This window comes from Pseudomonas bharatica, from assembly GCF_048586865.1.
In the GTDB taxonomy this organism is placed as follows: Bacteria; Pseudomonadota; Gammaproteobacteria; order Pseudomonadales; family Pseudomonadaceae; genus Aquipseudomonas; species Aquipseudomonas bharatica.
In genome coordinates this window covers 54,620-109,249 of sequence record NZ_JBMAWR010000010.1, presented here as the reverse complement: position 1 = coordinate 109,249, position 54,630 = coordinate 54,620, and the positions used below count along the sequence as shown (strand labels likewise).

General features: G+C 64.6%; 59 protein-coding genes, 1 pseudogene and 1 riboswitch (2 of these 61 only partly in view). Of the genes and pseudogenes, 26 read left to right on the top strand and 34 right to left on the bottom strand.

Annotation, left to right across the window (positions count from 1 at the left end; all coding sequences use genetic code 11):
* The 9 genes from ACKLLE_RS13810 to ACKLLE_RS13770 form a co-directional block, all read right to left on the bottom strand.
* Positions 1–1,097, bottom strand: the 5' portion of a protein-coding gene (locus ACKLLE_RS13810) for a D-alanyl-D-alanine carboxypeptidase family protein (RefSeq protein WP_009397938.1). It extends 64 nt beyond the left edge of the window; 1,097 of the gene's 1,161 nt are visible here — the first part of the coding sequence; the start codon lies at positions 1,095–1,097; the stop codon falls past the left edge of the window.
* A 147-nt stretch (positions 1,098–1,244) separates the two neighbouring features.
* Positions 1,245–2,246: a septal ring lytic transglycosylase RlpA family protein gene (locus tag ACKLLE_RS13805; protein ID WP_420058271.1), complete on the bottom strand. Its 1,002-nt coding sequence runs from the start codon at positions 2,244–2,246 to the stop codon at positions 1,245–1,247.
* Complete coding sequence (gene mltB, locus ACKLLE_RS13800; RefSeq protein WP_009397925.1) at positions 2,246–3,256, bottom strand: lytic murein transglycosylase B; 1,011 nt, start codon at positions 3,254–3,256, stop codon at positions 2,246–2,248. Before mltB ends, ACKLLE_RS13805 begins: the two co-directional genes overlap by 1 nt.
* Before the next feature lie 17 nt (positions 3,257–3,273).
* A complete protein-coding gene (gene rodA, locus ACKLLE_RS13795) occupies positions 3,274–4,377 on the bottom strand; it encodes a rod shape-determining protein RodA (protein ID WP_009397922.1) in 1,104 nt (367 codons plus the stop codon).
* 38 nt (positions 4,378–4,415) lie between these two features.
* Positions 4,416–6,308, bottom strand: coding sequence for a penicillin-binding protein 2 (gene mrdA / locus ACKLLE_RS13790; protein WP_064302054.1), 1,893 nt, complete (start codon positions 6,306–6,308; stop codon positions 4,416–4,418).
* Positions 6,309–6,324: 16 nt separating this feature from the next.
* Positions 6,325–6,792 carry a 23S rRNA (pseudouridine(1915)-N(3))-methyltransferase RlmH gene (rlmH, locus tag ACKLLE_RS13785; protein ID WP_009397919.1) on the bottom strand — a complete coding sequence of 156 codons (468 nt, stop codon included), beginning with the start codon at positions 6,790–6,792 and terminating at the stop codon, positions 6,325–6,327.
* A 9-nt stretch (positions 6,793–6,801) separates the two neighbouring features.
* Complete coding sequence (rsfS, locus tag ACKLLE_RS13780; RefSeq protein WP_037059871.1) at positions 6,802–7,224, bottom strand: ribosome silencing factor; 423 nt, start codon at positions 7,222–7,224, stop codon at positions 6,802–6,804.
* 50 nt (positions 7,225–7,274) lie between these two features.
* On the bottom strand, positions 7,275–7,928 hold the full coding sequence (gene nadD / locus ACKLLE_RS13775; protein ID WP_009397917.1) for a nicotinate-nucleotide adenylyltransferase: 654 nt from the start codon (positions 7,926–7,928) through the stop codon (positions 7,275–7,277).
* A gap of 4 nt (positions 7,929–7,932) precedes the next feature.
* Entirely contained in the window at positions 7,933–9,201 is a 1,269-nt protein-coding gene (locus ACKLLE_RS13770) for a glutamate-5-semialdehyde dehydrogenase (protein ID WP_420058270.1), read from the bottom strand.
* A 277-nt stretch (positions 9,202–9,478) separates the two neighbouring features.
* Here ACKLLE_RS13770 and ACKLLE_RS13765 point away from each other — a divergent pair, with 277 nt between their 5' ends.
* Complete coding sequence (locus tag ACKLLE_RS13765; RefSeq protein WP_420058269.1) at positions 9,479–10,156, top strand: DNA-3-methyladenine glycosylase; 678 nt, start codon at positions 9,479–9,481, stop codon at positions 10,154–10,156.
* A gap of 4 nt (positions 10,157–10,160) precedes the next feature.
* Positions 10,161–11,477 carry a bifunctional DedA family/phosphatase PAP2 family protein gene (locus tag ACKLLE_RS13760; protein WP_009397912.1) on the top strand — a complete coding sequence of 439 codons (1,317 nt, stop codon included), beginning with the start codon at positions 10,161–10,163 and terminating at the stop codon, positions 11,475–11,477.
* A gap of 3 nt (positions 11,478–11,480) precedes the next feature.
* On the opposite strand, the gene ACKLLE_RS13755 is transcribed toward ACKLLE_RS13760, so the two are convergent.
* The 3 genes from ACKLLE_RS13755 to ACKLLE_RS13745 are packed head-to-tail and all read right to left on the bottom strand — an operon-like array spanning position 11,481 to position 13,157.
* Positions 11,481–12,071: an LON peptidase substrate-binding domain-containing protein gene (locus tag ACKLLE_RS13755; RefSeq protein ID WP_064302057.1), complete on the bottom strand. Its 591-nt coding sequence runs from the start codon at positions 12,069–12,071 to the stop codon at positions 11,481–11,483.
* A 10-nt stretch (positions 12,072–12,081) separates the two neighbouring features.
* Positions 12,082–12,798 carry an LrgB family protein gene (locus ACKLLE_RS13750; RefSeq protein WP_420058267.1) on the bottom strand — a complete coding sequence of 239 codons (717 nt, stop codon included), beginning with the start codon at positions 12,796–12,798 and terminating at the stop codon, positions 12,082–12,084.
* Entirely contained in the window at positions 12,795–13,157 is a 363-nt protein-coding gene (locus ACKLLE_RS13745; protein ID WP_009397909.1) for a CidA/LrgA family protein, read from the bottom strand. The genes ACKLLE_RS13750 and ACKLLE_RS13745 overlap by 4 nt, the downstream gene beginning before the upstream one ends.
* A gap of 171 nt (positions 13,158–13,328) precedes the next feature.
* On the opposite strand from ACKLLE_RS13745, the gene ACKLLE_RS13740 reads away from it, so the two are divergent.
* From ACKLLE_RS13740 to ACKLLE_RS13730, 3 genes are all read left to right on the top strand, one after another.
* Complete coding sequence (locus ACKLLE_RS13740) at positions 13,329–13,784, top strand: MaoC family dehydratase (RefSeq protein WP_064302059.1); 456 nt, start codon at positions 13,329–13,331, stop codon at positions 13,782–13,784.
* Positions 13,785–13,874: 90 nt separating this feature from the next.
* Positions 13,875–15,596: a C13 family peptidase gene (locus ACKLLE_RS13735; protein ID WP_420058266.1), complete on the top strand. Its 1,722-nt coding sequence runs from the start codon at positions 13,875–13,877 to the stop codon at positions 15,594–15,596.
* A gap of 28 nt (positions 15,597–15,624) precedes the next feature.
* Positions 15,625–16,266, top strand: a complete 642-nt coding sequence (locus ACKLLE_RS13730) for an oxidoreductase (RefSeq protein ID WP_064302061.1) — start codon at positions 15,625–15,627, stop codon at positions 16,264–16,266.
* A 98-nt stretch (positions 16,267–16,364) separates the two neighbouring features.
* On the opposite strand, the gene ACKLLE_RS13725 is transcribed toward ACKLLE_RS13730, so the two are convergent.
* The 4 genes from ACKLLE_RS13725 to ACKLLE_RS13710 form a co-directional block, all read right to left on the bottom strand.
* On the bottom strand, positions 16,365–16,643 hold the full coding sequence (locus ACKLLE_RS13725) for a YceK/YidQ family lipoprotein (protein ID WP_420058321.1): 279 nt from the start codon (positions 16,641–16,643) through the stop codon (positions 16,365–16,367).
* A 5-nt stretch (positions 16,644–16,648) separates the two neighbouring features.
* A complete protein-coding gene (gene ubiX, locus ACKLLE_RS13720; protein WP_420058265.1) occupies positions 16,649–17,278 on the bottom strand; it encodes a flavin prenyltransferase UbiX in 630 nt (209 codons plus the stop codon).
* Positions 17,275–18,627: a UDP-N-acetylmuramate:L-alanyl-gamma-D-glutamyl-meso-diaminopimelate ligase gene (gene mpl / locus ACKLLE_RS13715; protein WP_420058264.1), complete on the bottom strand. Its 1,353-nt coding sequence runs from the start codon at positions 18,625–18,627 to the stop codon at positions 17,275–17,277. The genes ubiX and mpl overlap by 4 nt, the downstream gene beginning before the upstream one ends.
* Positions 18,628–18,693: 66 nt before the next feature.
* A complete protein-coding gene (locus tag ACKLLE_RS13710; RefSeq protein WP_064302064.1) occupies positions 18,694–20,604 on the bottom strand; it encodes a sigma-54-dependent Fis family transcriptional regulator in 1,911 nt (636 codons plus the stop codon).
* A gap of 267 nt (positions 20,605–20,871) precedes the next feature.
* On the opposite strand from ACKLLE_RS13710, the gene exaC reads away from it, so the two are divergent.
* The 9 genes from exaC to ACKLLE_RS13665 all read left to right on the top strand — a co-directional run bounded on the left by exaC (position 20,872) and on the right by ACKLLE_RS13665 (position 30,140).
* Positions 20,872–22,392, top strand: coding sequence for an acetaldehyde dehydrogenase ExaC (gene exaC, locus ACKLLE_RS13705; RefSeq protein ID WP_009397401.1), 1,521 nt, complete (start codon positions 20,872–20,874; stop codon positions 22,390–22,392).
* A 185-nt stretch (positions 22,393–22,577) separates the two neighbouring features.
* Positions 22,578–24,026 (top strand): ethanolamine permease, encoded by a 1,449-nt coding sequence (gene eat, locus ACKLLE_RS13700; RefSeq protein WP_064302065.1) that lies wholly within the window; start codon positions 22,578–22,580, stop codon positions 24,024–24,026.
* 48 nt (positions 24,027–24,074) lie between these two features.
* Complete coding sequence (locus tag ACKLLE_RS13695) at positions 24,075–25,469, top strand: ethanolamine ammonia-lyase subunit EutB (protein ID WP_064302066.1); 1,395 nt, start codon at positions 24,075–24,077, stop codon at positions 25,467–25,469.
* Between the two features lie 11 nt (positions 25,470–25,480).
* Entirely contained in the window at positions 25,481–26,299 is an 819-nt protein-coding gene (gene eutC / locus ACKLLE_RS13690; protein ID WP_064302067.1) for an ethanolamine ammonia-lyase subunit EutC, read from the top strand.
* 109 nt (positions 26,300–26,408) lie between these two features.
* Positions 26,409–26,861, top strand: coding sequence for a GNAT family N-acetyltransferase (locus ACKLLE_RS13685; RefSeq protein ID WP_009397409.1), 453 nt, complete (start codon positions 26,409–26,411; stop codon positions 26,859–26,861).
* A gap of 261 nt (positions 26,862–27,122) precedes the next feature.
* A complete protein-coding gene (locus ACKLLE_RS13680; RefSeq protein ID WP_064302068.1) occupies positions 27,123–27,773 on the top strand; it encodes a DedA family protein in 651 nt (216 codons plus the stop codon).
* Positions 27,774–27,782: 9 nt separating this feature from the next.
* A complete protein-coding gene (locus tag ACKLLE_RS13675) occupies positions 27,783–28,598 on the top strand; it encodes a M90 family metallopeptidase (protein WP_064302069.1) in 816 nt (271 codons plus the stop codon).
* Positions 28,599–28,689: 91 nt separating this feature from the next.
* Positions 28,690–29,217 (top strand): inorganic diphosphatase, encoded by a 528-nt coding sequence (ppa, locus tag ACKLLE_RS13670; protein WP_009397414.1) that lies wholly within the window; start codon positions 28,690–28,692, stop codon positions 29,215–29,217.
* Between the two features lie 209 nt (positions 29,218–29,426).
* Positions 29,427–30,140, top strand: a complete 714-nt coding sequence (locus tag ACKLLE_RS13665) for a LexA family transcriptional regulator (RefSeq protein ID WP_037059688.1) — start codon at positions 29,427–29,429, stop codon at positions 30,138–30,140.
* Between the two features lie 250 nt (positions 30,141–30,390).
* Here the strand turns inward: ACKLLE_RS13665 and ACKLLE_RS13660 are convergent, their stop codons facing one another.
* The 7 genes from ACKLLE_RS13660 to ACKLLE_RS13630 form a co-directional block, all read right to left on the bottom strand.
* Positions 30,391–30,678 carry a HigA family addiction module antitoxin gene (locus tag ACKLLE_RS13660; protein ID WP_064302072.1) on the bottom strand — a complete coding sequence of 96 codons (288 nt, stop codon included), beginning with the start codon at positions 30,676–30,678 and terminating at the stop codon, positions 30,391–30,393.
* Complete coding sequence (locus tag ACKLLE_RS13655) at positions 30,678–30,956, bottom strand: type II toxin-antitoxin system RelE/ParE family toxin (protein WP_064302073.1); 279 nt, start codon at positions 30,954–30,956, stop codon at positions 30,678–30,680. Before ACKLLE_RS13655 ends, ACKLLE_RS13660 begins: the two co-directional genes overlap by 1 nt.
* Before the next feature lie 92 nt (positions 30,957–31,048).
* Positions 31,049–31,522: a DUF6882 domain-containing protein gene (locus tag ACKLLE_RS13650; RefSeq protein ID WP_420058263.1), complete on the bottom strand. Its 474-nt coding sequence runs from the start codon at positions 31,520–31,522 to the stop codon at positions 31,049–31,051.
* Positions 31,523–31,602: 80 nt separating this feature from the next.
* Positions 31,603–32,469: a hypothetical protein gene (locus ACKLLE_RS13645; protein ID WP_420058261.1), complete on the bottom strand. Its 867-nt coding sequence runs from the start codon at positions 32,467–32,469 to the stop codon at positions 31,603–31,605.
* A gap of 3 nt (positions 32,470–32,472) precedes the next feature.
* Positions 32,473–33,039 (bottom strand): manganese efflux pump MntP, encoded by a 567-nt coding sequence (gene mntP, locus ACKLLE_RS13640; RefSeq protein WP_064302076.1) that lies wholly within the window; start codon positions 33,037–33,039, stop codon positions 32,473–32,475.
* A gap of 3 nt (positions 33,040–33,042) precedes the next feature.
* Positions 33,043–33,211, bottom strand: a riboswitch (yybP-ykoY riboswitch).
* A 221-nt stretch (positions 33,212–33,432) separates the two neighbouring features.
* Entirely contained in the window at positions 33,433–34,332 is a 900-nt protein-coding gene (locus ACKLLE_RS13635; RefSeq protein ID WP_009397424.1) for a proline iminopeptidase-family hydrolase, read from the bottom strand.
* Between the two features lie 97 nt (positions 34,333–34,429).
* Complete coding sequence (locus ACKLLE_RS13630) at positions 34,430–35,191, bottom strand: LuxR family transcriptional regulator (protein ID WP_064302077.1); 762 nt, start codon at positions 35,189–35,191, stop codon at positions 34,430–34,432.
* Between the two features lie 175 nt (positions 35,192–35,366).
* Between ACKLLE_RS13630 and ACKLLE_RS13625 the strand changes: the two genes are divergently transcribed.
* The 9 genes from ACKLLE_RS13625 to dxs all read left to right on the top strand — a co-directional run bounded on the left by ACKLLE_RS13625 (position 35,367) and on the right by dxs (position 44,904).
* Entirely contained in the window at positions 35,367–36,254 is an 888-nt protein-coding gene (locus ACKLLE_RS13625) for a proline iminopeptidase-family hydrolase (RefSeq protein WP_420058260.1), read from the top strand.
* Positions 36,255–36,257: 3 nt separating this feature from the next.
* Complete coding sequence (locus tag ACKLLE_RS13620) at positions 36,258–37,205, top strand: ABC transporter permease (RefSeq protein ID WP_420058259.1); 948 nt, start codon at positions 36,258–36,260, stop codon at positions 37,203–37,205.
* Positions 37,202–38,059 carry an ABC transporter permease gene (locus ACKLLE_RS13615; protein WP_420058258.1) on the top strand — a complete coding sequence of 286 codons (858 nt, stop codon included), beginning with the start codon at positions 37,202–37,204 and terminating at the stop codon, positions 38,057–38,059. Before ACKLLE_RS13620 ends, ACKLLE_RS13615 begins: the two co-directional genes overlap by 4 nt.
* Positions 38,056–39,042, top strand: coding sequence for an ABC transporter ATP-binding protein (locus ACKLLE_RS13610; protein ID WP_420058257.1), 987 nt, complete (start codon positions 38,056–38,058; stop codon positions 39,040–39,042). The genes ACKLLE_RS13615 and ACKLLE_RS13610 overlap by 4 nt, the downstream gene beginning before the upstream one ends.
* The gene (locus ACKLLE_RS13605) at positions 39,039–40,013 is read left to right on the top strand and encodes an ABC transporter ATP-binding protein (RefSeq protein WP_420058256.1); all 975 of its coding nucleotides are present in this window, start codon (positions 39,039–39,041) and stop codon (positions 40,011–40,013) included. The genes ACKLLE_RS13610 and ACKLLE_RS13605 overlap by 4 nt, the downstream gene beginning before the upstream one ends.
* Before the next feature lie 32 nt (positions 40,014–40,045).
* Positions 40,046–41,587: an ABC transporter substrate-binding protein gene (locus ACKLLE_RS13600; RefSeq protein WP_420058255.1), complete on the top strand. Its 1,542-nt coding sequence runs from the start codon at positions 40,046–40,048 to the stop codon at positions 41,585–41,587.
* A gap of 138 nt (positions 41,588–41,725) precedes the next feature.
* The gene (locus tag ACKLLE_RS13595) at positions 41,726–41,968 is read left to right on the top strand and encodes an exodeoxyribonuclease VII small subunit (RefSeq protein ID WP_064302083.1); all 243 of its coding nucleotides are present in this window, start codon (positions 41,726–41,728) and stop codon (positions 41,966–41,968) included.
* Entirely contained in the window at positions 41,965–42,852 is an 888-nt protein-coding gene (ispA, locus tag ACKLLE_RS13590) for a (2E,6E)-farnesyl diphosphate synthase (protein ID WP_009397433.1), read from the top strand. The genes ACKLLE_RS13595 and ispA overlap by 4 nt, the downstream gene beginning before the upstream one ends.
* A 153-nt stretch (positions 42,853–43,005) precedes the next feature.
* Positions 43,006–44,904, top strand: a complete 1,899-nt coding sequence (gene dxs, locus ACKLLE_RS13585) for a 1-deoxy-D-xylulose-5-phosphate synthase (protein ID WP_420058254.1) — start codon at positions 43,006–43,008, stop codon at positions 44,902–44,904.
* 226 nt (positions 44,905–45,130) lie between these two features.
* Here the strand turns inward: dxs and ACKLLE_RS13580 are convergent, their stop codons facing one another.
* From ACKLLE_RS13580 to nrdR, 11 genes are all read right to left on the bottom strand, one after another.
* A complete protein-coding gene (locus tag ACKLLE_RS13580; RefSeq protein WP_009397435.1) occupies positions 45,131–45,550 on the bottom strand; it encodes a hypothetical protein in 420 nt (139 codons plus the stop codon).
* The gene (ribA, locus tag ACKLLE_RS13575; protein WP_009397436.1) at positions 45,547–46,164 is read right to left on the bottom strand and encodes a GTP cyclohydrolase II; all 618 of its coding nucleotides are present in this window, start codon (positions 46,162–46,164) and stop codon (positions 45,547–45,549) included. The genes ACKLLE_RS13580 and ribA overlap by 4 nt, the downstream gene beginning before the upstream one ends.
* A gap of 116 nt (positions 46,165–46,280) precedes the next feature.
* Complete coding sequence (locus ACKLLE_RS13570; protein ID WP_420058252.1) at positions 46,281–47,015, bottom strand: substrate-binding periplasmic protein; 735 nt, start codon at positions 47,013–47,015, stop codon at positions 46,281–46,283.
* 13 nt (positions 47,016–47,028) lie between these two features.
* On the bottom strand, positions 47,029–47,532 hold the full coding sequence (locus tag ACKLLE_RS13565; protein ID WP_009397438.1) for a phosphatidylglycerophosphatase A family protein: 504 nt from the start codon (positions 47,530–47,532) through the stop codon (positions 47,029–47,031).
* Positions 47,529–48,494 carry a thiamine-phosphate kinase gene (gene thiL, locus ACKLLE_RS13560; protein WP_009397439.1) on the bottom strand — a complete coding sequence of 322 codons (966 nt, stop codon included), beginning with the start codon at positions 48,492–48,494 and terminating at the stop codon, positions 47,529–47,531. Before thiL ends, ACKLLE_RS13565 begins: the two co-directional genes overlap by 4 nt.
* Positions 48,495–48,512: 18 nt before the next feature.
* The gene (gene nusB / locus ACKLLE_RS13555) at positions 48,513–49,013 is read right to left on the bottom strand and encodes a transcription antitermination factor NusB (RefSeq protein WP_009397440.1); all 501 of its coding nucleotides are present in this window, start codon (positions 49,011–49,013) and stop codon (positions 48,513–48,515) included.
* The gene (gene ribH / locus ACKLLE_RS13550) at positions 49,010–49,486 is read right to left on the bottom strand and encodes a 6,7-dimethyl-8-ribityllumazine synthase (protein WP_009397441.1); all 477 of its coding nucleotides are present in this window, start codon (positions 49,484–49,486) and stop codon (positions 49,010–49,012) included. The genes nusB and ribH overlap by 4 nt, the downstream gene beginning before the upstream one ends.
* 90 nt (positions 49,487–49,576) lie before the next feature.
* Positions 49,577–50,668: a bifunctional 3,4-dihydroxy-2-butanone-4-phosphate synthase/GTP cyclohydrolase II gene (ribBA, locus tag ACKLLE_RS13545; RefSeq protein WP_009397442.1), complete on the bottom strand. Its 1,092-nt coding sequence runs from the start codon at positions 50,666–50,668 to the stop codon at positions 49,577–49,579.
* 19 nt (positions 50,669–50,687) lie between these two features.
* Entirely contained in the window at positions 50,688–51,353 is a 666-nt protein-coding gene (locus tag ACKLLE_RS13540) for a riboflavin synthase (RefSeq protein WP_009397443.1), read from the bottom strand.
* Positions 51,354–51,399: 46 nt separating this feature from the next.
* Positions 51,400–52,530, bottom strand: coding sequence for a bifunctional diaminohydroxyphosphoribosylaminopyrimidine deaminase/5-amino-6-(5-phosphoribosylamino)uracil reductase RibD (gene ribD / locus ACKLLE_RS13535; protein ID WP_420058250.1), 1,131 nt, complete (start codon positions 52,528–52,530; stop codon positions 51,400–51,402).
* Between the two features lie 2 nt (positions 52,531–52,532).
* Positions 52,533–52,997: a transcriptional regulator NrdR gene (nrdR, locus tag ACKLLE_RS13530; RefSeq protein WP_009397445.1), complete on the bottom strand. Its 465-nt coding sequence runs from the start codon at positions 52,995–52,997 to the stop codon at positions 52,533–52,535.
* 109 nt (positions 52,998–53,106) lie between these two features.
* Between nrdR and ACKLLE_RS13525 the strand changes: the two genes are divergently transcribed.
* From ACKLLE_RS13525 to trxA, 3 genes and pseudogenes are all read left to right on the top strand, one after another.
* The gene (locus ACKLLE_RS13525; protein ID WP_064302089.1) at positions 53,107–53,556 is read left to right on the top strand and encodes a YbaY family lipoprotein; all 450 of its coding nucleotides are present in this window, start codon (positions 53,107–53,109) and stop codon (positions 53,554–53,556) included.
* Positions 53,557–54,217: pseudogene (locus tag ACKLLE_RS13520) on the top strand (class I SAM-dependent methyltransferase).
* A 31-nt stretch (positions 54,218–54,248) separates the two neighbouring features.
* A protein-coding gene (gene trxA / locus ACKLLE_RS13515) for a thioredoxin (protein WP_009397448.1) crosses the window boundary here: on the top strand, positions 54,249–54,630 show its 5' end (the start). It continues 491 nt past the right edge of the window; the window shows 382 of its 873 coding nt (coding positions 1–382); it begins with the start codon at positions 54,249–54,251; its stop codon lies off the right edge, out of view.

Sequence of the window (54,630 nt, the reverse complement as noted above, 5' to 3'; positions counted from 1 at the left end):
TCCTCGACCGCGTCCAGCGCGATCAGGTCGGCGCTGTGAACGACATTGTCATCCAGTTTGACTTCCACTTTACCGATCACGTCACCTTTGGCGATCGGCGCCATCAGTTGCGGGTTCATGGTCATGCTGGCAGCCAGTTTCTTCAATTGGCCTTTAGGCAAGGTCATGGTCAGGTCTTCCGCCAGGCCGGCCTTGACCTGGCTGGTGGTGCCTTTCCACACCGGCGCCTGGGCCAGTTCGGTGCCCTTCTGGTAGAAGGTCTGGGTTTCGAAGAAGCGGAAGCCGTAGGTCAGCAGCTTCTGGGTCTCGGCAGCACGGGACTGCTCGCTGTTGGTGCCGAAGACCACGGCGATCAGGCGCATGCCGTCACGTACGGCGGAGGACACCATGCAGTAGCCGGCTTCCTCGGTGTGGCCGGTTTTAAGACCGTCGACGGTCTTGTCGCGCCACAGCAGCAGGTTGCGGTTCGGCTGCTTGATGTTGTTCCAGAAGAATTCCTTCTGCGAGTAGATCGCGTAGTGCGCCGGGTCTTCATGGATGATGGCGCGGGCCAGCAGCGCCATATCGTGCGCCGAAGAGTAGTGCTCGGGGTTCGGCAGGCCGGTCGGGTTCATGAAGTGACTGTTGGTCATGCCCAGGTCGGCGGCAGTCTTGTTCATCATGTCGGCGAAGGCGTCTTCGCTGCCGGCGATGTGCTCGGCCACGGCGACGCTGGCGTCGTTGCCGGACTGGATGATGATGCCGTGCAGCAGGTCGCTGACGCTGACCTGGGTGCCGACCTTGATGAACATCCGCGAACCGCCGGTACGCCAGGCGTTTTCACTGACGGTCACCGGATCGTTCTCGCCGATCTGGCCGCGGCGGATCTCCAGGGTGGCGATGTAGGCGGTCATCAACTTGGTCAGGCTCGCCGGAGGCAGGCGCTGGTCGCCATTGTTCTCGACCAGGATGTTGCCGCTGGAGGCTTCCATGAGCACGTAGGACTTGGCTGCCAGTTGCGGCGGCGACGGCATCATCTGCTCGGCGGCGAACGCAGCCGGAGCGATCAGCAGCGGAACAAGCAGGCAAAGGCGTTTGGCAAAGGTGGTGATGTTCATCCGTCTCTCGAAATCGCTAATGGGCTTATGCCCCAAGGGGGCAAAACGTTAAAACGGGCTGCGGCAAAGCGTCGCGCCCCGGGGCAAAACCGCCATTGTACATGGCTGTATGCCCCCGCTACATGACAAACCGACCAGTCCCCCCGGTCAGTCCGCCGTAACTACCTTGGCCTGGCCCAGATTGGCCAGGCGTACGCTGTCCTGGGTTTGCTGGACTTCGCCCTGGCTGCGGATCGGGCCCAGGCGCACCCGGTGCAGGGTCTGCTGGTTGCGCACGATGGAACTGATGAACACCGGCGCGCTGACCATGCTGCTCAGCTTGGAGCGTAGCAACTCGGCGGCATCCGGGTTGGCGAACGCACCGACCTGCAGGTAGGTGCCACCGCTGGCCGGCAGGCTGTTGCTGGCCACCTGCACCGGCACCACGGCCGCGGCGTGCTGTTGCGGCGGCGGCGTCCATTGTTCGACAGTGCCGGTGCTGGCCGGGATCGAAGGGGCCTGGGCGACCTGCGGCTGCTCCAGCACCATCGGCGCCGGGCGCCCGCGCTGGGCCCACCACTGCTGCGGATCGATACCTTCGACGCGCACCCGGGCGGTACCGGTCTCGGCGTAGCCGAGCTTCTTCGCCGCCGCGTAGGACAGGTCGATGATGCGATCGGAATAGAACGGGCCGCGATCGTTGACCCGCAGGATCACGCTGCGCTTGTTGTCCAGGTTGGTCACCTTGACATAGGCCGGCAGCGGCAGGGTCTTGTGCGCCGCGCTCATGCCGTAGAGGTCGTAGACCTCGCCGTTGGCGGTGTTCTGCCCGTGGAACTTGGTACCGTACCAGGACGCGGTGCCCTCGGCCACGTAGTTGCGTGAATCGGGGATCGGGTAGTAGGTCTTGCCCAGCACCGTGTAGGGGTTGGCCTTGTAGTTGCCGGTATGGACGGTCGGGGTGGCATCGGGGATCTTCGACACGTCGACGTCCCACCACGGCGCGCCATCCTTGTGCGCCCGGTTGATGTCCAGGCCCGGCTGGGAGCGGATGATGTTGCCACTGCTGGCACTCTGCGTCGGGCGGCTTGAAGAACAGCTGACCAGCAGCGCGCCAATGGCGACGCAGCCCAGCAGCTTGAGGGAAGTCATGGAGAACAGTTCGCGCATCAGCGGGCGCCCCTTGCCTGAACCAGCAGGTCTGAAAGTTGATGTACCGCCATGGCGTACATCACGCTGCGGTTATAGCGAGTGATCGCGTAGAAGTTCTTCAGGCCGAGCCAGTATTCGGGGCCATTGTCGCCTTCGAGCCGGAAAGCGGTGACCGGCAGATCATCGCGCAGCGCATCATGACTCGACCAGCCCAGTGCCCGCAACTCCCCCACCGTCCTGACCGGCTCGATGCCCGGGCTCAGGCCTTCGTCGACCCGCTCGCCACGGACCATGGCGCGGCTCACCACCGGTTCGCCAGCCACCCAGCCATGGCGCTTGAAATAGCTGGCGACACTGCCGATGGCGTCGTCGGGGTTGTTCCAGATATTGATATGGCCGTCGCCGTCGAAGTCCACGGCGTAGGCGCGGAAGCTGCTCGGCATGAACTGCGGCAGGCCCATGGCGCCGGCATAGGAGCCTTTCAGGGTCAGCGGATCGACCTGCTCCTCGCGGGACAGCAGCAGGAACTCGCGCAGTTCCTTGCGGAAGAACGGAGCCCGCGGCGGGTAATCGAAGGCCAGGGTGGAAAGCGCATCGATCACCCGGTAGTTGCCGGTATTGCGGCCAAAAAAGGTTTCGACGCCGATGATCGACACGATCACCTGGGCCGGCACCCCGTATTCCTGCTCGGCGCGGGCCAGGGCCGCCTCGTGCTGGCGCCAGAAATCCACGCCGCGGGCAACGCGGGCGTCGGTGAGGAACATCGGACGATATTCCTTCCATGGCTTGACCCGTTCCGCCGGACGCGAAATGGCGTCGAGGATCGCCTGCTTGCGTCGCACGTCGCGGAACACGCCCATCAGTTGTTCACCGGCGAAGCCGTAATCGCGGGTCATTTCCCCGACGAATTCGGCCACCTGCGGCGAGCCATCGTAGTCGCCGGCACTGGCCTGCTGGGCCGTGCCGAACAGACCAAGGAATCCCGCCAGGGGAACATAACGGGCCATCCAGCCCCGTACTGCTTGCATCGAGAAATTCACCTTGATCAAACCTGCGCGATCCATTTGCGGTGGGTATGGATCGACATGAGAACGCCAAACGCTGACAGCAGCGTCACCAGCGAAGTTCCACCGTAGCTAATGAAGGGCAGCGGTACGCCCACCACGGGCAGCAAACCGCTGACCATGCCGATATTGACGAAGACATAAACGAAGAAGGTCATGGTCAGGCTGCCGGCCAGCAGCTTGCCGAACAGGGTCTGGGCCTGGGCGGTGATCACCAGCCCGCGGCCGATCAACAGCAGGTAGATCAGCAGCAGCGCACAGATGCCCACCAGGCCGAACTCCTCGCCGAGCACGGCGATGATGAAGTCGGTATGGCTTTCCGGGAGGAAGTCCAGGTGCGACTGGGTACCCAGCAGCCAGCCCTTGCCGAATACCCCGCCGGAGCCGATCGCCGCCTTGGACTGGATGATGTTCCAGCCGGTCCCCAGGGGATCGCTTTCCGGGTCGAGGAAGGTAAGCACGCGCTGTTTCTGGTAGTCGTGCATGACGAAGAACCACATCGCCACGGCCACCGGCACCGCTGCGGCCACCACGCTGATGATCCAGCGCCAGCGCAGGCCGCCCATGAACAGGACGAAGGCCCCGGAGGCAAGGATCAGCAGTGCGGTACCCAGGTCCGGCTGGCGAACGATGAGGATGAAGGGGATGCCGATGAGGATCAGGCTGATCAGCACATGCTTCAGATGCGGCGGCAGCGTGCGCTTGGACAGGTACCAGGCGATGGTCGCCGGCATGATGATCTTGAGGAACTCCGAAGGCTGGAAGCGGATCACCCCGGGGATGTTGATCCAGCGCGTCGCACCCATGGCGTTGTGGCCCATGATGTCCACCACGACCAGCAGTGTCACCCCGACCACATAGGCCAGCGGCACCCAGCGTGCCATGAAGCGCGGTTCCAGTTGGGCGATGACGAACATCGAGACCAGGCCGATACCGAAGGATGACGCCTGCTTGAGCAGCAGGTCCCAGTTCTTGCCGCTGGCCGAATAGAGGACGAACAGGCTGCCGGCAGCGAGGGTCAGCAGCAGGACCAGCAGCGGGCCATCGACATGGATGCGCTGCAGGAAGCTGGCGCGGCGGCGCATCACGTCCTCGCTGGACAGCATGCGGTCGAAATTACTCTTCACGGGGCCGATTCCTGGGCAACGGAGGCGTTGGGGGCGTATTCGGGCTTGAGACGGCCACTTTCATCCAGCAGCCAGGCGTCCATGACCTGGCGCAATACCGGGGCGGCGACGCCGGATCCGGACTCGCCGTTCTCGACCATCACCGAAATCACGATCTTCGGATCCTCGGCCGGGGCGAAGCCGACGAACAGCGCGTGGTCGCGATGGCGTTCCTGGACCTTGCTGCGGTCGTACTTTTCACCCTGCTTGATGGCGACGACCTGGGCGGTACCGCTCTTGCCGGCAATCCTGTACTGCGCGCCGATGGCCGCCTTGCGCGCGGTACCCCGGGCGCCCTGCATCACCTGCTCCATGCCATGGGTGACCCTGGCCCAGTCGGCCTTGTCGCGCAGGACAATGTCTTCCATCGGGTTCGGGTCCACCGGCGGCTGGCCTTCGATGCTCTTGGCCAGGTGCGGACGGTTCCACTTGCCCTTGCTGGCGATCAGCGCGGTGGCCTGGGCCAGTTGCAGCGGCGTGGCCTGCATGTAGCCCTGGCCGATACCGAGGATCAGGGTCTCGCCGGGGAACCAGGCCTGGCGACGGGTCGCACGCTTCCATTCGCGCGACGGCATCAGCCCAGGCGACTCCTCGAACATGTCGAGGGCGACCTTCTGCCCGATGCCGAAGCGGTTCATGTAGCTGGACAGCTTGTCGATGCCCATCTTGTGCGCAAGGTCATAGAAGTAGGTGTCGTTGGAACGCATGATCGCCGTGTCGAGATCGACCCAGCCATCGCCGGTGCGGTTCCAGTTGCGGTACTTGTGGTCGTAGTTGGGCAACTGGTAGTAGCCCGGGTCGAACACCCGGGTGGACGGGGTCACGGCCCCGGAATCCAGGCCGGCGATGGCGACTGCCGGCTTGATGGTCGAACCCGGCGGGTACAGGCCGCGCAGCACGCGGTTGAACAACGGCCGGTCGATGGAATCGCGCAGCTCGGCGTAGGCCTTGAAGCTGATGCCGGTCACGAACAGGTTCGGGTCGAAGCTGGGCTGGCTGACCATCGCCAGGACCTCGCCAGTGCGCGGGTCGAGCGCGACGATCGCCCCCCGGCGGCCGCCCAGGGCTTGCTCGGCGGCTTCCTGCAGCTTGATGTCGAGGCTGAGGACGATGTCCTTGCCAGGAATCGGGTCGGTACGCTTGAGCACGCGCAGGACGCGACCGCGGGCGTTGGTCTCGACTTCCTCGTAGCCCACCTGGCCGTGCAGTTCATCCTCGTAGAAGCGCTCGATACCGGTCTTGCCGATATGGTGGGTGCCGCTGTAGTTGACCGGGTCGAGGGTCTTCAGCTCTTTTTCGTTGATGCGCCCGACATAGCCCACCGAATGGGCGAAGTGCGCGCCCTGCGGATAGTGCCGCACCAGTTGCGCCACCACTTCCACGCCGGGCAGGCGGAACTGGTTCACCGCGATCCGGGCGATCTGTTCTTCGGTCAGTTCGAACAGGATCGGCACCGGCTCGAACGGCCGACGCCCCTGCCGCATGCGCTTTTCGAACAGCGCGCGGTCGTCCGGAGTCAGTTCCAGCACCTCGACGATCACATCGAGCACCTGCTGCCAGTCGCCGGAGCGCTCACGGGTCATGCTCAGGCTGAAGCTGGGCCGGTTGTCGGCGATGATCACGCCGTTACGGTCGAAGATCAGCCCGCGGGTCGGCGGAATCGGCTGCACATGCACCCGGTTGTTCTCCGACAGCGTGGAGTGATAGTCGTACTGGATCACCTGCAGGTAGTACAGCCGGGCGATCAGTACGCAGATCAGCAGCAGGATCGCCACCGCGCCGACCACGACGCGGCTACGCACCAGACGGGCGTCTTTCTCGTGGTCCTTGAGGCGGATCGGCTGCGACATTGAAAAGGCTTACGGCTTATTTGTGGTAAGGGTGCCCGGACAGAACCGTCCAGGCGCGATAGATCTGTTCGCCGATCAGTATCCGTACCAGGGGATGCGGCAGGGTCAGCGGCGACAGCGACCAGCGCTGCTCGCTGCGCGCACAGACCTCCGGTGCCAGCCCTTCCGGGCCGCCGACCATGAGGTTGACGGTACGCGAGTCCAGCCGCCAGCGGTCCAGCTCGACCGCCAGTTGCTCCGTGCTCCAGGGCTTGCCATGGACCTCCAGGGTCACGATGCGCTCCCCCGGCTGGACCTTGGCCAGCATGGCCTCGCCCTCCTGACGGATCAGGCGGGCGACGTCGGCGTTCTTGCCCCGGGTATTGAGCGGGATTTCCACCAGTTCCAGGGACAGCTCCGACGGCAGGCGCTTGGCATATTCATGCCAGCCTTCCTCGACCCACTTGGGCATGCGCGAGCCGACCGCGATCAATCGCAGACGCACGGCGCTACCTCAGTCCAGGTCTTTGTTGAGCTTGGCGAAATGCTCATGGGTGTTTTCCGGGCTATGGTGCTTGCCATCGGCGGCACGGCTCTGCTCGGCACCCAGCCACAGGCGTTCCAGGTCGTAGAACTGGCGGGCGGCGGCGGTCATCATGTGCACGATGACGTCGTTCAGGTCGAGCAGGACCCAGTCGCTGTCGCCCTTGCCTTCCTCACCCAGGGGCATCACGCCCTGCTGCTTGACGATTTCGCGGACCTTCTCGGCCATCGCGTTGATCTGCCGGTTGGAGGTACCGGTGGCGATGATCATGTAGTCGGTCAGGCTGTGCTTGGCGCGTACGTCGATCACCTGGATGTCCTGTGCCTTGACTTCTTCCAGGGCCGACTTGGCCAGTTGGACCAGCTCTTCGCCGGTGATTTTCTGCTTGGTCATATAAAACTCGTTCAACTCATTGATAGCGGCGCCCATGGGCGCCTGCCGCTCTACGCACGATAAAGGCCGTGCGTCTCGATATAGGCCAGTACTGCGTCCGGCACCAGGAACCTCACCGACTTGCCGCTGGCCAGCAGCTGCCGGATCTGCGTGGCGGACACCGAAAGCGGCGTCTGCCAGACGAACGAAATGTTCCCCGCCGGGCCGGACATGGCGGTGGGATCGCTCTCCGAGCGCGCAGCCAGCAGGTTGCGCAGCTCGTCTGGGGGTTCTATGTCGGCATCCGGACGTTGCAGGACCAGGATGTGACAATGTTTCAGCAACTCTTCCCAGCGGTGCCAGCCGGGCAGGCCGCAAAAGGCATCCCAGCCCATCAGCAGGAAAAGCTGGTCGCCGGCGCCCAGTTCGGCGCGCAACGACTCCAGGGTGTCGATGCTGTACGACGGTTTGTCCCGCAACAGCTCGCGGTCATCCACGCTCAGCCGTTCGACACCGGCCACCGCGCAACGCACCATGGCCAGGCGATCCTGCGCCGCTACCTGCGGAGTATCGCGGTGTGGCGGGCGGGCGTTCGGCAACAGGCGCAGCTCGTCCAGGCCCATGAACTCGGCCACTTCCAGCGCGCTGCGCAGGTGGCCGATGTGCACCGGATCGAAGGTGCCGCCAAGGATGCCGATCCGCCGGATCGCCGGGGCCTTGCTCAACGGATCAGGACTCCTGGCCGCGCAGCTGGCCGTCACCGACGACTACGTATTTCTCGCAGGTCAGGCCTTCCAGGCCGACCGGGCCGCGGGCGTGCAGCTTGTCGGTGGAAATGCCGATTTCCGCGCCCAGGCCATACTCGAAGCCATCGGCGAAGCAGGTCGGGGTGTTGATCATCACGGAAGCCGAATCCACCTCGGCAACGAAGCGCCGGGCCAGGCCTTGGTGCTCGGTGACGATGGCGTCGGTGTGGTGCGAACCATAGTGGTTGATATGCTCGATCGCCGCGTCGATGCCATCGACGATGCGAATCGACAGGATCGCTGCCAGGTACTCGGTGCTCCAGTCTTCTTCGCTCGCAGGCGCGGCTTCGATGACCATGCGGGTACGCTCGCAACCACGCAGTTCTACGCCTTTCTCACGGAACTGGCGGGCCATTTCCGGCAGGAATTCGGCAGCGATGCTCGAATCCACCAGCAGCGTCTCCATCGCGCCACAGATACCGTAGCGGTAGGTCTTGGCGTTGAAGGCGATGCGCCGGGCCTTGTCCAGCTCGGCGTGCTCGCCGACATACACGTGGCAGATGCCGTCCAGGTGCTTGATCACCGGGACGCGGGCGTCGCGGCTGATGCGCTCGATCAGGCCCTTGCCGCCGCGCGGAACGATGACGTCGACGAACTCCGGCATGCTGATAAGCGCGCCCACCGCCTCGCGGTCGGTGACTTCCACCACCTGGACCACCGCAGCCGGCAAGCCGGCCTCGGCCAGGCCGCGCTGGATGCAGGCGGCAATGGCACGGTTGGAATGGATGGCCTCGGAGCCGCCGCGCAGGATGGTGGCGTTACCCGATTTGAGGCACAGGCTCGCGGCATCGATGGTCACGTTCGGCCGCGACTCGTAGATGATCCCGATCACGCCCAGGGGCACGCGCATCTTGCCCACCTGGATACCCGACGGCCGGTAACTCATGTCGCGGATCGCACCCACCGGGTCCGGCAGGCTGGCGACCTGGCGCAGACCGACGATCATGCCGTCGATGCGTGCCGGGGTCAGGGCCAGGCGATCGAGCAGGGCCGGCTCGAGGCCGTTGGCCCGGCCGGCGGCCAGGTCCAGCTCGTTGGCTGCGGACAGTTCGGCGCGAGCCGCGTCCAGGGCGTTGGCGGCAGCGTGCAGCGCGCGGTTCTTCTGCGCGGTGCTGGCACGGCCGATAACGCGAGACGCCTCGCGGGCGGCGCGACCCAGGCGGGTCATGTAGTCAAGAACGGACTCAGTCATGGGGCTCAGTGTCTTGGCGAAGGGGAAAATCGGACGAGTATAACTGTCATGGGGTTATACGCCCAGCGGTGACAGTCGGATGGTAGGGCGTTCCAGCGACGCGGACCCTGTGGGAGCGGGTTCACCCGCGATTAAGTCAGTGAATTCACCATCGCAATCGCGGGTGAACCCGCTCCCACAGGGTCCGCGTCATCTGCGATATCGTGCGTCCCGTTCAGCCTGGATAAAGGAAGAAGTTGCTATCATCCCGGCCTCATTTCCCCATTCCAGAGCCACGATGCCGCACCCCGCCCCTTTGCCCGACAGCTTCTTCGACCGCGACGCCCAGGTCCTGGCCAAGGCCTTGCTGGGCAAGATCATCCGCCATCGGCAGGGCCCGTTCTGGCTGTCGGCGCGAATCATCGAGACCGAGGCCTATTATCTCGACGAGAAAGGCAGCCACGCGTCCTTGGGCTACACCGAGAAACGCAAGGCGCTGTTCCTCGATGGCGGGCATATCTACATGTACTACGCCCGCGGTGGCGATTCGCTGAACTTCAGCGCCCAGGGCCCGGGCAATGCGGTGCTGATCAAGTCCGGCTTCCCCTGGGTGGATGAACTGTCCGACGACAACGCCCTGGCACAGATGCAATTGAACAACCCCGACGCCAGCGGCGGCCTCCGCCCGCCCGAGCGCCTGTGCGCCGGGCAGACCCTGCTGTGCAAGGCCCTGGGCTTGAAAGTGCCGAACTGGGACGCCAAGCGCTTCGATCCGCACCAGCTGTTCGTCGAGGATTGCGGAATCATCGTGCAACAAATAATCCAGACCACACGGCTGGGCATCCCTCAAGGCCGCGACGAACATCTGCCGCTGCGTTTCGTCGATGCCGAATACGCACGGTACTGCACGCGGAACCCGCTGCGCCGCGGCCAAGTCGAAGGCCGCGACTTCTTCTTTCTGACACAAGGAAACTGAGACGATGGGCCCATGGCTCGACAGCCTCACCGGCTGGCTGACGATGAACCCGCAATGGCTGGGTCTGGCGATATTTCTGGTGGCCTTCGTGGAGTGCCTGGCGATCGCCGGGATCATCGTGCCCGGCACCGTATTGCTATTCGCCGTGGCCGTGCTGGCCGGCAGCGGCGCCCTGTCGCTGCATGAAACCCTGATCCTGGGCTACCTCGGCGGGTTGCTGGGGGATGCGGTGTCCTACACCCTGGGCCGACGCTTCCATCAGAACATCCGGCGCCTGCCCCTACTGCGCCATCACCCGGAATGGATCGGCAGCGCGGAAACCTATTTCCAGCGCTATGGCATCGCCAGCCTGCTGGTCGGCCGCTTTATCGGGCCGCTGCGGCCGATGCTGCCGATGGTTGCGGGCATGTTCGACATGCCGCTGCCGCGCTTTATAGCGGTCAGCCTGATCGCCGCCGCCGGCTGGTCGCTGGCCTACCTGCTGCCTGGCTGGGCCACCGGCGCGGCCATGCGCCTGCCACTGCCGGAAGGCTTCTGGCCGCAGGCCGGGGTGGTCGCAGCGGGCCTGGCCATCCTGGTCGGGGTGAGCATCAACAGCTCACTGCGCGCCCAGCCCCGCGGCACCCGCTTGATCGCAGCGGTCAGCCTGGTGATGCTGGCGGCAATCTTCTTCGGCTGGCCCTACCTGACCCATCTCGACCAGGGGCTGATGGCGCTGGTCCAGGAACACCGCAGCGATTATCTGAACAGCATCATGGTGCTGATCACCCGCCTTGGCGATTTCCGTACTCAATTCGTCGTCGCCGCCGTGCTGGTCGCCCTGCTCCTGCTGACCCGGCAATGGCGCCCGGCATTCTTCGCCGCCGCCACCCTGGGCGGTACGGCGATCTGCAACGCCGGCCTGAAGTGGTTCTTCGCCCGCGCCCGCCCGGAAGTGCTGACCGAACCGCTGACCAGCTACAGCATGCCCAGCGGCCACAGCTCGGCGTCCTTCGCCTTCTTCCTGACCCTGGCAGTGCTGGCCGGGCGCAGCCAGCCGCCGCGCATGCGCCTGACCTGGATCCTGCTGGGCTGCCTGCCGGCGCTGTCGATCGCCATGTCGCGGGTCTATCTCGGCGTGCACTGGCCGACCGATGTCCTTGCCGGCGGGCTGCTGGCCTGCTGCGTATGCGCGGTAAGCCTGACGGTGATCCAGTACCGCGAACCGCTGTATGCCATGTCGTTGCGGGTGTGGTGGCTGATCCTGCCGGCCTGCGTCGGCGTGCTGGCGTTCTTTGCCCTGCACGCCCTGCCCCATGCGCTGCTGCGCTATTCCTATTGAGGTTCAGGCGAAGAGTTCGCCCTGGATGCGGTCCAGCAGCGACTGGATCGCCACCAGTTTCTGGGTAGGAGAATCGATGGCCAGCAGCTTGAGCTTGTCCTGGTCATCGAAGGGCAGCAGGTAGGCCAACTGGTTGGCCAGGGCCTGCTTGCCGGTGATCTGGCTGGCCATGTCGAGGCCGGAGACCATGGGATGCTCGGCCAGGGCCATCAACAGCGCCAGCAGGTCGTCATCATCCTCGTCGAGGGGCAGGTCGGCCTGCTCGTCGAGCCAGCGCACATCGGCCACCAGCAGGTTGTCCTTGCGCACTTCGAAGTCATCGACCATGAAGCGTCGCTCGCCTTTCACCCGGATACCCAGAAGACCGTTGTCCTGCTGCTGGAAATCCTCGATCAGCGCCTGGCAGCCTATTCCCGCGAAGGATTCCGGCGCCCTGCCGACCTGTTCGCCCTCCAGGATGCAGACCACGCCAAAGCCGCCGCCCTGCTTCATGCAGCGGCCGATCATGTCCAGGTAACGGGCTTCGAAGATCTGCAAATCCAGGTTGCAACCGGGGAACAGCACGGTATTCAGGGTAAACAGGGGCAAACTCATTGCAGCTCCTCTAGGCAACCAGGCTGACCACCAGCGGCAGGAATACCGCTGTAGCCACGCCCATCAGGCTCATCGCCAGGGCTGCGAAAGCCCCGCACTCTTCACTTTCCTGCAAGGCCACCGACGTGCCCACCGCATGGGCGGTCAGGCCCAGGGCCATGCCCCGGGCTTCGGGGCTGCGCACGCCAAGCGCGGTCAACAGCGCCGGGCCGAAGATCGCCCCGATCACCCCGGTGATCAGCACGAACACCGCAGCCAGGGCCGCCACGCCGCCGATCTGCTCGGCCACCAGCATGGCGATGGGCGACGTCACCGACTTCGGCGCCAGGGTCATCAGGATCATGTGCTCGGCCCCGAACCACCAGCCCAGCAGCAGGCAGATACCGGTGGCGAACACGCCTCCGACTACCAGCGTAGTAAAAGTCGGCCAGAACAGTTGGCGAATGCGCCGCAGGTTGAGATAGAGCGGCACGGCCAGGGCCACGGTGGCCGGGCCGAGCAGGATGTTCATGATCTCGGTGCTCTTGCGGTATTCGGCGTAGGTCAGGCCGCAGCTCAGCAGCACACCCACCACCACCAGCATGGAGACCAGTACGGGCTGGAGGAAGATCCAGCGGGTTTTCTCGTAGGCGGCGATGACGATCTGGTACGCCGCCAGGGTAACGCCGATGCCGAACAGCGGATGATGGATCACCGCCTGGGTCGCGCCATGCCAATCGAGCATCATGGACGCTCCCCGGAGTGCTTGCCGCGATTGATCATCTTCTGCATCAGCACGCCACAGAAGGCCATGGCCAGCACCAGCGACAGTACCAGCGCCCCGGCGATGGCCCAGAAGTCGGCGACGATATCGGCGGCATAGACCATCACCCCCACTGCCGGCGGTACCAGCAACAGCGGCAGGTAGCGCAACAGGCTGGACGACGCCTCGCTCAGCGGCGCACCGACTTCGCCACGCACCATCAAGAACACCAGCAACAGCACCAGGCCGATGATCGGCCCGGGCAGGATCGGCACCAGCAAGTGATTGACCGCCGTTCCGAGCAACTGGAACAGCACGAGCCACGTCAAACCGCGCAACAACATCGCATACCTCCCCTCGAACCTGGCGGCCATTATAAGCACGCTATCAACCTGCCTATAACCCGACATTCGCCCGAGGCATAGGCACTTGACCAGGCTTTCATCGCGTGCTGATCTTAGACGCTCGTATCTTTGCTGGTCACAAATCATTCAAGGACAGTCAGGAGAGTCGCGATGCCCTATGTACCCGTTGCAGAGCTGTCGCAGTACGTTGGTAAGGAACTGGGACGTTCCGAATGGCTGAAGATCGATCAAGAACGCATCAACCTGTTCGCCGAGGCCACCGGCGACTTCCAGTTCATCCATGTGGACCCGGTGAAGGCGGCAAAAACGCCATTTGGCAGCACCATTGCCCATGGTTTTCTCAGCCTGTCGCTGATCCCCAAGTTGATGGAAGACATCCTCGTCCTGCCCGAAGGGCTGAAGATGGTGGTGAACTACGGACTCGACAGCGTGCGCTTCATCCAGCCGGTCAAGGTCGATTCTCGGGTGCGCCTGGCGGTGACCCTCACGGACGTCACCGAGAAGAAACCCGGCCAGTGGCTGCTCAAGGCAACCGCCACCCTGGAAATCGAAGGCGAAGAAAAACCCGCCTACATTGCCGAACCGCTCTCCCTCGCCTTCCTCTGACCCTGCACGTGCGAAACGGCCTGCCGGGCCGTTTCACCCTCGCCCGGCTTCTGCGGCATACTCGTGGGCCTAGACCGCCCGGACCCCGCCATGCGCCCTTTCGTTCCATTTGCCTTGATTCTTTTGCTCGCTGCCTGCGGCGACGGTGAATCGCTGTCGCCGCCCGATGCCCGACTGCCCGATGGCGGCCGCTACCGGGGAGATGTGGTGGACGGCCTGCTGCAGGGTGAGGGTCGTATCGACTATCCCAACGGCAGTTGGTACGCCGGGCATTTCAGCAACGGCCAGCTGGATGGTCAGGGCGAGTGGCACGGCAGCAACGGCGAGGTCTATATCGGCCAGTTCCAGCAGGGCCTGTTCCACGGCCAGGGCAAACTGACCACCGCCACCAGTAGCTACAACGGCGGCTTCAAGCTGGGCCGGCGCGATGGCGAGGGAACCTTGCGCGACGGCGCCCAGCATTACAGTGGCCAGTTCAAGGACGACCAGTACAGCGGCGCCGGCAAGCTGGTGCTCGCCGATGGCAGCCAGTACCAGGGCCAGTTCGCCAAGGGCAAGCCCAACGGCGAAGGCGTGCGCAGCGACACCAGCGGCAATCAGTTCAGCGGTCGTTTCGTCGATGGTGAGCTCAACGGCACCGGCACCTTCAGCAGCGCCGAGGGCGATCAGTACATCGGCGACTTCAAGGCCAATCGCCTGGAAGGGCGCGGCCGTTACGAGAACGTCGATGGCGATGTGTGGATCGGCGAGTTCAAGGACGGTTCCCTGACCGGCCCGGGCGAACTCTTCGCGGTCGATGGCAGCCATTACAAGGGCGGCTTCCAGGAATGGCGCTTTGCCGGAAAGGGCCGCCTGCAACTGGCCGACGGCAGCGTCTATACCGGCGGCTTCGAGAACGATGCCTACCAGGGCAGCGGACGGCTGGTGCTGCCGGACGGCAAGGTCGAGGACGGCCACTGGATCAACGGCCTGCGGGTTCGTGACGAAAAAGGCCGGTTGCTGCCCGACCCGCTGGAGCAGGCGTTGCTCAACCAGGGCACGCTGCTGGAACAGGAGCTGGCCCGCGTGCCGGCGTCCAGCGGCTCCATCGACCTGTACAGCCTGACCCTGGCCGGGGACGGCAACCAGAGCGTGTTCATGCGCGAAGCCGACTATGTCAGCGACATGCTCAAGACCCGTTTCGGCGCGGTCGGCCAGATCACCCTGGTCAACCATCGCGACCACCTGGCCGATCGCGCCATGGCCACCCGCGAGAACCTGGCCCGCTCCGCCCGCCGCCTGGCCGAACGCAGCGGCCCGGACGACCTGGTGTTCATCTACCTGACCAGCCACGGCAGCCACGAACATGAACTGGTGCTGGACCAGCCGCGCCTGCAACTGGCCGACCTGCCGGCAGACGAACTGGCGGCGGCGCTCGCCCCGCTCAAGGAGCGTGACAAGGTAATCGTCATCTCCGCCTGTTATTCCGGGGGCTATATCGAGGCGCTCAAGGACGACCGAACCCTGATCATGACCGCCTCGCGGGCTGACCGTGTCTCGTTCGGCTGCTCGGAAGAAGCGGACTTCACCTATTTCGGCGATGCCCTGTTCGCCCAGGCGCTGAACCAGACCGACGATCTGCTGCAAGCCTTCGAACTTGCCAGGGCGCATGTGGCCCAACGTGAACAAGCCGAGGATTTCGAGGCATCCGAACCGCAGATCTGGGCCCCGAAAGGGGTAGTGGCTCATTGGCAAAAACTGCGCCAGCAACAAGCCCGCAAGGCCCTGCAAAGCAACGCTGCGGTTGAGGAAAAAAGCCCGGCCAGCCGCTAAGCTGGAGCCTATGCAAGGGAGAAACATCATGTACCTGACGCCGCAGCACATCCTGCTTGCCGGAGCCACCGGCCTTACCGGTGAACACCTGCTCGATCGCCTGCTCAATGAGCCGACCATCAGCCGGGTACTCGCGCCAACCCGCCGCCCACTGGCCGAACACCCGCACCTGGAAAACCCGGTGGGGGACCCGGCGGTATTCCTGCCGCAGCTCAGTGGCCGGGTGGACATAGCTTTCTGCTGCCTGGGTACCACGATCAAGCAGGCGGGCTCGGAGAACGCCTTCCGCGCGGTGGACCTCGACATGGTCGTGGCCTTCAGCAAGCGCGCCCGCGAGATGGGCGCACGGCACCTGCTGGTGGTCAGCGCGATCGGCGCCGACCCGAAATCGTCGATCTTCTACAACCGGGTCAAGGGCGAGATGGAAGAAGCCCTCAAGGCCCAGGACTGGCCGCAATTGACCATCGCCCGGCCATCGTTGCTGCTCGGGGAACGCAGCGAACCACGCCTTGCGGAAAAGGTGGCGGGCAGTCTGTCGAAGCTGATTCCGGGCAAGTACCACGGGATCGAGGCGTGCCAGTTGGCCAGGGCGCTATGGCGGCTGGCGCTGGAAGAGCAGGATGGGATTCGGATCGTGGAGTCCGATGAGCTGCGCAAACTAGGCAAATAAACGCGGTCCCTGTGGGAGCGGGTTCACCCGCGATTACGGTAGTGAGCCCACCATCGCAATCGCGGGTGAACCCGCTCCCACAAGGTTAGATGTAGGCTTTACAGTCCACCGGAGGCCTGGAATCCCACGCCGAGTACGGTCAACACCGACAACGGCAACAACACCGTATCCAGCACCATGCTCCCCGGCAGGTCCAGCCCCGGGTACTTCGGTGCTTCGGCGCCAAAGCGATCCGCCGCACAACACCCACCCTGCATCGCATACAGATCCAGCCGCGTTCCGGAATACACCAGCGGCGCTCCCGGCTTGGCCGCATCCAGAGTCCGCACCGTGGCGCAGCCTGTCGCGCTGAGCACCACCAGCAGCGCGAAGACCAGCGCCCTCACTCCTCGCCTCCGAAGTGATGCTCGCCCCAGCGCGGCAGCATGTCCTGCGGTATATCCAGCAAGTTGAGAATCCGTGCGACGACGAAGTCCACCAGGTCGTCGATGGTCTGCGGCTGGTGATAGAAACCCGGTGCCGCCGGCAGGATGACCGCGCCCATCTGCGACAGCTTGAGCATGTTTTCCAGGTGGATCGTGGAAAATGGCGCCTCGCGCGGCACCAGGATCAACTGGCGGCGCTCCTTCAGGGTGACATCCGCCGCCCGCTCGATCAGGTTGTTGCAGGCGCCGGTGGCAATCGCCGAAAGCGTGCCGGTGGAACAGGGTACCACCACCATCGCCGCCGGCGCGCCGGAGCCGGAGGCGACCGGCGACATCCAGTCTTCCTTGCCATACACCCGGATCTGCCCGGCAGCAGCACCGGTGTACTCGGTGAGGAATGCCTGCATGGCCTGGGGCTTGGCCGGCAAAATCACGTCGGTCTCGGTGGACATCACCAGTTGCGCCGCCTTGGAAATCAGGAAGTGCACCTCGCGGTCCTCGCGTACCAGGCAATCCAGTAGGCGCAAGCCGTACTGGGCCCCGGACGCGCCGGTCATGGCCAGGGTGATGCGCTCCGGCCCGCTCATCCGCGCAGCGCCTCGGCCAGCTTGCCATGCAGGCCGCCAAAGCCGCCGTTGCTCATGATCACCACCTGGGTACCGGCGCGGGCCTGGCCCTTGACCCGCTCGATGATGGCTTCAAGGCTGTCCGCCACCACCGCCGGCACCGTGCATTGCGCAGCGGTGGCGGCCAGGTCCCAGCCGAGGTTGGGTGGCGCGTACCAGATCACCTGGTCGGCGTCCTTGACGCTTTCCGGCAGACCGTCGCGATGGGCGCCGAGCTTCATGGAATTGGAACGCGGTTCGATCACTGCGATCACCGGAGCATCGCCAACCCGCTTGCGCAGGCCGTCGAGGGTGGTGGCGATGGCGGTCGGGTGGTGGGCGAAGTCGTCATAAATGGTGATGCCGTTGACCTCGGCAACCTTTTCCATCCGCCGCTTGACGCTTTTGAACGCGCTCAGGGCCGCGATGCCCAGGGCCGGGACAACACCGACATGGCGTGCCGCCGCCAGGGTGGCCAGGGCGTTGGCGACGTTGTGCTGGCCGGTCAGTTCCCACTCCACCACACCCTGCACCTCGCCCTCGAAGCTGACTTCGAAACGCGAGCCGTCATCGCTGAGCAGGCGCACCTGCCACTGGCCGCCGACACCGGTGGTCTGCACCGGGGTCCAGCAGCCCATTTCGATGACTCGCTTGATCGCCGGTTCGGTAGTCGGATGAATCACCAGCCCCTCGCTGGGAATGGTCCGTACCAGATGGTGGAACTGACGCTCGATGGCCGCCAGGTCAGGGAAGATATCCGCGTGGTCGAATTCGAGGTTGTTGAGAATCGCGGTACGCGGGCGGTAATGGACGAATTTCGAGCGCTTGTCGAAGAAGGCACTGTCGTATTCGTCGGCCTCGACCACGAAGAACGGCGTACCGCCCAGCCTCGCCGACACCGAGAAGTTCTGCGGAACGCCGCCGATCAGGAAGCCCGGGCTCATCCCGGCGTGCTCCAGGACCCAGGCCAGCATGCTGCTGGTCGTGGTCTTGCCGTGGGTGCCCGCCACCGCCAGGACCCAGCGGCCCTGCAGCACATGGTCGGCCAGCCACTGCGGGCCCGAAACGTAGGGCAGGCCCTTGTTCAGCACGTATTCGACTGCCGGGTTGCCCCGCGACAGCGCATTGCCGATCACTACCAGGTCGGGAGCCGGGTCCAGTTGCGCCGGATCATACCCCTGGGTCAGGGCGATGCCCTGGGCTTCGAGCTGGGTGCTCATGGGCGGGTAGACGTTGGCATCGGAGCCGGTGACGTGGTGGCCGAGCTCCTTGGCCAGTACCGCCAGCGAGCCCATGAAAGTGCCACAGATACCAAGAATGTGAATGTGCATGGTCAACCTCGGAAAACGTGCAGGCAGGGTAGCCCAGAGGGGGGAAAAACTCACCCGGTGTTTGCTTCAGGCCCCCTTGGACAGCCCATGCTTGCGCAGTTTCCGATACAGGGTGTTTCTACTTATGCCGAGCTGCGCCGCAACCTGGGTCATGTGCCAGCGTTTTTCCTCGAGCACCGCCAGCAAGGCTTGGCGCTCGGCATCGTGCAGCGGGTGCGCCGGGTTATCCACAGGCGCGGCCGGCACGACCGCGGTCAAGGGCGCAGTGCGCACCAGTGCTGGCAGGTCGTGCACGCCGATCCGGCCGTCCTCGCACAGCGCCACCAGCGTGCGCAGGACGTTACGCAATTGCCGCACGTTGCCCGGCCAGGCGAAGTCCAGCAGCAGCCGGCGGGCCGCCGGATCAAGCTGCACCGGCTGGCGCCCCGCCTCCCGGGCGAGGATGAAGTCCAGCAGCTGCGCCTTGTCAGAGCGCTCGCGCAATGCCGGCAATGCCACCTCCAGCCCGTTGAGCCGGTAGTAGAGGTCTTCACGGAAGCTGCCATCGGCGACCCGGTCAAGCAGATTGCGGTGGGTGGCACTGATGATGCGCACATCCACATCCTGCGGCTCGCCGCCGATCGGCACCACCTGACGTTCTTCCAGGACACGCAGCAGCCGGGTCTGCAGGCCCAGCGGCATGTCGCCGATCTCGTCCAGCAGCAAGGTGCCACCATCGGCCTGCTGCAACTTGCCGCGCATGCCTTCCTTGCGCGCGCCGGTGAAGCTGCCGCCGCGATAGCCGAACAGTTCGCTTTCGATCAGGCTTTCCGGGATAGACGCGCAGTTGAGTGCGATGAACGGCTTGCCCGCGCGCTGGCTGGCCTGGTGCACGGCCTTGGCGAAGGCCTCCTTGCCCGAACCGGTCTCGCCATTGAGCAGCAGCGGCACATCCCGTTCGAAGACCCGCACTGCACGACGGAAATCGTTTTGCAGCGCCGGATCGAGCAAACAGATCTCATCCGGCTTCGCTGCAGCGACGCTCGGAGCAGACAGCGGCCGCACCTGCTGCCCGCGCACGCTGGCGAACAAGCGACGACCATCGCGGGTCCGTAGCGGCCAACTGGTGCTGGCCAGGGCAGTGGCGCGCCCCAGCAGATCGTCCAGCCGACAATCGAAGAACATCTCCACCGGCTGCCCGAGCAACCCGCCTCGCAGGTTGCCCAGCAGGTTCAGGGCACTCTGGTTCACCGCACGGATCCGCCCTTCGCCGTCGAAGGCCAGCAGCCCCTCGCTGAACAGCCCGACCGACTCGGCCTGCAGATGGAAGCGCAGCAACCAGTGATTATCGAAACAACGCAGGAAATAGCAGCTCTCGATCATCTTCGCCGAGAGATTGACCAGCGCCATGGTGTGGAACTGGCTCTGCCGCGAAGCATCGGCCCGCGCCGATGACACGTCGAGCACCGCCAGCAGTTCGCCATGGGGGTCGAACACCGGGCTCGCCGAGCAGGTCAGCCCGGTGTGACGGCCGCGAAAGTGTTCGTCCTGATGGATGGTCAGGGCCTGGCGCTCGACCAGGCAGGTGCCGATGCCATTGGTGCCCTCCCGTGCTTCGCTCCAGTCGGCGCCCAGCCACAGGCCGGCGCGTTCGAAGATGCGCCGTTCGCTGGGTGCGGTCACGCAATTGAGGATGACCCCGCGCGCGTCGGTCAGCAGTACCGCATGGCCGGCCCCGGAAAGTTGCTGGTGCAGGCTGTTCATTTCGCCGTCAGCAATCTGCAGCACCTGGCGCAGGCGGTCGCGGCTTTCCAGCACACGCTCATGCTCGAGCACCGTCGGCGCTACGGCCAGGGCCGGATCGAGGTGGTAGTCCTCCAGGCAGCGCAGCCAGGAGCGGGCGATCGACGGGTCGCTGCCAGGGCCCTGCAAGCCACCCTTGCCCTGCGTCACCGTCAGCACTTGCCGGGCATGCCGGCTCAGATGATTACCCTGCACTTTTTATTGTTCTCCGCGGGTGAGAGAAAGCCAGCATCCTCCAGGCGCTGGCGCATTGCAATGGCGGCTTGACCGCCGGGTCACGGGCTGTACCGCCAGCGGTACAAAGTGTCACCCAGGCTGTGCCGCATCCCTTACAAAACGCCGCGCGGATCCCCGGAAAACTGCGCCAGATCATCGATCCAGCGCCCTCTGCGGGCACTGGCCCGACCTTTGCTCTACGCTCCATATCCTCCCCAACAAAACACATAAGCCAGGAGAGACACCATGCGTTACGCACATCCGGGTACCGAAGGCGCAAAGGTTTCGTTCAAGAGCCGCTACGGTAACTACATCAATGGCGAGTTCGTGGCTCCGGTCAAAGGCGAGTACTTCACCAACACGTCGCCGGTGAACGGCCAGCCAATCGCCGAATTCCCCCGCTCCACTGCCGAAGACATCGACAAGGCCCTGGACGCCGCCCATGCCGCAGCCGACGCCTGGGGCCGCACCTCCGTACAGGACCGCTCCAACGTTTTGCTGAAGATCGCCGACCGCATCGAGCAGAACCTCGAAGTCCTGGCCATCACCGAGACCTGGGACAACGGCAAGGCCATCCGCGAAACCCTGAACGCCGATATCCCGCTGGCGGTGGACCACTTCCGCTACTTCGCCGGCTGCATCCGTGCCCAGGAAGGCGGCGCCGCCGAGATCAACGAAGGCACCGTGGCCTATCACATCCACGAACCGCTGGGCGTGGTCGGGCAGATCATCCCTTGGAACTTCCCGATCCTCATGGCCGCATGGAAACTCGCCCCGGCCCTGGCCGCCGGCAACTGCGTGGTACTCAAGCCTGCCGAACAGACGCCACTGGGCATCACCGTGCTGGTCGAACTGATCGGCGACCTGCTGCCGCCGGGCGTGCTCAACATCGTGCAAGGCTACGGTCGCGAAGCCGGCGAAGCCCTGGCCACCAGCAAGCGCATCGCCAAGATCGCTTTCACCGGCTCGACGCCGGTGGGTTCGCACATCATGAAATGCGCCGCCGAGAACATCATTCCCTCCACCGTCGAGCTGGGCGGCAAGTCGCCGAACATCTACTTCGAAGACATCATGAAGGCCGAGCCGTCCTTCATCGAAAAGGCCGCCGAGGGCCTGGTGCTGGCATTCTTCAACCAGGGCGAAGTGTGCACCTGCCCGTCCCGGGCCCTGGTCCAGGAATCCATCTATCCGCAGTTCATGGAAGTGGTGATGGAGAAGGTCAAGAAGATCAAGCGCGGCGACCCGCTGGATACCGACACCATGGTCGGCGCCCAGGCCTCGCAGCAGCAGTTCGACAAGATCCTGTCCTACCTGGAGATCGCCGAGAAGGAAGGCGCCGAACTGCTCACCGGCGGCCAGGTGGAAAAACTCGAAGGCAGCCTGGCCACCGGGTACTACATCCAGCCGACCCTGCTCAAGGGCAACAACCGCATGCGCGTGTTCCAGGAAGAGATCTTCGGCCCGGTGGTCAGCGTCACCACCTTCAAGGACGAAGCCGAGGCCCTGGCCATCGCCAACGACACCGAATTCGGCCTGGGTGCCGGCGTCTGGACCCGCGATATCAACCGCGCCTATCGCATGGGCCGCGGGATCAAGGCCGGCCGCGTGTGGACCAACTGCTACCACCTGTACCCGGCGCATGCCGCGTTCGGTGGCTACAAGAAGTCCGGTGTCGGCCGTGAAACCCACAAGATGATGCTCGATCACTATCAGCAGACCAAGAACCTGCTGGTGAGCTACGACATCAATCCTTTGGGCTTCTTCTAAAGCACACCTCGGCCCCTTGTGGGAGCGGGTTCACCCGCGATGACGGCGGTGGGTTCACCATCGCAATCGCGGGTAAACCCGCTCCCACAGGGGTCAGCGTCAAACCTGAAAATCCTGGGCCAAGCGCTCTGGCCCGCTTCCTGCAGCACGCTCACCACTCAAAAAAAGACAACAGGTGACTCCCCATGCCAAGCGATCATTCCGCCGGATCCCCGGCAGGTTCTTCCGTAGATTTCGAAAAGGTCGGTTCCGACTATTTCCAGCAACGTGAATTGAAAAAAGGCGCCGCCGGCTGGGTCCTGCTGGTCGGCCTCGGTGTCGCCTACGTGATTTCCGGCGACTACGCCGGCTGGAACTTCGGCCTGGCCCAGGGCGGCTGGGGCGGGATGTTCCTCGCCACCCTGCTGATGGCCACGATGTACCTGTGCATGTGCTTCTCCCTGGCCGAGCTGTCCTCGATGATTCCCACCGCCGGCGGCGGCTACGGCTTTGCCCGCAGTGCCTTCGGGCCTTGGGGCGGCTTCCTCACCGGCACGGCGATCCTGATCGAGTACGCCATCGCCCCGGCCGCCATCGCCGTGTTCATCGGCGCCTATTGCGAATCGCTGTTCGGCATCGGCGGCTGGATGATCTACCTGGCCTTCTACATCGTCTTCATCGGCATCCATATCTTCGGTGTCGGCGAGGCGCTGAAGCTGATGTTCATCATCACCGCCGTCGCGGCCATCGCCCTGGCCGTGTTCCTGCTGGCGATGGTGCCGCACTTCGATGCGAAGAACCTGTTTGACATAGCGCCCACCCAGGCAGCCGGCGCCAGCAGCTTCCTGCCGTTCGGCTATGTCGGCGTGTGGGCGGCGATTCCCTACGCGATCTGGTTCTTCCTCGCCGTCGAAGGCGTGCCGCTGGCCGCCGAAGAGACCAAGAACCCCAAGCGCGACCTGCCTCGCGGCCTGATCGGCGCCATGCTGGTGCTGCTGAGCTTCGCCTTGCTGATCCTGGTGATCGGCCCGGGCGGTGCCGGCGCCGAAGCCCTGAAAAGCTCCGGCAACCCGCTGGTCGAGGCCCTGGCCAAGGCCTACGGCGGCTCGACCTGGATGGGCGGCTTCGTCAACCTGGTCGGGCTGGCCGGCCTGATCGCCAGCTTCTTCTCGATCATCTACGCCTATTCCCGACAGATCTTCGCCCTGTCCCGCGCCGGCTACCTGCCGCGAGCGCTGTCGCAGACCAACAAAAGCAAGGCTCCGGTGCTGGCCCTGATCATCCCCGGAATCATCGGCTTCGCCCTGTCGCTGACCGGCCAGGGCGACCTGCTGATCCTCGTGGCGGTGTTCGGCGCTACGCTGTCCTATGTGCTGATGATGGCCGCGCATATCACCCTGCGCATCAAACGCCCCAAAATGGAGCGTCCTTATCGCACCCCGGGCGGCATCCTGACCTCGGGCGTGGCCCTGGTGCTGGCCTGCATCGCCGTGGTGGCGGGCTTCCTGGTGGATCCGCGGGTAGTGATCGGCGCTGCGATCATTTATGGCGTATTGATTGCGTATTTCGCCCTGTACAGCCGCCACCACCTGGTGGCCGGCACGCCGGAAGAAGAGTTCGCCGCGATCCAGAAGGCCGAAGAGGCCTTGCACTGACCGAAATACTGCGCCGCCGGTCAAACGGCGGCGCTCTGGAGATTGCACATGGCAAGTTTCGTACATACGGCAGGCCAGCAGACCTACCGCTTCGACAGCCTGAAGGAAGTAATGGCCAAGGCCAGCCCGGCCCGCTCCGGCGACTTCCTCGCCGGGGTCGCCGCCAGCAACGACGGTGAGCGGGTCGCGGCGCAGATGGCCTTGGCCGACATCCCCTTGAGCCATTTCCTCAACGAAGCGCTGATTCCCTACGAGGACGACGAAGTTACCCGGCTGATCATCGACACCCACGACAAGCAGGCCTTCGCCGCGGTCAGCCACCTCACCGTCGGCGGCCTGCGCGACTGGCTGCTCGGCGATCATGCCGATGAAGCCAGCCTGCGCGCCCTGGCCCCGGGCCTGACCCCGGAAATGGCCGCCGCGGTATCGAAGATCATGCGCGTGCAGGACCTGGTGCTGGTGGCGCAGAAGATCCGCGTGGTCACGCGTTTTCGCGGCACCATGGGCCTGCGCGGGCGCCTGTCCACCCGCCTGCAGCCCAACCACCCCACCGACGAGCCGGCCGGGATCGCCGCGAGCATCCTCGACGGCCTGCTCTACGGCAACGGCGACGCCATGATCGGCATCAACCCGGCCACCGACAGCATCGCTTCGATCTGCGCCCTGCTGGAGATGCTCGACGCCATCATCCAGCGCTACGACATTCCTACCCAGGCCTGCGTGCTGACCCATGTCACCACGTCGATCGAGGCGATCAACCGCGGCGTACCGCTGGACCTGGTGTTCCAGTCCATCGCCGGGACCGAGGCGGCCAACGCCAGTTTCGGGATCAATCTGAATGTGCTGAAGGAAGGCTATGAAGCGGGCCTGAGCCTGAACCGCGGCACCCTGGGCCAGAACCTGATGTATTTCGAGACCGGCCAGGGCAGCGCGCTGTCGGCCAACGCCAATTTCGGCGTCGACCAGCAGACCTGCGAGACCCGTGCCTACGCCGTGGCCCGGCATTTCAAGCCGTTCCTGGTGAACACCGTGGTCGGTTTCATCGGCCCGGAATACCTGTACAACGGCAAGCAGATCATCCGTGCCGGCCTTGAAGACCACTTCTGCGGCAAGCTGCTCGGCGTGCCCATGGGCTGCGACATCTGCTACACCAACCACGCCGAGGCCGACCAGGATGACATGGATACCCTGCTGACCCTGCTGGGCGTGGCAGGCATCAACTTCATCATGGGCATCCCGGGCTCCGACGACATCATGCTCAACTACCAGACCACCTCCTTCCACGATGCCCTCTATGCCCGCCAGACCCTGGGCCTCAAGCCGGCACCGGAGTTCGAGGCGTGGCTGGCCCGTACCGGCATCTTCACCCAGGCGGACGGCCGCGTGCGCTTCGGCGACAACCTGCCGCCAGCCTTCCGCCAGGCCCTGGCGCAACTGGGATAAGCGAGCGAACCATGGACAAGCAACCGACGCCCACCGACAACCCCTGGCTGGAACTGCGCCGCCTGACACCGGCGCGAATCGCCCTGGGGCGCACCGGTACCAGCCTGCCGACCCAGGCCCAGCTGGACTTCCAGTTCGCCCATGCCCAGGCCCGTGATGCCGTGCACCTGCCGTTCGACCACGCCGGCCTGCGCGAGCAACTGCAGGAACGCGGACGCGATAGCCTGCTGCTGCGCAGTGCCGCGCAGGACCGTCACCAGTATCTGCAACGCCCCGACCTCGGCCGGCGCCTGCATGAAGACTCCGCCGAGCTGCTGCGCGAGCATGCGCGGAGCAATCCGGGTGGCGTGGACCTGGCCATCGTCGTGGCCGATGGCCTGTCCGCGCTCGCCGTGCATCGCCATACCCTGCCGCTGCTAACCCGCCTGGAAGAACAGATCGCCACCGATGGCTGGTCTACCGCGCCGGTGATGCTGGTGGAGCAAGGCCGGGTCGCGGTGGCCGACGAAATCGGCGAACTGCTGGGCGCCCGCATGACCGTGATCCTGATCGGCGAACGCCCCGGGCTCAGTTCGCCGGACAGCCTTGGCCTGTATTTCACCTGGAACCCCAGGGTCGGCCTGACCGACGCCTACCGCAACTGCATCTCCAACGTGCGCCTCGAGGGCCTGAGCTATGGCATGGCCGCGCACCGTCTGGTCTACCTGATGCGAGAAGCCTGTCGGCGGCAGCTATCGGGGGTGAATCTGAAGGACGAGGCCCAGGTTCAGACTCTGGAAACGGAAACGAACCCGCAGCAAAACGGAAACTTCCTGCTTGGAAAGTCCTGACTGAGGGCTACTTTTTCGTCGATTGCGCTTTTTTTCCGCTTTAGGCAGCATCTGGGGCGACGGCTGCCCGAGATTCGCCGCCATTCCCTACGAAACACGAGGCCTGCTTATGCGAATCATCCAAGCAACCCTTGAGCACCTGGACCTGCTCGCCCCGCTGTTCGTCAAATACCGCGAGTTCTATGGCGAACTGCCGTATCCGGATACCTCTCGCGCCTTCCTGCAAAAACGCCTGGAACGAGGCGAGTCGGTCATCTACCTGGCCTTGCCGGACGATGACGACAGCAAGCTGATGGGTTTCTGCCAGCTCTACCCGAGCTTTTCCTCGCTGTCGCTGAAGCGGGTATGGATTCTCAACGATATCTACGTGGCCGAGGACTCCCGGCGCATGCTGGTGGCCGACCATCTCATGCGCGAGGCCAAGCGCATGGCCAAGGAAACCAACGCCGTGCGCATGCGGGTCTCGACCAGCAGCAACAACGAGGTGGCGATGCGCACCTACGAGTCCATCGGCTTTCGCGAAGACACCGAGTTCAAGAGCTACGTACTGCCGATCAACTGATTACGCCTTCAGGGCCTCATCGCTGGCAAGCCAGCTCCCACACCCTGTGGGAGCTGGCTTGCCAGCGATGAGGCCCTGAAGAGCAGCGCAAATCTCCGCACATTCAGCTACAAACTGCGTAAGCAGAATCCCCTCACAGCCGTATAATGCCTCCCTTCAGACTGTGTGAATCGTTACCCAGGCCTGTGGGCAAAAACCTCACACTCCGCACTGCCAGCCATCGCATGCCCGTAAAGCCGGGTCCTGAACAAGGTGCTGTACATGGATTTCAACCCGCTGGACCTCATTCTGCATCTCGATGCCTACCTCGATCTGCTGGTCAACAACTACGGTCCCTGGATCTACGCGATCCTGTTCCTGGTGATCTTCTGTGAAACCGGCCTGGTGGTGATGCCGTTCCTGCCGGGCGATTCCCTGCTGTTCATCGCCGGCGCCGTAGCCGCGGGCGGCGGCATGGACCCGGTGCTGCTGGGCGGCCTGCTGATGCTGGCGGCGATCCTGGGCGACAGCACCAATTACGTGATCGGACGAACCGCCGGGGAGCGGCTGTTCCGTAACCCCGACTCGAAGATCTTCCGCCGCGACTACCTGCAGCAGACCCACGATTTCTACGAGCGCCACGGTGGCAAGACCGTGACCCTGGCGCGCTTCCTGCCGATCCTGCGCACCTTCGCGCCGTTCGTCGCCGGCATCGCGAAAATGTCCTACCCGCGTTTCTTCGGCTTCAGTGTGGCCGGCACCATCCTCTGGGTCGGCGGCCTGGTGACCCTGGGCTACTTCTTCGGCAACGTGCCGTTCATCAAGCAGAACCTGTCGCTGATGATCGTCGCCATCATCTTCCTGTCGCTGGTCCCGGTGATCATTGGTGTGGTCCGTGGCCGCCTGGGCCGCAGCCAGGCCAAGGCGCACTGACCGGCGATCATGTGGAGCTTCAGCGCCTGGCGTCGGCGCCGCACGCTCGAACGCCATCCGGTCGATCCAGATCTGTGGCAGCAGGTGCGCGAGCGCCTGCCGATCCTCGACGGCATCAGCGACGCGGAAGACCGCTGGCTGCGTGAGGCCTGTGTGCTGTTTCTCAGCGACAAGCACCTGACCTGCCTGCCCGGGGTCGAGCTGGACGACGGCGAGCGCCTGTTCCTCGCGGCCCAGGCGCAGTTGCCGTTGCTGCATCTGGGCGCGCTGAACTGGTACCAGGGTTTCCACGAACTGATCCTCTACCCCGACGACTTCCTCAGCCCACAGCGCCACCGCGACAGCAGCGGCATCGAACACGAGTGGGACGCCGAGCACAGTGGCGAAGCCTGGCAACAGGGCCCGGTGATCATGGCCTGGCCCGGCGTGCTCTCCAGCGGTGGCTGGGAAGGCTACAACCTGGTCATCCACGAGCTGGCGCACAAGCTGGACATGCTCAACGGTGACGCCAACGGCCTGCCGCCGCTGCACAACGACATGCGCGTCGGTGACTGGGCCACGGCCATGCAACAGGCCTATGACGACCTCAACGCCCAACTGGACCGCAACCCCGACGCCGAAACCGCCATCGATCCCTACGCAGCGGAAAACCCGGCGGAATTCTTCGCCGTCACCAGCGAATACTTCTTCAGTGCGCCCGACCTGCTGGCCCAGGCCTATCCCCAGGTCTACGCCCAGTTGCGCGGCTTCTATCGCCAGGATCCCCTGGCCCGCCTGCAACAGCTGCAGGCCACGCATCCCGGCTACAAAGAAGCCGCGGAGTGAATCGGTCAAGCATCGGGGCGGGCGTGGCAAGGGCCTTGGAATGTGCCTATAATCGCGGCCAATTTTTGGTCAAACACGGGGGCAACGCCCAATGAGCTACAGCAAGATCCCGGCTGGCAAAGACCTGCCGAACGACATCTACGTCGCCATCGAGATCCCGGCCAACCACGCGCCGATCAAATACGAGATCGACAAGGACAGCGACTGCCTGTTCGTTGACCGCTTCATGGCCACCCCTATGTTCTACCCGGCCAACTACGGTTTCATCCCGAACACCCTGGCCGACGACGGTGATCCCCTGGACGTGCTGGTCGTTACCCCGTACCCGGTCGCTCCAGGCTCGGTGATCCGTGCCCGTCCGGTCGGCGTCCTGAACATGACCGACGATGGTGGCGGCGACGCCAAGATCATCGCCGTACCGCACGACAAACTGTCGCAGCTGTACGTAGACGTGAAGGAATACACCGACCTGCCAGCGCTGCTGCTGGAGCAGATCAAGCACTTCTTCGAGAACTACAAGGATCTGGAGAAAGGCAAATGGGTCAAGATCGACGGCTGGGGCAATGCTGACGCCGCCCGCGCCGAGATCAGCAAGTCGGTCGCTGCCTACAAAGGCTAAGTCCGGTTGTGTAAAAAGCCCCGCATTCGCGGGGCTTTTTTATGGGCATTGGTATGAAAACCATTCGATCAAATGGCCCTATGCAGAATTAGCGAAAATTCCTACAAAAATATGGGCAACAGCTGTAATCACGCCTCCATCATTTCCCCGAAACATCTCAACTCAATGTTTATAGGAAGCCTCGCGCTTGGGTTCTAGACTCGACGCCCATGAATACTTCCGGTGATCGATTGAAGGCCCTGCTGAGCGAGTGCAACCTGAGCGCTTCGGACTTTGCCGCGCAACGCAAGGTAACCCCCCAGCATGTCAACAACTGGTTCCACCGCGGCGTGCCCCAGGCCCGCCTCGATGAAATCGCCGAACTGCTCTGCGTGCGGGCCAAATGGCTTCGTACCGGTGAAGGCCCCAAGCACAGCTCGCCGCTACCGCGGGTCAATCGCAGCCGCAACGGCCCGTTGCGCAGCGAACCGCCAGAGCACAGTGCCCTGAGTTGCCACGGCGAAAACGACGTCCGCCTGCAGTTCCATGTACTGCGCGCACGCCAGCTCGAGCCCATCGACCAACGCTACCTGCGCCTGCCGCGCCACGCCCTTGACCGCCTCGGTGTCGATCCCGGCCAGGCGATCGCCCTGAGCATGCCCGACTACAACATGACCCCGCTGATTCCCTACGGCGCCCCCCTGGCCATCGACCGCGGCCTGACCCGGGTGGTAGACGGCGAACTCTACGCCGTACTGCACAACGGTCAGTTACGCATCAACAGCCTGAGCAAGCGCAGCAACGGCGCTCTGCGCCTGCACAGCCACGACAGCGAGGGATTTCCCTGCGAGAACTATGGTGTCGGCCAATCCCGCGGCCACCAGCTGGAAGTGCTGGGCTGGGTGTTCTGGTGGGCGCAATATCGCAGCGAAAGGCCGGACTGAAGCGCCGGAGTGCATTTTTTGCTGGGCATTGCGAGTCATTCCCAGTATGCTGTGCGCCACCTCAGCCCTGAATGCCGCTTGCATCTCACGGGCCGGGCGAGGTCTCACACAGCCCTCGCTCATACGGCACCACCCTGCGGTGCCGTCCAACGATTTGAAGGCGGTTGCGGCTTGCCAAAAGCCAGCCAGAACTGTCCCCGAGAAGCCGGCCACAAGCCGGCTTTTTAATTTCCGTTGTCCCGCTTCCCGATCACGCGATGGCAAGCTTCTCCACTCGCTGCAAATCGACATGCTTGCGCGCGACCCACAGATCATAAGCATCCTGCATGGCCAGCCAGCTTTCCGGCGACCGACCAAGCGCTACCGACAACCTCAAGGCCATTTCAGGAGTAACACGGCTCGAGCCCTTCAAGACGCGGCTCAGGGTCGAAGGCGCCACACCCAGTTTTTCCGCCAGCTCACGACCGCTGATGCCGTTCGGCTCAAGGTAGATATCGGTGATGAACTCACCTGGGTGGGGAGGGTTATGCATGTTCATCAGTGGTAATCCTCATAGTCCAGAACATAAGCGTTTCCGTCGCGAAACTCGAACGTCAGCCGCCAGTTGCCGTTCACCATGATCGACCAGCGCCCTTGTTTTACTCCCTTTAGAGGGTGCAAACGAAAGCCCGGGATGTCCATATCGTCTATCGCTCGCGCTGTATCCAACGCAGACAATTGCAACCTTAACCGTTTGGCATGAGCGGGCTGTACACCGGCAGTACTGCCCGTCTCGAAGAGCTTCCGTAGCCCCTTGTGCTGAAATGATTTGATCATTTGGCAAGCCTAGCATGTTGCGCAACACGCAACAAATCAGAAGCGACCGAACGGCTTGTGCGAATCTATCCGCTCAATGACGCACCGGAGCACTACCCTCCAACCCGCCTGACCCCCGTCAGCGCCAGAAACGAATTCATCTGCCCATACGGCGCCCGATATACCCCCAGCGCATTCAGGTACTTCACGCTGATCGCCGCCAGTTCCCAGGCCATGGGTTCGTCGTCGATGGAGAACGCCTGCTCCGAGACGAACAGGTCCAGCCCGGTGAGATCACCCAGGGCCTTGAGCGGCGCTGATCGTTCACGGTGCCGGGGCAGCAGCGTTTCGTTGCTCCAGGCCCAGCGCCAGGTGTTGTCATTGCCGGCATGGCTGCCGATGGGAATGACATCGGCCTCGACCACCTTGTTGTCGTCGAGGTCGTACATTTCGAGTAGACCGGCCTCCTGGTCGAAGGACCATCGGGCGTGGCCGGCGAGGTGGTGCTCGGTTTCGAGCAGTTGCTGTTTTTCCTTGAGTTCGTCCTTGGCAGACCGCAGGAAGCGGTCGAAATGTTCGTTGATCATGAGGTTTCCTGAACGCTGCGGATGGCGTGGCCGGAACGATCAAGAGTAGCCGCGATTCGCCAGGCCGCGGCAAATACACCTCACCCCCGCGGGGACGGCGGCGGCAGCAGCTCCAGCACGCGATCGCGGCCGCCCTCGGCCACCAGGTAAGTGCCACGCCCGGTAGCCACGATGGATTGCGGCGCCTTGAGGAAGGACAACACCGTGCGTTGCTCGCCCTGCGGATCCACCAGCAGCAGGCGGGCGCGGTGAGTGGAGTCCTCGCTTATCCACAGGCCACGCTGGTCGCACATGAGGAAGGTGGGCTGGTTGAGGCCGCTGAGAAGCACCGGGTCGCTGCGGTCCTCGGTCAACTGGCGGACCAGGCCGGCTTCCTTTTCGCTGTACAGCAGGCGGCCGTCGCTGCAGCGGGTAATCGACTCGGTTTCAGTGAGACCCTCCCTTAGCACGGTCAGCGAGCCGTCGCTCCAGCGATAGCGCATCAGGCGGCCGTCGCCCTTGCGATCCTCGATTGCGTAGAGATCCTCGCCGTCGTTCAACAAGCCTTGGACATTGTTGCCACTGAACAACGGCGTCACCTGGCCGTCCTTGAACAGGCTGACCGGCGCGTTGCCCACTTCCTGGCTGAACACCCAGCCACCGAGCGCGGGGGTCATGCCGTCGGGCTTGGACAGCCCGCCCACCAGCGTTTCGCGCTGGCCGTCGGGCTGGATGCGCACGATGCTGCCTTTGCTGCCTCGCAGTTCCTGGCTGACCAGCAACGAGCCATCCGGCAAAGGCGCCAGGGAGGCCGCCTTGGGCACGGCGCGGTAGACGACCTGGAAGCTCCAGTCGCCAGAAGCCTGCACCGGGTAGAAGCTCTGCCAGGCAAAGAAACCCAGCGCGGCGAGGACCAGCACACCGCCGGCAAGCACTAGCTGGCGCAATACAGAGAAGCGTCGAGTCATGGATCAGACCGCCGTCAGGTGTTCATAAAGAATGGCCGCGCCCACCAGCATCAGCACCACGCCACCGGCGATCTCGGCGCGCTTGCCGACGATCGCGCCGAGCACGCGGCCAAGCATCACGCCGACAGTCACCATCACACAGGTAGCCATGCCGATGGCCGCTGCCGCGACCAGGATGTTCACGTCGACGAAGGCCAGGCCCACGCCCACCGCCATGGCATCGATGCTGGTGGCGAACGCGGTCACGGCAAGGATGAAGAAGGAATGCTGGCTGGCTTTTTCTTCGGCTTCGTCTTCGTGCTTGAGACCGTTGTAGATCATGTGAAGGCCAAGTGCCAGTAGCAGGCCGAATGCGATCCAGTGGTCCCAGTTTTCCACGTACCGCACCGCTGCCTGGCCGATGCCCCAGCCAACGACGGGGGTGATGGCCTCGATCACACCGAAGATCAGGCCGGTGCGCAGGGCTTCGCTGAAACGCGGTTTATGCAGGCTGGAGCCTTTGCCGATGGCGGCGGCAAACGCATCGGTGGACATCGCCATGGCGAGGAAGAAAAGGGAAATCAGGTTCACGGTTTCTATCCAGTCGGGCTATGAGTCAACGACGCAACCACACGCCCGACTCCAGGCATGGCTGCACCGTTGGTCTCGCCAACCAGAAGGTGTTCACGCCACGGCTGCTGCCGAGAATGTTGACGCGAACGCTCATGACCGAGGGTCAGGAGCAGGCTACTCCCCAACAAGGGTGGCCAATATAGTGGCCCGGATGTGAAAAAAACATCAACCGCAGGGTAGAGGGATCTGGACTAGGTTGGAACTGGTGGATGGGCAAGGCTGGGTTGCTGGTTGGATAACTCCGCTGTTCTTCAGGGCCTCATCGCCGGCAACGCCGGCTCCCACAGGGTCGCGAGCACCGCCAAACTTGTGGGAGCCGGCGTTGCCGGCGATGAGGCCCTCAAGAAAACATCAGAGGTTCTGGTCGAGGAAGGTCACCACAGTCCCCATGCACGCCACCCGCTCTTCCACGTGCGGCATATGGCTCGAGTTCTCGAACAGCGCCCAGCGAATCCCCGGGATCAGGTCCAGGTATGGCTTGACCACCAGCGGCGTGGCTTCGTCATAACGCCCGGAAATCAGCAGGCTTGGCACATTGATGCGCGGCAGGCGATCAACGATGGTCCAGTCCTTGGTGCTGCCGATCACGTGGAATTCGTTCGGCCCGGTCATGGCGTGGTACACGGTGGGGTCGGCGTCGACCTGGGCGAAGGTCCGCGCCACTTCGTCCGGCCAGGGGTTGAGGCGGCAGACATGACGGTCGTAGAAGACCCGGGTCGCGGCGATGTAGTCGGCGGCGGTGAAGTCACCAGCGGCCTCGTGGCGCAGCAGGGTGTCCTGCACGTCCTGCGGCAGTTCCTCGCGCAGGCGGTTGGCTTCCTTGACCCAGGTGCGCATGTCTGCCGGCGAGTTGGCGATCACCAGGCAACGCAGCCCGGCTGGACGCCGTACCGCGTGCTCGCTGGCGAGCATGCCGCCCCAGGACTGGCCGAGCAGCGCGTAGCGGTCGCGAATGCCCAGATGGTCGAGCAGGTTGTCGAGTTCTTCGAGGAACAGGCTCACGGTCCAGAAGGACGGCGGCATGTCCGGCAGATGGGTCGAGCGCCCGTTGCCGAGCTGATCGTAGTGGATGACCGGGTAGCCACCGGCCGCGACATCCTTGTAGGCATCGACGTAGTCATGGGTACAACCCGGGCCGCCATGCAGGATGACCAGCGGGGTGCGCCCGCATTCCAGGTCACCGGTGACGCGATACCAGGTCTGATAACTACCGAAAGGGGCAAAGCCTTCACGCGATTTGATGAGTTCCATTTCATCGGGCTCCGTGCGGATCGTAGGGCATACCATAGCCGCCACGTGCCTCGGGCATAACTAGAGAATTCTCTAGGTTTTCGCGATTTTTCCGCTATCAGTCCTCTAAAAGCCGGTAATGCACGGCACGGGCTACCGCCTGGACACGATTTCTGGCACCCAGCTTGTGCATGGCCGAGGTCAGGTGCAGGGAGATGGTGGCCAGCGAGCGGTTCAATTGCTCGGCGATCTGCGCCGCAGTCAGGCCATCGGCGGCCCAGCGCAGGCACTCGCGTTCGCGGCGGGTCAGGCGGATGACCTGCGGCGAACACTCCTTGTCGAGCAAGGGGTAGGCGGCTTCCTGGAGCGCGTGGGCGACCAGGCTGAAGTCAGCGAGATGCTCGCGGGCCTCGTCGAGGTCACGCCTGCTGGTCTGCGGGCGCAGGCCGGTGAGGGTGGCGAAGCCGCCGCGTGGCAGGTGGATCGGCACGGTCACGCCACAGGCCAGTTGCGCATCCTGCAGATAGCCGACCACCGGCGCATGCCGGCTGTCGATGAAACGCTGGAGGATGGTGTCGCCCTTGGGCTGGTAGGACCAGACGAACGGCGAAATGCTCGTCAGCGCAAGGTGCTGCACCGGGTCGATCTGGTAATAGCCTTCGGCGCACCAGAGGTCCTGCCAGTCATGCGGGGTGTTGCGCACCCGCAGGATCGCCGGGGTGATGAGTTCGCCGACGTGGTCCAGTGGAACGGGACTGTAGTCATAGACCAGGGCTTCGAAGCCCAGGTCCGCTGCCACGTCGGCAACGCTGTCCATCTGCTCGTCCAGGCTCCTGCCAGACAACAGACGATGGTCGAGATCAGCCAGTTTGGCCTGCATTCCTTGCACTCCTGCGTGTTACCCCTGTTGGATTTCCATCTTGAAGTCCGACAAGTAGAATGCCACGGCCCGGCGCCGGACTGCCACCACAAACCTATAGGAAATACTAGCTTGTGGGCACTGCCGTCTCCTGCGCAGGGTATAGCTGCAAGCCAATGCCAACAGGAGAGTAGCGATGTGGCGTGAGATGCAACCTGACCAGCAGTTCGACGTGACGGTCGATGGCCACAATCTCGTGGTGTACAGCTATGGTGAAGGCGACGAGGTGCTGCTGCTCCTCAATGGCGGCCCCGGGCTACCCTGCGATTACCTTCGCGAGGCCCATTCGTGGCTCAAGGACAAGGGTTTGCGCGTGGTCACCTTCGACCAGCTGGGAACCGGCAAGTCCGCCCGCCCCGACGACCCGTCCCTGTGGAACATCACCCGCTACGTTGCCGAAGTGGAAACCGTGCGCCAGGCCCTCGACCTCGGCCGTGTGCACATGCTCGGGCATTCCTGGGGCGGCTGGCTGGCGATCGAGTACGCCATCAATCATCCGCAGGCGCTCAAGAGCCTGATCCTGGAAAACACCGTCGGCGATATCCCGCACCTGTCCAGCGAGCTGGAACGCCTGCGCGGCGCCCTTGGCAGCGAAACCGTGGCGATGATGCAGCGTTTCGAGGCCCTGGGGCAGCTCGACCATCCGCAGTACCAGGCCGCGATCACCCTGCTCAACTACCGGCATGTCTGCCGCCTCGATGAATGGCCGGCGCCGATCCAGCGCTCGCTGGGCGACTGGAACATGGGCCCGTACACCACCATGCAGGGGCCCAACGAGTTCCTCTATATCGGCAATCTCAAGGACTGGAACCGCCTCAAGGAAATGGGCGACTTCAACATGCCGGTGCTGATCACTACCGGGCAGCACGACGAACTTACCCCGGCCTGCGCCATGCGCATGAAGTTGGCCCTGAAGGACGCCGAGCTGCATGTGTTCCCCAACAGCAGCCATATGCCGTTCTACGAGGAACCCGAGGCGTACTACCCGGTATTGCTGGACTTCCTGCAGCGCCACCGGGGTTGATCGATGAACCTGGCGCGCTACCGCTTCGTCCTGACCCGCCCGCTGCAACTGCTCCCGGTATTGCTGGGCATCAGCCTCATCACCTTCGTGCTGGTGCGCTCGATCCCCGGCGACCCGGCGCGGGTACTGCTCGGCGCGCGCAGCACGCCGGACGCGATCCAGAAGATCCGCGCCCAGTTCGGCCTGGACGAGCCGATCTGGGTGCAATACCTGTATTTCCTGAAGAACCTGCTCAACGGCGACCTGGGCCAGTCCCTGCTGTATCGGGTCGATGCGCTGAAGCTGATCGCCACGCGGATCGAGCCGACCCTGATGCTGGTGTTCGGCAGCGTGCTCCTGGCACTGCTGATCGCCGTGCCGCTGGCGACCCTCGCGGCGCGCAACAAGGGCGGCTGGATCGATAATCTGATCCGTGTGTTCACCACGGCCGGGCTCGGGTTGCCGGCGTTCTGGCTGGGCTTGATGCTGATCCTGCTGTTCAGCGTGCGTTGGGGCCTGTTCCCGGTTTCCGGCTATGGCCGGGAATGGCCGGAAAAACTTCACCATCTGGTGCTGCCCTGCCTGACCATCGCCCTGGCGCTGTCGGCGGTACTGGTGCGCAACCTGCGCGCCAGCATGCTGGTGGAAATGCAGTCCGACCAGGTCACCGCCGCCCGCGCCCGCGGTCTCTCCGAGAACGCGGTGTTCCGCCGCCACGTGCTGCCCAACTCGATGGTGCCGACGGTCAACCTGCTGGCCGTCAACATCGGCTGGCTGATCAGCGGCACCGTGGTCATCGAAAGCCTGTTTTCCCTGCCCGGCATCGGCCAGTTGCTGGTGCGCGGCATTTTTACCCGCGACTACATGGTGGTGCAAGGCGTGGCCATGGTGCTGGCCTGTGCCACGGTAGCGGTGAACTTCATCGCTGATATCGTCACCACGGCCATCGACCCGCGGGTGAAGATCCAATGAGCAGCCCCAGCATCGCAATCCCGAGCCGCTGGCGCCTGCGCTGGAACCTGGGCGATGGCCGCCTGACCCTGTATTTCGGCTTGGCCATCGTTCTTGGCTGGGGCCTGCTCGCCCTCCTCGCTCCATGGGTCGCCCCCTACGACCCGCTGCTGCAGAATGGCGACCTGCGCCTGATGGCACCGAGCCTGGCGCACCCTTTCGGCACCGACAACTTCGGCCGCGACATCCTCTCCCGGGTCATCTGGGGTGCACGCATCGATTTGCAGATGGCCCTGGTCGGGGTGATCTTCCCCTTCCTGCTCGGCACCTGCATCGGCGCCATCTCCGGCTACATCGGCGGACGCCTGGACGCGGTGTGCATGCGCCTGATCGACATCGTCCTGGCCTTCCCCTTCCTGGTCCTGATGCTGGCAATCATGGCGATCCTCGGCCCCGGACTGGGCAGTTTCTATATCGCCATGGCCCTGGTCGGCTGGGTCTCCTATGCACGGCTGATCCGCTCGCAGGTCCTGATCCTCAAGGAAAGCGATTTCGCCCTCGCCGCCCGCAGCCTCGGCTTCAGCCACCGGCGCATCCTTTTCGGGCACTTGATGCCCAACGCCCTGTTCAGTTCGGTGGTGTTCTGCATGTCCGACGCGGTGCTGGTGCTGCTCAACGGTGCAGCGGTCAGCTACCTGGGCCTAGGCGTGCAGCCGCCCACCGCCGAGTGGGGCACGATGGTTGCAGAAGGTCAGAGCTTCATCACCAGCGCCTGGTGGATCTGCACCTTTCCGGGCCTGGCCGTGGTGACCCTGGCGATGGGCTTCAGCCTGCTCGCCGACGGTGTCGCCGAACGCCTGGGAGACCGCTCATGAGCACGCCGCTGTTGCAGGTCGAGGACCTGAGCGTGATTGTTCGCAATGATCAACGCGATGTCGCCGTGGTCGATCGCCTGTCCTTCAGCCTTGGCGAAGGCGAGATCCTCGGCCTGGTGGGCGAATCCGGCTCGGGCAAGACCATGGCCTGCCGCGCGCTGATGCGCTTGCTGCCCTCGCCGAAACTGCGCGTCGAAGGCACGGCGGTGCGCCTGGGCGGAACCGACCTACTGCAGCTGGACGATGCCGGCATGCGCCGCATGCGTGGCCGCGAACTGGGGATGATCTTCCAGAATCCGAGCAGCCACCTCGATCCACTGATGCGCATCGGCGAGCAGATCGCCGAGGGCATCCGCCTGCACCAGGGAGCCTCGCGCCGGGAAGCGCGGGCCGAGGCCATCGAGGTGCTGCGCCAGGTCGGCATTCCCGACCCGCAATCCCGGGTGGACAACTACCCGCACGAATTCTCCGGCGGCATGCGCCAGCGGGCGATGATCGCCGTGGCCCTGGGCTGCAATCCGAAGGTGCTGATCGCCGACGAGCCGACCACGGCGCTGGATGTCACCGTGCAGGCGCAGATCCTCCGGCTGCTCCTCGACCTGCGCGACCGCCGCGGCCTGTCGATGATCCTGATCAGCCACGACCTCGGCGTGGTCGCCCAGACCTGCGACAGCATCGCCGTGATGTATGCCGGGCGCTTATGCGAGCACGGCAGCAAGATGCAGATTCTCAAGCGCCCGCAACACCCCTACAGCGCCGGCCTGCTCGCTTGCCATCCGGCGGCGGACAGCGGCCAGCGCCTGATGAACACCATCGGCGGGCAGCCGCCGCTGCTCGGCGACATGCCCGCGGGTTGCCGCTTCAGCCCACGCTGCGGCCTGGCGTCGCCTATGTGCCGCGAGCACCTGCCACAGTTGCGGGAGATTTCGCCCGGCCACCGCCTGGCCTGCCATACACCGCTGCTGCACGGAGTTGCCTCATGACCACGCTGTTGCAGGTCAACGACCTGCAGGTGCAATTTCCCGCCGCCGGCAGCGGCCTGTTCAGCCTGCGTCCGCGCAAGGTCAGCGCGGTCAATGGTGCGTCGTTGCACCTGGCCGCCGGGGAAACCCTCGGCCTGGTGGGCGAGTCCGGCTGCGGCAAGAGCACCCTGGCCCGGGCCATCCTGCACCTGAACCCGGTGGCCGGCGGGCAGGTTCTCTTCGACGGCATCGACATGGCCCAGGGCAGCCCGGCCGATATCGCCCGCCTGCGCCACGAGACCGCGATGATCTTCCAGGACCCGTACACCGCCCTGAATCCGCGCCAGCGCATCGGCGACATCATCGCCGAGGTACTGCGGGTGCAGCGCAAGGTGCCCGAGGCACAGGTACCGGAACGGGTCGCCGAACTGCTGAGCCTGGTCGGCCTGCGCCCGGAACTGGCCGGGCGCAAGCCGCGCTCGCTGAGTGGCGGCCAGTGCCAGCGGGTCGGCATCGCCCGCGCCCTGGCGGTGGAACCGCGACTGATCATCGCCGATGAATGCGTCGCCGCCCTCGACGTGTCGATCCAGGGCCAGATCATTAACCTGCTGCTGGAACTGCGCGAGCGCATGGACCTCGCCATGCTGTTCATCACCCACGACCTCACCGTGGTTCGCCGCCTGTGCGACCGCGTGGCGGTGATGTACCTCGGGCGCATCGTCGAGGAAGGCCCGGTACACGAGGTCTTCGATGCGCCACGCCACCCCTATACCGCTGCGCTGATCCAGTCCATCGCCGATATCGATCCGGCCCGCCGCCTGCCCGAGCAACCGCTGCCGGGCGAGCCGCCGAGCCCGCTGCACCTGCCCACCGGCTGCGCCTTCCATCCCCGTTGCACGCGCGCACTGCCGGCCTGCCGGGAAAGCGCGCCGCCGACCCATTCCCTGGGTACACGACGCCATACCTGCGTCCACCCGGAGCCGCTGTCCTGACCTAACGTCCTTTCATCAAATGGAGCTTGAGCATGAAACCCGGAGCATTGAAGTTACTCACCGCCGCCCTGCTGGCCGCCAGCGCCCTGACCACCGGCGTCGCCCACGCCGCAGGGGTGCTGACCATTGGCTGCCGTGAGGAAAGCACCACCTTCGACCCGATCAAGACCGCGCAGAACCGCGACAACTGGGTCTTCGCCAACGTCTACGACGTGCTGGTGCGGGTGGACAACAGCGGCACCAGGCTGGTCCCCGGCCTGGCGGAAAGCTGGGCCATCTCCGACGACGGCCTGACCTACACCTTCAAGATCCGTCCCGCGAAGTTCTCCGACGGTTCGCCATTGACCGCCGAGGACGCCGCCTTCTCCCTGCTGCGCATTCGCGATAACCCCGGCTCGCTCTGGGCCGACTCCTACAAGATCATCGACACGGCCGTCGCCAAGGATCCCCACACCCTGGTGGTGACCCTGCATAGCAAGTCGGTGCCCTTCCTCGCGCAACTGGCCACGGCCAACGTATCCATCGTGTCCAAGGCAGCCATCGAAAAGCTCGGCGAGGAGGAATACGCGCAGAATCCGGTGGTATCCGGGGCATTCAAGGTCAAGGAGTGGCTGCGCGGCGACCGCGTGATCCTGGAAAAGAACCCGCAATACTGGGAAGCCGACAAGGTCAGCCTGGATGGCGTCGAGTGGATCTCCATCCCGGATGACCGCACGCGCATGCTCAAGGTCCAGGCCGGCGAGCTGGACTCGGCCATCTTCGTGCCCTTCTCCCAGGTCAACGACCTGCAAAAGGACAAGAAGGTCACCGTCCACATCGACCCGTCGACCCGCGAAGACCACCTGCTGATCAACCACGAGAAAGGCCTGCTGGGCAAACAGGAAGTGCGCGAGGCCATCGACCTGGCGATCGACAAGAAGGCCCTGGTGGAAACTGTCACCTTCGGTCATGGCGAGCCGGCCTATTCGTACATTCCCAAGGGTGCGCTGTACCACAACGCCAACAACCTGCAGCGCCCCTACGACCCGGCCAAGGCCCGCGAACTGCTGAAGAAGGCCGGGGCCGAAGGGCTCAAGGTCAATTACGTGGTCAATGCCGGCAACGAAGCCGACGAGCAGATCGCCGTACTGGTGCAGAAGCAACTGGCGGATGTCGGCATCACAGCCAACCTGCAGAAGGTCGATCCGACCCAGAGCTGGCAGATGCTGGTGGACGGCGACTACGACCTGTCGGTGATGTACTGGACCAACGACGTGCTCGACCCCGACCAGAAGACCACCTTCGTGCTCGGGCATGACAGCAACCAGAACTACATGACCCGCTACAGGAACGACAAGGTCAAGGACCTGGTGGCTGCGGCGCGGGTCGAGACCGATCCGGTCAAGCGCGGCCAGATGTACGAAGAACTGCAGAAACTGGCCAAGCAGGACGTGCACTGGATCGACCTGTACTACAGCCCGTACATCAACATTTCGCGCAGCAATATCCAGAACTTCCTGCAGAACCCGCTGGGGCGCTTCACCCTGGAAGAAACGGTGAAGCTGGAGCCTGGCGTGAAAACCGCGCAGAACTGAGTCGTGCGCTCGGCCTTACCGCTGGAATGCCGGCGGTAAGGCCGTTGCCATGCGACCAAAGAACCTGCCACCAATTTGCCCCGGATGCCCTGCTCTGCTAGTGTCGCGCCGTTCAGAACCGCCACCGAGACAGACGCCATGGCCCGAAAAAAAGCCGCCATCGATTTCGAGCAATCCCTCGCCGACCTGCAAGCCCTTGTCGAGCGCCTGGAGAACGGCGAGCTGTCGCTGGAAGACTCGCTGACCGCCTTCGAGCAAGGCATCCGCCTGACCCGCGACTGCCAGGGCGCCCTGACCCAGGCCGAACAGAAGGTGCAGATCCTTCTGGAACGCGACGGCGAACTGGCCGCAGAGCCCTTCGACGCGGAACAGGCGGAATGATCCGCGCCTACCAGACCGCCTGCCAGGCACGGGTCGATGCTGCCCTGGAGCCGCTGTTCCAGGCGCCTTCGGTGGAACTCACCCGGCTCTACGAAGCCATGCGCTACAGCGTGATGAACGGCGGCAAGCGCGTCCGTCCGTTGCTCGCCTATGCCGCCTGCGAAGCCCTGGGCGGCACAGCCGAACAGGCCAATGGCGCGGCCTGCGCGGTCGAGCTGATCCATGCTTATTCGCTGGTGCATGACGATCTGCCGGCGATGGACGACGACGACCTGCGGCGTGGCCAGCCGACTACCCACAAGGCCTTCGACGAGGCCTGCGCGATCCTGGCCGGCGATGGTTTGCAGAGCCTGGCGTTCAGCGCCCTGCTCGACCCGCGCCTTAGTTCGCAGAGCGATGCCACCCGGCTGGCCATGGTGCAGACCCTGGCCAAGGCGGCCGGGCCTGCCGGCATGGTCGGCGGCCAGGCCATCGACCTCGGTTCGGTAGGCCTCAAGCTGGACCAGGCCGCTCTCGAATTCATGCACCGGCACAAGACCGGTGCGCTGATCGAAGCCAGCGTGCGCCTCGGCGCCCTGGCCAGCGAACGCGCTGGCGACGCCGAACTCAAGGCCCTGCAGCAGTATGCCCAGGCCATCGGCCTGGCCTTCCAGGTGCAGGACGACATCCTCGACGTGGAAAGCGATACCGCCACCCTGGGCAAGCGCCAGGGCGCCGATATCGCCCGCGACAAACCCACCTATCCCGCGCTGCTCGGGCTCGACGCGGCCAAGGCCTATGCCCTGGAACTGCGCGACCAGGCGATCGACGCCGTGCGTCCATTCGACGCAGCCGCCGAACCGCTGCGGGCGCTGGCGCGCTACATCGTCGAACGCCGCAACTGATCGGTGCCCCAATCGCTGGCAAGCCAGGACTCACCGCCTGAACTGTGGGAGCTGGCTTGCCAGCGATGAGGCCCTGACAGTCACCCACAAAATGTGCAGTCTCTCCCCAATGGGGTAAACTGCCGCGTCTTCAAACCTATAACGACTCGCCTGATGCCCACGACGTTTCAAGAGATCCCACGCGAACGCCCGGTCACGCCGCTCCTGGACCGTGCCGCCACGCCTGCCGGTTTGCGGCGCCTGGCCGAAGCCGACCTGGAGAACCTGGCCGACGAACTGCGCCAGGAGCTGCTCTACAGCGTCGGCCAGACCGGCGGTCACTTCGGCGCCGGCCTGGGCGTCATCGAGCTGACCATCGCCCTGCACTATGTCTTCGACACCCCGGATGACCGCCTGGTGTGGGACGTCGGACACCAGGCCTATCCGCACAAGATCCTCACCGGTCGCCGCGAGCGCATGAATACCCTGCGCCAGAAGGATGGCCTGGCCGCCTTCCCGCGACGCAGCGAGAGCGAATACGACACCTTCGGCGTAGGCCACTCCAGCACCTCGATCAGCGCCGCCCTGGGCATGGCCATCGCCGCCCGCCTGCGCAACGAGGCACGCAAGTCCATCGCGGTGATCGGCGACGGCGCCCTGACCGCCGGCATGGCCTTCGAGGCGTTGAACCATGCCCAGGAAGTCAACGCCGACATGCTGGTCATCCTCAACGACAACGACATGTCGATCTCGCGCAATGTCGGCGGGCTGTCCAACTACCTGGCCAAGATCCTCTCCAGCCGCACCTACGCGAGCATGCGCGAGGGCAGCAAGAAGGTCCTGTCGCGGCTTCCCGGCGCCTGGGAAATCGCCCGCCGCACCGAGGAATACGCCAAGGGCATGCTGGTCCCCGGCACCCTCTTCGAAGAGCTGGGCTGGAACTACATCGGCCCGATCGACGGCCACGACCTGCCGACCCTGATCGCTACCCTGCGCAACATGCGCGATCTCAAGGGCCCGCAGTTCCTGCATGTAGTGACCAAGAAGGGCAAGGGCTTCGCCCCGGCCGAGGTCGATCCGATCGGCTACCACGCCATCACCAAGCTGGAACCCCTGGATGCCCCCGCCGCCGCGCCGAAAAAGGCCGGCGGGCCGAAGTATTCCGCCGTGTTCGGCCAATGGCTGTGCGACATGGCTGCCGCCGACGAGCGCCTGGTGGGCATTACCCCGGCAATGAAGGAAGGCTCCGACCTGGTGGCCTTCAGCGAACGTTATCCACAGCGCTACTTCGACGTGGCCATTGCCGAGCAGCATGCGGTGACGCTGGCCGCGGGCATGGCCTGCGAGGGCTCCAAGCCGGTGGTGGCGATCTACTCGACCTTCCTCCAGCGCGCCTACGACCAGTTGATCCATGACGTCGCGGTACAGAACCTCGACGTGCTGTTCGCCATCGACCGCGCCGGCCTGGTGGGCGAAGACGGCCCGACCCACGCCGGCAGCTTCGACCTGTCCTACCTGCGCTGCATCCCCGGCATGCTGGTGATGACCCCGAGCGACGAGAACGAACTGCGCCGCATGCTCAGCACCGGCCACCTGTACAACGGCCCGGCGGCGGTGCGCTACCCGCGCGGCAGCGGCCCGAATGCGCCGATCGAAGACAGCCTGGAACCGCTGGAAATCGGCAAGGGAGTGATTCGCCGCCAGGGCAGCAAGGTCGCCTTGCTGGTGTTCGGCGTACAACTGGCCGAGGCACTGAAGGTTGCCGAAACGCTGGACGCCACGGTGGTGGACATGCGCTTCGTCAAGCCACTGGACGAGGCACTGGTGCTGGAGCTGGCCGGCAGTCATGACCTGCTGGTGACCATCGAAGAGAACGCCATCATGGGCGGCGCCGGTGCGGCGGTGGGCGAGTTCCTGGCTCGCGAAGCCGTGCTCAAGCCCTTGCTGCACCTGGGACTGCCGGACGTGTATGTCGAGCATGCCAAGCCGGCGCAGATGCTCGCCGAGTGCGGGCTGGATACCGCGGGGATCGAAGCTTCGGTGCGCAAGCGCATGGAGCTTCTGGGCCTGTAGGGGCCTCATCGCTGGCAAGCCAGCTCCCACAGGTTCAGCACAGGCCTTGAGGTTTGTGCAGTACCTGTGGGAGCGGGTTCACCCGCGATTGCGGTAGTGAATTCACAGTAGCAATCGCGGGTGAACCCGCTCCCACAAGGTCCCTGCAAATCAAAGAGTTATGTTTTGTTCTATGAGAGCTGGCTTGTCGGCGATTGCTATGGAACAGCCGTGTATCTTCCGTGCATCAGGCCAGTTGGCGAGGAAGACGGTAGAGATACAGGATGACCACGCTGGAGATCGCCAGCAGGATCTGCGGCACTGCCTCCAGGCCGACGAACACCGACAGCGCGGCGACCCAGGCCGGCAGGCAGGCGAACAGCATGCCCAGGCGGCGAACCCTGGCCAGTTCGATCCAGGCAGCCGGTTCGGCCTCGCTATCGAGCGCCTTGCCGGTGGCGATCAGGGCGTGCTTGTACACGCCGAAACGCGGCAGGGTCAGGAACATCGAAGCAATGCCGCCAATGAACATCGGCATGGCCAGGACCGGGATGAGCGGGTCCATGCCACCGAAAGCCCAGGCGAAGACGATCAAGGGCGCCAGCGCTACCGCCAGGTATTGCCACCAGGCCAGGGCCAGGCGAGTCCGTACCTGGCTGCGGGTCACGCGCGACCGGCCTCGCCCTGGTGCTCGTTGCCCATCATGTGGCCGAGCTTGCCGGCCTTGGTGGCCAGGTAGTGCTTGTTGTGCGGGTTATGCCCGGTATGCAGCGGCACGCGCTCGGCAACGACGATCCCCATGTCGGTCAGGGCCTTGACCTTGCGCGGGTTGTTGGTCATCAGGCGCAACGAACCAACGCCCAGGTGTTCCAGCATCGGCCGGCACATGCCGTAGTCGCGCTGGTCGGCAGCGAAGCCCAGGCGCTCGTTGGCCTCGACCGTGTCGGCACCGCCATCCTGCAACTCGTATGCGCGGATCTTGTTCAGCAGGCCGATGCCACGGCCTTCCTGGCGCAGGTAGAGCAGTACGCCACGCCCTTCCCGGGCGATGGCTTGCAGGGCTGCTTCAAGCTGCGAACCACAATCGCACCGCTGGCTGAACAGGGCATCGCCCGTCAGGCATTCGGAATGCAGGCGGCCCAGCACCGGCTGGCCGTCGGCGACATCACCGAGGCTGAGCACGACGTGCTCGCGGCCGGTGGCTTCGTCGAGAAAACCGTGCATGGTGAAGGTCGCGAAAGGAGTAGGCAGCTTGGAGGCAGCAACGAAAACGACGGGCACCTTGTGCTCCTGAATATGCATGAAAATTGACGTGGGCCGATTGTAACAGCAGCTTGCCACAGCTGCTTATGCTGAATTGCTGAGGCAAAAGATCGAAAAGTTCGATGCTGGATAACCTAGCGCACAGGCTTTTCGAAGGGATAAGGCTGCTTCCAGCGCTCGAAAATCGGCTTCAGTGCGCCACTGGGCACGAGTTCGTCCATGCGCTTGTCGAACAGGTCGCGCAACGCCTTGCCTTCGGGGGTATCGCCAAATGCCAGATACAAAGGCAGTTCCGCCACATGGGTACTGCGGAAGTCCTCCGGGTGCTCGGCCTGGGCGTGCACATGGTTGACCTCGGTCTGGGCATCGATATAGAAGTCCACCCGCTCGCGCTCGAGCATCGGCAGGATACCGTCGCGGCGCTGTACTTCGCGGTAGTAGCCGACGTTGGGCAGGTAGCGCTGGTAGTCGTAGCCGCGCACCCAGGACAGGCGGAACTGGCCAAGGTTGGCCGGAGTCGGCTGCGGCTTGCGGGCCAGGCCCAAGGCGTAGATATGATCGGAGTCGAAATTCCAACGTGGGTACAGGTTGCCGGACATTTCCTCTTGATAGGAGCCGACCCAGGCATCCGCCTCACCGCGATTCACCAGGCCGATGGCCCGGGTGTAAGGCGCGCTGAGCACCTTGACCTTGACCCCGGCCGGCTCGAACACCCTGCGCAATACATCCCAGGCCACGCCGGTGCCATCGGCGTTGGTGTAGTCCTGCCAGGCCTCGCTGGCCAGACGCACCTCCGTCGGCAGGCCTTCGGCCCGCGCCACGCCCACCATCCCGGCCAGCATGGCGACCAGCAACAACCACTTGCGCATCGTGCGACTCCCTTTAAACCAGGCTCCAGACCAGCACTTGCATGGCCAGCCAGGCGAAGACCCCGGCCAGCACATCATCGAGCATGATGCCCACGCCGCCATGCACATGCCGGTCGATCCAGCGAATCGGCCATGGCTTGAGGATGTCGAAGAAGCGGAACATCAGGAATCCGGCCAGCAGCCACAGCCAGCCTTCCGGCACCAGCCAGAGGGTGATCCACATGCCGACCATCTCGTCCCAGACGATACCTTCATGGTCGTGGACCTTGAGGTCATCGGCCACCTTGCCGCACAGCCAGAAGCCGAACAGCATGGTCAGGCCGAGCATCAGCCAGTAGCCCCAGTCCGGAAGCATCTGCCACAGCGGCACGAACGGCAACGCCACCAGCGAGCCCCAGGTTCCAGGGGCCTTGGGCATGGTGCCCGAGCCGAAGCCGAAAGCCAGGAAATGCCACGGATTGCGCCAGACCGAGGGCGGAACGTTTTCCGCTGGCACCTGGTTGGGGTGGTCGGTCACGGTGTCTCCCTAAAATGTTGATAGCCGCGCACGGCAGGAGTGATATCGCGGCCCTGAGCGTCGTGCAGGCTGACGCCGCTGCCGGCTTCGACCCGACCCACCACATGCACTGGCCAGCCCTCGGCCAGCAGACCGGGCAGCTCGGCAGGCGGCAGGGTGAAGGCGATCACGTAGTCGTCTCCACCGGTCAGCGCCGCCTGTCGTGCACCCTCGAGACCTAGGAACGCGGTCAGCGCCTCACCCAACGGCAGGCGCTCCACTTCCAGGCGCAAGGCAACCGCGGAAGCCGTGGCGATATGTCCGCAATCGGCCAGCAGACCATCGGATACGTCCAGGGCCGCCGTGGCCTTGCCACGCAGGGCCTGGCCCAGCGCAATCTGCGGCGAAGGCGACCAATACTGGGACAGTAGCGGTTCGGCCCGGGTTGCATCGGCCTGACGTTCACCCAGCACCAAGGGCAAGGCGCCGGCGGCATTGCCCAGCTCGCCACCGACGCAGACCAGGTCCCCGACCTGCGCACCGCCCCGGGTCAGCGCCTGCCCGGCAGGCACGCGACCGAGCACGGTCATGGTCAGGCTCAGGGGGCCGCGGGTGGTGTCGCCGCCGACCAGGGTCAGGCCGCACTGCCGGGCCATCCGGCTGAGGCCGCGGGCGTAGTCGCGCAGCCAGTCCGGATCGGTCTCGGCCAGGGTCAGGGCCAGGGTGAAGGCCAGCGGCGTGGCGCCCATGGCAGCCAGGTCGCTGGCAGCGACCGCCAGCGAGCGCTGGCCGAGCAGGAAAGGATCGCTGACGACAGGGAAATGCACCCCGGCCACCAGCGTGTCGGTGGAGATCGCCAGCTGTTCGCCGGGCCCCGGCGCCAGCAGCGCGCAATCGTCACCGATGCCCAAGGCGATGCCTTCGCCACCCTGCGCACAGGGCGCGGCGGCGAAGAACTGGCGGATCAGCTCGAACTCACCCATGGACAGGCAGCGCCACGATCAGCGCTTGAACGCCTTCACTTCGGCTTCGCGAAGCACGGGTGCAAGCTTGTCGAGAACACCGTTGACGAACTTGTGGCCGTCGGTGGAACCGAAGACCTTGGCCAGTTCGATGCCCTCGTTGATCACCACGCGGTACGGCACGTCGTGACGCACCAGCAGTTCCCAGCCGGACAGGCGCAGCACGGACAGCTCGACCGGGTCGAGTTCTTCCAGGGCCATGTCCAGGCAAGGCTTGAGGGCGTTGTCGATTTCGGTCTTCTTGGCCGGCACCCCGTGAAGGATCTCGCGGAAGTAGGCACCGTCGACATCGCTGAAATCGTTATCGACCCGGAACTGCGCTTCGATCTCGTTCAGCGAATGCTGGGCCATGTGCCACTGGTAAAGGGCCTGGGTCGCGAGCTTGCGGGCTTCGCGACGCTTGGCGCTTTTCGAGGGTTTGCCGGCATCGGCGGGTTTCGGATCGCGCGGGTTGAAACGATCGCTTTCGTCGCTAATCACTTGGCCTCCAGCTGCGCCAGCAGACTGACCATTTCCAGTGCGGACAGCGCGGCTTCGGCGCCCTTGTTGCCGGCCTTGGTGCCGGAACGCTCGATGGCCTGCTCGATGGAATCGACGGTCAGCACACCGAAGGCGACAGGAATACCGAACTCCATGGACACCTGGGCCAGGCCCTTGGTGCATTCGCCCGCAACGTATTCGAAGTGCGGAGTACCGCCACGGATCACGGCGCCCAGGGCGATGATCGCGGAGTACTCACCCTGTTGGGCGACCTTCTGCGTGACCAGGGGGATTTCGAACGCGCCCGGGGCACGGATGATGGTGATGTCGCTTTCGCTCACGCCATGACGAACCAGGGCGTCAACGGCACCGCTCACCAGGCTTTCGACGACGAAGCTGTTGAAGCGGCCAACCACCAAAGCGTAGCGACCTTTGGGGGCAATGAAGGTACCTTCGATGGTCTTCAGGGACATTGCGGGATTCTCATCTTAAAGAGCCAGGCCGCAAGAACGCGGCCTGTGGGAGTTTTGGTCACGAACGGGCAACGGTCAAACACCGTCGGCTCATTCGGAGGGCACGTATTCTACAACTTCCAGATCGAATCCGGATATCGCATTGAACTTCATCGGCGAACTCATCAGGCGCATCTTGCGCACGCCGAGGTCGCGCAGGATCTGCGAACCGGCACCGACGGTGCTGTAGGTGGTCGGCGCCTTGGTCGGAGCATCGCCCGCACTTTCGCGGATATGCGCCAGCAGCACATCGCCGTCCAGCGGATGACCGAGCAGCAGCACCACGCCGCTGCCGGCCTCGGCCACGGCGGCCATGGCCGCGCGCAGGCTCCAGCGGCCCGGCTGCTTGACCAGCAGCAGGTCGCGCAGCGGGTCCATGTTGTGTACGCGTACCAGGGTCGGCTCTTCCGCGCAGATCTTGCCCAGGGTCAGGGCCATGTGCACGTCGCCTTCCACCGCGTCACGGTAGGTGACCAGGTTGAATTCGCCCAGCTCGCTCTCGATCGGCTGCTCGGAAATCCGCTGGATGGTGCGCTCGTGGATCATGCGGTAGTGGATCAGGTCGGCGATGGTGCCGATCTTCAGGCCGTGCTCGGCGGCGAAGACTTCCAGCTCGGGACGGCGCGACATGGTGCCGTCGTCGTTCATCACCTCGCAGATAACCCCGCTGGGCTCGAAGCCGGCCATGCGCGCCAGGTCGCAGGCGGCCTCGGTGTGCCCGGCGCGGGCCAGGGTACCGCCGGGCTGGGCCATCAGCGGGAAGATATGACCGGGGCTGACGATATCCTCGGCCTTGGCGTCCTTGGCGGCGGCAGCCTGTACGGTGCGGGCGCGGTCGGCGGCGGAGATGCCGGTGGTGACGCCCTCGGCGGCTTCGATCGAGACGGTGAACTTGGTGCCGAAGCCGGAACCGTTGCGCGGCGCCATCAGCGGCAGCTTCAGGGTTTCGCAGCGCTCGCGGGTCATCGGCATGCAGATCAGGCCGCGGGCGTGCTTGGCCATGAAGTTGATGTGCTCGGGCAGGCAGCACTCGGCTGCCATGATGATGTCGCCTTCGTTTTCGCGGTCTTCGTCATCCATCAGGATGACCATTTTGCCCTGGCGGATGTCTTCGACCAGTTCTTCGATGGTGTTGAGCGCCACGCGGCACCCCCTTCTCAATTCAGGATTTCAGGTAGCCGTTGGCGGCCAGGAAGCTTTCGGTAATGCCGCTGCCTTTGCTCGGCTCGGCGGCTTTGTCACCCAGGAGCAGGCGCTCCAGGTAACGGGCAAGCAGGTCGACCTCGAGGTTGATCCGACGACCCGGGCGGTAGTCGGCCATGATGGTTTCGGCCAGGGTGTGCGGGACGATGGTCAGCTCGAATTCGGCGCCATCGACTTCATTGACCGTCAGGCTGGTGCCATCGACGGTGATCGAGCCCTTATGGGCGATGTACTTGGCCAACTCCTTGGGCGCACGCACGCGGAACTGGATGGCGCGGGCGTTATCGGCGCGGGAGATGATCTCGCCGACGCCGTCGACATGACCGCTGACCAGGTGACCGCCAAGACGGCTGCTCGGGGTCAGGGCCTTTTCCAGGTTGACCCGGCTGCCGGCCTTCAGGTCGGAGAAGGCGGTGCAGTCCAGGGTTTCCCGGCTGACGTCGGCCCAGAAGCCGTCGCCCGGCAATTCCACGGCGGTCAGGCAGACGCCGTTGACGGCGATGCTGTCGCCGAGCTTGACGTCGCTCAGGTCGAGCTTGGCGGTTTCGACATGGACACGCACATCGCCGCCCTTGGGAGTGATGGCGCGGATGCTGCCGATGGATTCGATGATGCCGGTGAACATGGGGTCCTCCTCGGAGACCAGGGCCGCGCCAGGCGCAAGCCGCGAATTATACGCCTGGGGCAGGCGCGGGGACGGCAGTGACTCGCCAGTCATCGCCAACCGCGCGCATTTCGATGATTTTCAGGGCCGGTGCCTCGCTCATCCGCGCCAGCGGCCAGTCGAGCAGCGGGCGCGCGGTGGAGCCAAGGAACCTGCCAGCGATGAACAGCTGGTATTCGTCGATCAGGCCAAGCCGGGCGAACGCGCCGGCGAGACCGGGGCCGGCTTCCACCAGCACCTCGTTGATGTCGCGACGGGCCAGTTCCACCAGCAACTGGCGCAGGTCGACCTGGCCGTTCTCGCCAGGTATGCGCAGCAGTTGGTGGCCGGCGGCGGCATAGCGCGGATCGTCTTCGGCGGCGGTGACCACCAGCGCCGCGCCGGCCTGGAAGAACGGCGCGTCCAGCGGCAGGCGCAGCCGGCCATCGATCAGCACGCGCAGTGGCGGACGCGCCAATGCCAGGGCGGTGGTCTCGGGATCCAGGCCCAGTTCATCGCCGCGTACGGTCATCCGTGCGTTATCGGCGATCACACTGGCGGCACTGGTCAGAACCACGCTGGAGCGGGCGCGCAGGCGTTGCACGGCAGAGCGCGCCGCCGGGCCGGTGATCCACTGGCTTTCGCCGCTGGCCATGGCGGTGCGACCATCCAGGCTCATCGCCAGCTTGACCCGGACGAACGGCAGGCGATGCTCCATGCGCTTGAGGAAACCGGGGTTGAGCGCCCGGGCTTCGGCTTCGAGCACACCGCTGGCGACTTCGATCCCGGCGTCGGCCAGACGCTTGAGGCCATTGCCAGCGACCTGCGGATTGGGGTCCTGCATTGCGGCGACCACCCGGCTCACCCCGGCCTTGACCAGCGCTTCGGCGCAAGGCGGCGTGCGTCCGTGGTGGCTGCACGGCTCCAGGGTCACGTAGGCACAGGCACCGCGCGCCAGCTCGCCGGCCTCGCGCAAGGCGTGGACTTCGGCATGGGGTTCGCCGGCACGCACATGCCAGCCCTCGCCGACGATGCGCCCGTCACGCACGATCACGCAGCCTACCCGCGGATTCGGATGGGTCGAGTACACGCCCTTGCGCGCCAGCTCCAGCGCGCGGGCCATGTAGTGAGCGTCGAGCACGGCGCGTTCTGTGGACATGTTCACTCTTTGGACGGCTCTCGGGCCAGGCGGTCGATCTCTTCGCGGAACTCGTCGAGGTCCTGGAAGCGTCGATACACGGAAGCGAAGCGGATATACGCCACTTCATCGAGCTTTTGCAGTTCGGCCATGACCAGCTCACCGACCACCAGCGACTTGACCTCGCGCTCGCCCTTGGCCCGCAGCTTGTGCTTGATATGGGCCAGTGCGGCTTCCAGGCGCTCGACGCTGACCGGACGCTTTTCCAGCGCGCGCTGCATGCCGGCGCGCAGCTTGTCTTCGTCGAAGGGTTGGCGGGTGCCGTCCTGCTTGATCAGGCGCGGCAAGACCAGTTCGGCGGTCTCGAAGGTGGTGAATCGCTCGCCGCAGGCCACGCATTCGCGGCGGCGGCGCACTTGCTCGCCCTCGGCGACCAGTCGCGAGTCGATGACTTTGGTGTCGTTGGCACCGCAGAAGGGACAGTGCATGGTGGCAGGCAACAAAAAAAGGGAGGGCCATGGTAGCGCATCCGACTGGCAAGACAAGCCAAAGGGGTTACCATCCAGTGAGGAAATACGCCCCCTAAGGAATTTATCCATGTCGTTTCGAGCGCTCGCCGTGCTCGGTTTCGCCACCCTGCTGACCGCCTGCAGCAGCGAAACCCCCAAGCCAGTACCGCCCCAGGCCCCGGCCAAGCCCGTGGCCAGGCATGTTCATGTGCCGACGCCGCTGCCTGCCTACCAGCGCGAACTGAGCGGCAGCTTCACCAATATTCCCCGGGGCGCCGAAGTCGAGGTCGCCCTGCTGGTGATCGACGAGCGCGGCCGCCCGCAGCGCCTGCTGGCCAGCGATACCTACGACGGTACCGGCCAGGCCCTGCCGTTCCAGTTGCGCTTCAATCCGGAGGTCTTCCCAGCCGGTGGACGGGTGGAGTTGCGTGCCCGCGCCAGCCAGTCCGGACAACTGATCCTGCACCTCAAGCCGGTCAGCGTGCCCCGTGCCGAAACCCAAGCCTTCGGCCCGCTGCAACTGGAAAAGGCGCCGTAGATGGCGCCCGTTCAACTGCAGGCCGCGTTGAGCGGGTTGCTGGGCGATGCGCGCCTGGTGGCCAGCGAATTGCCGGACTGCCCGCTGAAACTCTGGTTGATCGACGCCGATAACATGGATCGTGCCTTCAGCCCCGAGGAAACCCGGCGCATTCTCGACGAGCCGCCATACTGGAGTTTCTGCTGGGCCAGCGGCCTGGCCATGGCCCGCTACCTGGCCGAGCGCCCGGAGTGGGTCGCGGGCAAGCGGGTCCTGGATTTTGGCGCCGGGTCCGGGATTGCCGGGATCGCGGCGGCGAAGGCCGGTGCCCTGGAAGTGGTTGCCTGCGACCTCGACCCACTGGCGCTGCAGGCCAGCCGGGCGAACGCGGAACTCAATGAGGTGCAGCTGAGCTATTCGGAGCGACTTCTTCGCCGAGGACGATCGCTTCGACCTGATCCTGGTCGCCGACGTGCTCTACGATCGGGCCAACCTGCCGCTGCTCGACCAGTTCCTCAGCCGCGGCCGGCAGGCCCTGGTAGCCGACTCGCGGGTGCGCGACTTCCAGCATCCGCTCTACCGCCGGCTCGATACCCTGCATGCCCTGACCCTGCCGGACCTGGCCGAGCCCCACGAGTTTCGCCAGGTGAGCCTGTACCACGCCAGCCGCGGGGCCTTATAGTGGCGTCATTCATGCGTTCGCGAGAGTCGAGATGAGTCAGGAATCGCCGTACATTTTCGATACCACCGTTGCCAACTTCGATCAGGTGGTGATCGCCAACTCCCATCACAAGCCGGTGCTGGTGGACTTCTGGGCCGACTGGTGCGCGCCGTGCAAGGCGTTGATGCCGATGCTGGCGAAGATTACCGAGGAGTACCAGGGCGAACTGCTGCTAGCCAAGGTCAACTGCGATATCGAACAGGACATCGTCGCCCGCTTCGGTATCCGCAGCCTGCCTACCGTGGTGCTGTTCAAGGATGGCCAGCCGGTCGACGGCTTCGCCGGTGCCCAGCCGGAATCGGCGGTGCGCGCCATGCTCGAACCCCATGTGCAACTGCCCGCACCGGCCGCGGCCGATCCGCTGGAGCTGGCCC

Coding starts and splice junctions, on each gene's coding strand:
- ACKLLE_RS13805 (WP_420058271.1), bottom strand. CDS start 2,246: ATGCGCGAACTGTTCTCCATGACTTCCCTCAAGCTGCTGGGCTGCGTC.
- mltB (WP_009397925.1), bottom strand. CDS start 3,256: ATGCAAGCAGTACGGGGCTGGATGGCCCGTTATGTTCCCCTGGCGGGA.
- rodA (WP_009397922.1), bottom strand. CDS start 4,377: ATGCGCCGCCGCGCCAGCTTCCTGCAGCGCATCCATGTCGATGGCCCG.
- mrdA (WP_064302054.1), bottom strand. CDS start 6,308: ATGTCGCAGCCGATCCGCCTCAAGGACCACGAGAAAGACGCCCGTCTG.
- rsfS (WP_037059871.1), bottom strand. CDS start 7,224: ATGACCAAGCAGAAAATCACCGGCGAAGAGCTGGTCCAACTGGCCAAG.
- ACKLLE_RS13770 (WP_420058270.1), bottom strand. CDS start 9,201: ATGACTGAGTCCGTTCTTGACTACATGACCCGCCTGGGTCGCGCCGCC.
- ACKLLE_RS13765 (WP_420058269.1), top strand. CDS start 9,479: ATGCCGCACCCCGCCCCTTTGCCCGACAGCTTCTTCGACCGCGACGCC.
- ACKLLE_RS13760 (WP_009397912.1), top strand. CDS start 10,161: ATGGGCCCATGGCTCGACAGCCTCACCGGCTGGCTGACGATGAACCCG.
- ACKLLE_RS13755 (WP_064302057.1), bottom strand. CDS start 12,071: ATGAGTTTGCCCCTGTTTACCCTGAATACCGTGCTGTTCCCCGGTTGC.
- ACKLLE_RS13750 (WP_420058267.1), bottom strand. CDS start 12,798: ATGATGCTCGATTGGCATGGCGCGACCCAGGCGGTGATCCATCATCCG.
- ACKLLE_RS13745 (WP_009397909.1), bottom strand. CDS start 13,157: ATGTTGTTGCGCGGTTTGACGTGGCTCGTGCTGTTCCAGTTGCTCGGA.
- ACKLLE_RS13740 (WP_064302059.1), top strand. CDS start 13,329: ATGCCCTATGTACCCGTTGCAGAGCTGTCGCAGTACGTTGGTAAGGAA.
- ACKLLE_RS13735 (WP_420058266.1), top strand. CDS start 13,875: ATGCGCCCTTTCGTTCCATTTGCCTTGATTCTTTTGCTCGCTGCCTGC.
- ACKLLE_RS13730 (WP_064302061.1), top strand. CDS start 15,625: ATGTACCTGACGCCGCAGCACATCCTGCTTGCCGGAGCCACCGGCCTT.
- ubiX (WP_420058265.1), bottom strand. CDS start 17,278: ATGAGCGGGCCGGAGCGCATCACCCTGGCCATGACCGGCGCGTCCGGG.
- mpl (WP_420058264.1), bottom strand. CDS start 18,627: ATGCACATTCACATTCTTGGTATCTGTGGCACTTTCATGGGCTCGCTG.
- exaC (WP_009397401.1), top strand. CDS start 20,872: ATGCGTTACGCACATCCGGGTACCGAAGGCGCAAAGGTTTCGTTCAAG.
- eat (WP_064302065.1), top strand. CDS start 22,578: ATGCCAAGCGATCATTCCGCCGGATCCCCGGCAGGTTCTTCCGTAGAT.
- ACKLLE_RS13695 (WP_064302066.1), top strand. CDS start 24,075: ATGGCAAGTTTCGTACATACGGCAGGCCAGCAGACCTACCGCTTCGAC.
- eutC (WP_064302067.1), top strand. CDS start 25,481: ATGGACAAGCAACCGACGCCCACCGACAACCCCTGGCTGGAACTGCGC.
- ACKLLE_RS13685 (WP_009397409.1), top strand. CDS start 26,409: ATGCGAATCATCCAAGCAACCCTTGAGCACCTGGACCTGCTCGCCCCG.
- ACKLLE_RS13680 (WP_064302068.1), top strand. CDS start 27,123: ATGGATTTCAACCCGCTGGACCTCATTCTGCATCTCGATGCCTACCTC.
- ACKLLE_RS13675 (WP_064302069.1), top strand. CDS start 27,783: ATGTGGAGCTTCAGCGCCTGGCGTCGGCGCCGCACGCTCGAACGCCAT.
- ppa (WP_009397414.1), top strand. CDS start 28,690: ATGAGCTACAGCAAGATCCCGGCTGGCAAAGACCTGCCGAACGACATC.
- ACKLLE_RS13665 (WP_037059688.1), top strand. CDS start 29,427: ATGAATACTTCCGGTGATCGATTGAAGGCCCTGCTGAGCGAGTGCAAC.
- ACKLLE_RS13660 (WP_064302072.1), bottom strand. CDS start 30,678: ATGAACATGCATAACCCTCCCCACCCAGGTGAGTTCATCACCGATATC.
- ACKLLE_RS13655 (WP_064302073.1), bottom strand. CDS start 30,956: ATGATCAAATCATTTCAGCACAAGGGGCTACGGAAGCTCTTCGAGACG.
- ACKLLE_RS13650 (WP_420058263.1), bottom strand. CDS start 31,522: ATGATCAACGAACATTTCGACCGCTTCCTGCGGTCTGCCAAGGACGAA.
- ACKLLE_RS13645 (WP_420058261.1), bottom strand. CDS start 32,469: ATGACTCGACGCTTCTCTGTATTGCGCCAGCTAGTGCTTGCCGGCGGT.
- ACKLLE_RS13635 (WP_009397424.1), bottom strand. CDS start 34,332: ATGGAACTCATCAAATCGCGTGAAGGCTTTGCCCCTTTCGGTAGTTAT.
- ACKLLE_RS13630 (WP_064302077.1), bottom strand. CDS start 35,191: ATGCAGGCCAAACTGGCTGATCTCGACCATCGTCTGTTGTCTGGCAGG.
- ACKLLE_RS13625 (WP_420058260.1), top strand. CDS start 35,367: ATGTGGCGTGAGATGCAACCTGACCAGCAGTTCGACGTGACGGTCGAT.
- ACKLLE_RS13620 (WP_420058259.1), top strand. CDS start 36,258: ATGAACCTGGCGCGCTACCGCTTCGTCCTGACCCGCCCGCTGCAACTG.
- ACKLLE_RS13615 (WP_420058258.1), top strand. CDS start 37,202: ATGAGCAGCCCCAGCATCGCAATCCCGAGCCGCTGGCGCCTGCGCTGG.
- ACKLLE_RS13610 (WP_420058257.1), top strand. CDS start 38,056: ATGAGCACGCCGCTGTTGCAGGTCGAGGACCTGAGCGTGATTGTTCGC.
- ACKLLE_RS13605 (WP_420058256.1), top strand. CDS start 39,039: ATGACCACGCTGTTGCAGGTCAACGACCTGCAGGTGCAATTTCCCGCC.
- ACKLLE_RS13600 (WP_420058255.1), top strand. CDS start 40,046: ATGAAACCCGGAGCATTGAAGTTACTCACCGCCGCCCTGCTGGCCGCC.
- ACKLLE_RS13595 (WP_064302083.1), top strand. CDS start 41,726: ATGGCCCGAAAAAAAGCCGCCATCGATTTCGAGCAATCCCTCGCCGAC.
- ispA (WP_009397433.1), top strand. CDS start 41,965: ATGATCCGCGCCTACCAGACCGCCTGCCAGGCACGGGTCGATGCTGCC.
- dxs (WP_420058254.1), top strand. CDS start 43,006: ATGCCCACGACGTTTCAAGAGATCCCACGCGAACGCCCGGTCACGCCG.
- ACKLLE_RS13570 (WP_420058252.1), bottom strand. CDS start 47,015: ATGCGCAAGTGGTTGTTGCTGGTCGCCATGCTGGCCGGGATGGTGGGC.
- thiL (WP_009397439.1), bottom strand. CDS start 48,494: ATGGGTGAGTTCGAGCTGATCCGCCAGTTCTTCGCCGCCGCGCCCTGT.
- ribH (WP_009397441.1), bottom strand. CDS start 49,486: ATGTCCCTGAAGACCATCGAAGGTACCTTCATTGCCCCCAAAGGTCGC.
- ACKLLE_RS13540 (WP_009397443.1), bottom strand. CDS start 51,353: ATGTTCACCGGCATCATCGAATCCATCGGCAGCATCCGCGCCATCACT.
- ribD (WP_420058250.1), bottom strand. CDS start 52,530: ATGTCCACAGAACGCGCCGTGCTCGACGCTCACTACATGGCCCGCGCG.
- nrdR (WP_009397445.1), bottom strand. CDS start 52,997: ATGCACTGTCCCTTCTGCGGTGCCAACGACACCAAAGTCATCGACTCG.
- ACKLLE_RS13525 (WP_064302089.1), top strand. CDS start 53,107: ATGTCGTTTCGAGCGCTCGCCGTGCTCGGTTTCGCCACCCTGCTGACC.